General features: G+C 68.1%; 56 protein-coding genes and 1 tRNA gene (2 of these 57 running past the window's edge). 22 read left to right on the top strand and 35 right to left on the bottom strand.

The genetic code is table 11. The features are described 5' to 3' along the window. On the top strand, window positions 1-701 hold the 3' portion of the coding sequence (locus tag KTC28_RS00580; protein ID WP_216708949.1) for an alpha/beta fold hydrolase. 85 nt of this gene lie to the left of the window's left edge; 701 of the gene's 786 nt are visible here — the last part of the coding sequence; its start codon lies beyond the left edge, outside the window; its stop codon occupies window positions 699-701. A 97-nt stretch (window positions 702-798) separates the two neighbouring features. Here KTC28_RS00580 and pheT read toward each other — a convergent pair whose 3' ends face one another. From pheT to rpmI, 4 genes are all read right to left on the bottom strand, one after another. Further along, entirely contained in the window at window positions 799-3,150 is a 2,352-nt protein-coding gene (gene pheT, locus KTC28_RS00575; protein WP_216708950.1) for a phenylalanine--tRNA ligase subunit beta, read from the bottom strand. Next, the gene (gene pheS / locus KTC28_RS00570; RefSeq protein WP_216708951.1) at window positions 3,147-4,214 is read right to left on the bottom strand and encodes a phenylalanine--tRNA ligase subunit alpha; all 1,068 of its coding nucleotides are present in this window, start codon (window positions 4,212-4,214) and stop codon (window positions 3,147-3,149) included. The genes pheT and pheS overlap by 4 nt, the downstream gene beginning before the upstream one ends. A gap of 181 nt (window positions 4,215-4,395) precedes the next feature. Continuing rightward, window positions 4,396-4,773 (bottom strand): 50S ribosomal protein L20, encoded by a 378-nt coding sequence (gene rplT, locus KTC28_RS00565; protein ID WP_216708952.1) that lies wholly within the window; start codon window positions 4,771-4,773, stop codon window positions 4,396-4,398. Between the two features lie 10 nt (window positions 4,774-4,783). Next, complete coding sequence (rpmI, locus tag KTC28_RS00560) at window positions 4,784-4,990, bottom strand: 50S ribosomal protein L35 (protein WP_216708953.1); 207 nt, start codon at window positions 4,988-4,990, stop codon at window positions 4,784-4,786. Between the two features lie 150 nt (window positions 4,991-5,140). On the opposite strand from rpmI, the gene KTC28_RS00555 reads away from it, so the two are divergent. Beyond that, complete coding sequence (locus tag KTC28_RS00555; RefSeq protein WP_216708954.1) at window positions 5,141-7,180, top strand: AsmA family protein; 2,040 nt, start codon at window positions 5,141-5,143, stop codon at window positions 7,178-7,180. On the opposite strand, the gene KTC28_RS00550 is transcribed toward KTC28_RS00555, so the two are convergent. Next, window positions 7,181-7,756, bottom strand: a complete 576-nt coding sequence (locus tag KTC28_RS00550; protein WP_216708955.1) for a YqgE/AlgH family protein — start codon at window positions 7,754-7,756, stop codon at window positions 7,181-7,183. A gap of 83 nt (window positions 7,757-7,839) precedes the next feature. Between KTC28_RS00550 and KTC28_RS00545 the strand changes: the two genes are divergently transcribed. Together KTC28_RS00545 and KTC28_RS00540 are read left to right on the top strand one after the other, a co-directional pair. Then, window positions 7,840-8,325, top strand: a complete 486-nt coding sequence (locus KTC28_RS00545) for a peroxiredoxin (RefSeq protein WP_216708956.1) — start codon at window positions 7,840-7,842, stop codon at window positions 8,323-8,325. 65 nt (window positions 8,326-8,390) lie between these two features. Continuing rightward, window positions 8,391-8,693: a hypothetical protein gene (locus KTC28_RS00540; protein WP_216708957.1), complete on the top strand. Its 303-nt coding sequence runs from the start codon at window positions 8,391-8,393 to the stop codon at window positions 8,691-8,693. Between the two features lie 23 nt (window positions 8,694-8,716). Here KTC28_RS00540 and KTC28_RS00535 read toward each other — a convergent pair whose 3' ends face one another. From KTC28_RS00535 to KTC28_RS00515, 5 genes are all read right to left on the bottom strand, one after another. Further along, the gene (locus KTC28_RS00535; RefSeq protein WP_216708958.1) at window positions 8,717-10,057 is read right to left on the bottom strand and encodes a hypothetical protein; all 1,341 of its coding nucleotides are present in this window, start codon (window positions 10,055-10,057) and stop codon (window positions 8,717-8,719) included. Further along, the gene (locus KTC28_RS00530; RefSeq protein ID WP_216708959.1) at window positions 10,054-12,330 is read right to left on the bottom strand and encodes a xanthine dehydrogenase family protein molybdopterin-binding subunit; all 2,277 of its coding nucleotides are present in this window, start codon (window positions 12,328-12,330) and stop codon (window positions 10,054-10,056) included. Before KTC28_RS00530 ends, KTC28_RS00535 begins: the two co-directional genes overlap by 4 nt. Before the next feature lie 78 nt (window positions 12,331-12,408). Then, window positions 12,409-13,449: a Leu/Phe/Val dehydrogenase gene (locus KTC28_RS00525; RefSeq protein WP_216708960.1), complete on the bottom strand. Its 1,041-nt coding sequence runs from the start codon at window positions 13,447-13,449 to the stop codon at window positions 12,409-12,411. A gap of 66 nt (window positions 13,450-13,515) precedes the next feature. Continuing rightward, window positions 13,516-13,872, bottom strand: a complete 357-nt coding sequence (locus tag KTC28_RS00520) for a PRC-barrel domain-containing protein (protein ID WP_216708961.1) — start codon at window positions 13,870-13,872, stop codon at window positions 13,516-13,518. Next, complete coding sequence (locus KTC28_RS00515; protein WP_216708962.1) at window positions 13,869-14,147, bottom strand: hypothetical protein; 279 nt, start codon at window positions 14,145-14,147, stop codon at window positions 13,869-13,871. Before KTC28_RS00515 ends, KTC28_RS00520 begins: the two co-directional genes overlap by 4 nt. Before the next feature lie 292 nt (window positions 14,148-14,439). Between KTC28_RS00515 and KTC28_RS22600 the strand changes: the two genes are divergently transcribed. Then, on the top strand, window positions 14,440-15,162 hold the full coding sequence (locus tag KTC28_RS22600) for a PEPxxWA-CTERM sorting domain-containing protein (RefSeq protein ID WP_255602155.1): 723 nt from the start codon (window positions 14,440-14,442) through the stop codon (window positions 15,160-15,162). A 91-nt stretch (window positions 15,163-15,253) separates the two neighbouring features. Further along, entirely contained in the window at window positions 15,254-16,057 is an 804-nt protein-coding gene (locus tag KTC28_RS00505; RefSeq protein WP_216708963.1) for a sterol desaturase family protein, read from the top strand. Between the two features lie 211 nt (window positions 16,058-16,268). On the opposite strand, the gene KTC28_RS00500 is transcribed toward KTC28_RS00505, so the two are convergent. Then, window positions 16,269-16,673, bottom strand: a complete 405-nt coding sequence (locus KTC28_RS00500) for a hypothetical protein (protein WP_216708964.1) — start codon at window positions 16,671-16,673, stop codon at window positions 16,269-16,271. 268 nt (window positions 16,674-16,941) lie between these two features. Between KTC28_RS00500 and KTC28_RS00495 the strand changes: the two genes are divergently transcribed. The 3 genes from KTC28_RS00495 to mmsB are packed head-to-tail and all read left to right on the top strand — an operon-like array spanning window position 16,942 to window position 20,124. Further along, the gene (locus tag KTC28_RS00495) at window positions 16,942-18,450 is read left to right on the top strand and encodes a CoA-acylating methylmalonate-semialdehyde dehydrogenase (RefSeq protein WP_216708965.1); all 1,509 of its coding nucleotides are present in this window, start codon (window positions 16,942-16,944) and stop codon (window positions 18,448-18,450) included. 5 nt (window positions 18,451-18,455) lie between these two features. Next, a complete protein-coding gene (locus KTC28_RS00490) occupies window positions 18,456-19,229 on the top strand; it encodes an enoyl-CoA hydratase (RefSeq protein ID WP_216708966.1) in 774 nt (257 codons plus the stop codon). Further along, window positions 19,192-20,124 (top strand): 3-hydroxyisobutyrate dehydrogenase, encoded by a 933-nt coding sequence (gene mmsB / locus KTC28_RS00485; RefSeq protein ID WP_255602153.1) that lies wholly within the window; start codon window positions 19,192-19,194, stop codon window positions 20,122-20,124. Before KTC28_RS00490 ends, mmsB begins: the two co-directional genes overlap by 38 nt. Window positions 20,125-20,130: 6 nt before the next feature. On the opposite strand, the gene KTC28_RS00480 is transcribed toward mmsB, so the two are convergent. From KTC28_RS00480 to KTC28_RS00440, 9 genes are all read right to left on the bottom strand, one after another. Next, window positions 20,131-20,207: transfer RNA gene (locus KTC28_RS00480), tRNA-His, on the bottom strand. A gap of 56 nt (window positions 20,208-20,263) precedes the next feature. Then, on the bottom strand, window positions 20,264-20,812 hold the full coding sequence (locus tag KTC28_RS00475) for a superoxide dismutase family protein (RefSeq protein ID WP_216708968.1): 549 nt from the start codon (window positions 20,810-20,812) through the stop codon (window positions 20,264-20,266). Next, on the bottom strand, window positions 20,812-22,224 hold the full coding sequence (locus KTC28_RS00470; RefSeq protein WP_216708969.1) for an NAD(P)(+) transhydrogenase (Re/Si-specific) subunit beta: 1,413 nt from the start codon (window positions 22,222-22,224) through the stop codon (window positions 20,812-20,814). The genes KTC28_RS00475 and KTC28_RS00470 overlap by 1 nt, the downstream gene beginning before the upstream one ends. 22 nt (window positions 22,225-22,246) lie before the next feature. After that, on the bottom strand, window positions 22,247-22,564 hold the full coding sequence (locus KTC28_RS00465; protein WP_216708970.1) for an NAD(P) transhydrogenase subunit alpha part 2: 318 nt from the start codon (window positions 22,562-22,564) through the stop codon (window positions 22,247-22,249). 15 nt (window positions 22,565-22,579) lie between these two features. Continuing rightward, entirely contained in the window at window positions 22,580-22,795 is a 216-nt protein-coding gene (locus tag KTC28_RS00460; RefSeq protein WP_216708971.1) for a type II toxin-antitoxin system HicB family antitoxin, read from the bottom strand. Then, window positions 22,792-23,037, bottom strand: a complete 246-nt coding sequence (locus tag KTC28_RS00455) for a type II toxin-antitoxin system HicA family toxin (RefSeq protein ID WP_216708972.1) — start codon at window positions 23,035-23,037, stop codon at window positions 22,792-22,794. Before KTC28_RS00455 ends, KTC28_RS00460 begins: the two co-directional genes overlap by 4 nt. Next, window positions 23,038-24,171 carry a Re/Si-specific NAD(P)(+) transhydrogenase subunit alpha gene (locus tag KTC28_RS00450; protein WP_216708973.1) on the bottom strand — a complete coding sequence of 378 codons (1,134 nt, stop codon included), beginning with the start codon at window positions 24,169-24,171 and terminating at the stop codon, window positions 23,038-23,040. 34 nt (window positions 24,172-24,205) lie between these two features. Beyond that, the gene (locus KTC28_RS00445) at window positions 24,206-24,349 is read right to left on the bottom strand and encodes an aa3-type cytochrome c oxidase subunit IV (protein WP_216708974.1); all 144 of its coding nucleotides are present in this window, start codon (window positions 24,347-24,349) and stop codon (window positions 24,206-24,208) included. A gap of 71 nt (window positions 24,350-24,420) precedes the next feature. Continuing rightward, window positions 24,421-25,791, bottom strand: coding sequence for an ABC1 kinase family protein (locus tag KTC28_RS00440; protein ID WP_216708975.1), 1,371 nt, complete (start codon window positions 25,789-25,791; stop codon window positions 24,421-24,423). Window positions 25,792-26,072: 281 nt separating this feature from the next. On the opposite strand from KTC28_RS00440, the gene KTC28_RS00435 reads away from it, so the two are divergent. Beyond that, the gene (locus KTC28_RS00435; RefSeq protein ID WP_216708976.1) at window positions 26,073-26,492 is read left to right on the top strand and encodes a hypothetical protein; all 420 of its coding nucleotides are present in this window, start codon (window positions 26,073-26,075) and stop codon (window positions 26,490-26,492) included. 20 nt (window positions 26,493-26,512) lie between these two features. Here the strand turns inward: KTC28_RS00435 and folP are convergent, their stop codons facing one another. Both folP and KTC28_RS00425 read right to left on the bottom strand, forming a co-directional pair. Further along, window positions 26,513-27,346 (bottom strand): dihydropteroate synthase, encoded by an 834-nt coding sequence (gene folP / locus KTC28_RS00430; protein ID WP_369426566.1) that lies wholly within the window; start codon window positions 27,344-27,346, stop codon window positions 26,513-26,515. A 182-nt stretch (window positions 27,347-27,528) separates the two neighbouring features. Next, window positions 27,529-28,056 carry a CHAP domain-containing protein gene (locus KTC28_RS00425; protein WP_216709337.1) on the bottom strand — a complete coding sequence of 176 codons (528 nt, stop codon included), beginning with the start codon at window positions 28,054-28,056 and terminating at the stop codon, window positions 27,529-27,531. A gap of 447 nt (window positions 28,057-28,503) precedes the next feature. Between KTC28_RS00425 and KTC28_RS00420 the strand changes: the two genes are divergently transcribed. From KTC28_RS00420 to KTC28_RS00405, 4 genes are all read left to right on the top strand, one after another. Further along, a complete protein-coding gene (locus tag KTC28_RS00420; protein ID WP_216708977.1) occupies window positions 28,504-32,610 on the top strand; it encodes a beta strand repeat-containing protein in 4,107 nt (1,368 codons plus the stop codon). A 74-nt stretch (window positions 32,611-32,684) separates the two neighbouring features. After that, on the top strand, window positions 32,685-33,797 hold the full coding sequence (locus tag KTC28_RS00415; protein ID WP_216708978.1) for a DUF2827 family protein: 1,113 nt from the start codon (window positions 32,685-32,687) through the stop codon (window positions 33,795-33,797). After that, window positions 33,794-34,354: a hypothetical protein gene (locus tag KTC28_RS00410; RefSeq protein WP_216708979.1), complete on the top strand. Its 561-nt coding sequence runs from the start codon at window positions 33,794-33,796 to the stop codon at window positions 34,352-34,354. Before KTC28_RS00415 ends, KTC28_RS00410 begins: the two co-directional genes overlap by 4 nt. Before the next feature lie 23 nt (window positions 34,355-34,377). Continuing rightward, window positions 34,378-35,541 carry a DUF2827 family protein gene (locus KTC28_RS00405; protein ID WP_216708980.1) on the top strand — a complete coding sequence of 388 codons (1,164 nt, stop codon included), beginning with the start codon at window positions 34,378-34,380 and terminating at the stop codon, window positions 35,539-35,541. A gap of 210 nt (window positions 35,542-35,751) precedes the next feature. On the opposite strand, the gene KTC28_RS00400 is transcribed toward KTC28_RS00405, so the two are convergent. Together KTC28_RS00400 and KTC28_RS00395 are read right to left on the bottom strand one after the other, a co-directional pair. Next, on the bottom strand, window positions 35,752-36,402 hold the full coding sequence (locus KTC28_RS00400; protein ID WP_216708981.1) for an NrsF family protein: 651 nt from the start codon (window positions 36,400-36,402) through the stop codon (window positions 35,752-35,754). Further along, window positions 36,392-36,910, bottom strand: a complete 519-nt coding sequence (locus KTC28_RS00395; protein WP_216709338.1) for a sigma-70 family RNA polymerase sigma factor — start codon at window positions 36,908-36,910, stop codon at window positions 36,392-36,394. Before KTC28_RS00395 ends, KTC28_RS00400 begins: the two co-directional genes overlap by 11 nt. A gap of 181 nt (window positions 36,911-37,091) precedes the next feature. Here KTC28_RS00395 and KTC28_RS00390 point away from each other — a divergent pair, with 181 nt between their 5' ends. Further along, window positions 37,092-37,886: a prepilin peptidase gene (locus KTC28_RS00390; protein ID WP_369426565.1), complete on the top strand. Its 795-nt coding sequence runs from the start codon at window positions 37,092-37,094 to the stop codon at window positions 37,884-37,886. 175 nt (window positions 37,887-38,061) lie between these two features. Here KTC28_RS00390 and KTC28_RS00385 read toward each other — a convergent pair whose 3' ends face one another. From KTC28_RS00385 to KTC28_RS00375, 3 genes are read right to left on the bottom strand one after another with little or no spacing between them, the layout of a single operon-like run. Next, complete coding sequence (locus tag KTC28_RS00385) at window positions 38,062-38,865, bottom strand: type II secretion system protein GspK (RefSeq protein WP_216708983.1); 804 nt, start codon at window positions 38,863-38,865, stop codon at window positions 38,062-38,064. Further along, complete coding sequence (locus tag KTC28_RS00380) at window positions 38,862-39,413, bottom strand: type II secretion system protein GspJ (RefSeq protein WP_216708984.1); 552 nt, start codon at window positions 39,411-39,413, stop codon at window positions 38,862-38,864. The genes KTC28_RS00385 and KTC28_RS00380 overlap by 4 nt, the downstream gene beginning before the upstream one ends. Further along, window positions 39,410-40,417 (bottom strand): penicillin-binding protein activator, encoded by a 1,008-nt coding sequence (locus KTC28_RS00375; RefSeq protein ID WP_216708985.1) that lies wholly within the window; start codon window positions 40,415-40,417, stop codon window positions 39,410-39,412. Before KTC28_RS00375 ends, KTC28_RS00380 begins: the two co-directional genes overlap by 4 nt. On the opposite strand from KTC28_RS00375, the gene KTC28_RS00370 reads away from it, so the two are divergent. Continuing rightward, on the top strand, window positions 40,366-41,094 hold the full coding sequence (locus KTC28_RS00370) for a hypothetical protein (protein ID WP_216708986.1): 729 nt from the start codon (window positions 40,366-40,368) through the stop codon (window positions 41,092-41,094). The genes KTC28_RS00375 and KTC28_RS00370 overlap by 52 nt on opposite strands. A gap of 5 nt (window positions 41,095-41,099) precedes the next feature. Here the strand turns inward: KTC28_RS00370 and KTC28_RS00365 are convergent, their stop codons facing one another. The 4 genes from KTC28_RS00365 to gspL are packed head-to-tail and all read right to left on the bottom strand — an operon-like array spanning window position 41,100 to window position 45,468. After that, window positions 41,100-42,314: a type II secretion system F family protein gene (locus tag KTC28_RS00365; protein ID WP_216708987.1), complete on the bottom strand. Its 1,215-nt coding sequence runs from the start codon at window positions 42,312-42,314 to the stop codon at window positions 41,100-41,102. Between the two features lie 12 nt (window positions 42,315-42,326). After that, complete coding sequence (locus tag KTC28_RS00360) at window positions 42,327-43,820, bottom strand: GspE/PulE family protein (protein WP_216708988.1); 1,494 nt, start codon at window positions 43,818-43,820, stop codon at window positions 42,327-42,329. Then, the gene (locus KTC28_RS00355) at window positions 43,817-44,365 is read right to left on the bottom strand and encodes a type II secretion system protein M (protein WP_216708989.1); all 549 of its coding nucleotides are present in this window, start codon (window positions 44,363-44,365) and stop codon (window positions 43,817-43,819) included. Before KTC28_RS00355 ends, KTC28_RS00360 begins: the two co-directional genes overlap by 4 nt. A 2-nt stretch (window positions 44,366-44,367) precedes the next feature. Further along, window positions 44,368-45,468 (bottom strand): type II secretion system protein GspL, encoded by a 1,101-nt coding sequence (gene gspL, locus KTC28_RS00350; RefSeq protein WP_216708990.1) that lies wholly within the window; start codon window positions 45,466-45,468, stop codon window positions 44,368-44,370. Between the two features lie 157 nt (window positions 45,469-45,625). Here gspL and gspG point away from each other — a divergent pair, with 157 nt between their 5' ends. From gspG to gspD, 5 genes are read left to right on the top strand one after another with little or no spacing between them, the layout of a single operon-like run. Beyond that, a complete protein-coding gene (gspG, locus tag KTC28_RS00345; protein WP_369426564.1) occupies window positions 45,626-46,081 on the top strand; it encodes a type II secretion system major pseudopilin GspG in 456 nt (151 codons plus the stop codon). Further along, complete coding sequence (locus tag KTC28_RS00340; RefSeq protein WP_216708991.1) at window positions 46,078-46,500, top strand: prepilin-type N-terminal cleavage/methylation domain-containing protein; 423 nt, start codon at window positions 46,078-46,080, stop codon at window positions 46,498-46,500. The genes gspG and KTC28_RS00340 overlap by 4 nt, the downstream gene beginning before the upstream one ends. Further along, the gene (gene gspI, locus KTC28_RS00335; protein ID WP_216708992.1) at window positions 46,497-46,862 is read left to right on the top strand and encodes a type II secretion system minor pseudopilin GspI; all 366 of its coding nucleotides are present in this window, start codon (window positions 46,497-46,499) and stop codon (window positions 46,860-46,862) included. Before KTC28_RS00340 ends, gspI begins: the two co-directional genes overlap by 4 nt. Then, complete coding sequence (locus KTC28_RS00330) at window positions 46,859-47,668, top strand: type II secretion system protein N (protein ID WP_216708993.1); 810 nt, start codon at window positions 46,859-46,861, stop codon at window positions 47,666-47,668. The genes gspI and KTC28_RS00330 overlap by 4 nt, the downstream gene beginning before the upstream one ends. An 11-nt stretch (window positions 47,669-47,679) precedes the next feature. Continuing rightward, window positions 47,680-49,818 carry a type II secretion system secretin GspD gene (gene gspD, locus KTC28_RS00325; protein WP_255602151.1) on the top strand — a complete coding sequence of 713 codons (2,139 nt, stop codon included), beginning with the start codon at window positions 47,680-47,682 and terminating at the stop codon, window positions 49,816-49,818. A gap of 393 nt (window positions 49,819-50,211) precedes the next feature. On the opposite strand, the gene KTC28_RS00320 is transcribed toward gspD, so the two are convergent. The 3 genes from KTC28_RS00320 to KTC28_RS00310 all read right to left on the bottom strand — a co-directional run bounded on the left by KTC28_RS00320 (window position 50,212) and on the right by KTC28_RS00310 (window position 51,940). After that, window positions 50,212-50,736, bottom strand: coding sequence for a DUF1697 domain-containing protein (locus KTC28_RS00320; RefSeq protein ID WP_216708994.1), 525 nt, complete (start codon window positions 50,734-50,736; stop codon window positions 50,212-50,214). Window positions 50,737-50,744: 8 nt separating this feature from the next. Continuing rightward, window positions 50,745-51,269: a single-stranded DNA-binding protein gene (ssb, locus tag KTC28_RS00315; protein ID WP_216708995.1), complete on the bottom strand. Its 525-nt coding sequence runs from the start codon at window positions 51,267-51,269 to the stop codon at window positions 50,745-50,747. Window positions 51,270-51,400: 131 nt separating this feature from the next. After that, entirely contained in the window at window positions 51,401-51,940 is a 540-nt protein-coding gene (locus KTC28_RS00310) for a GNAT family N-acetyltransferase (protein WP_216708996.1), read from the bottom strand. An 85-nt stretch (window positions 51,941-52,025) separates the two neighbouring features. Here KTC28_RS00310 and KTC28_RS00305 point away from each other — a divergent pair, with 85 nt between their 5' ends. Beyond that, a complete protein-coding gene (locus KTC28_RS00305) occupies window positions 52,026-53,330 on the top strand; it encodes a DUF3667 domain-containing protein (protein WP_216708997.1) in 1,305 nt (434 codons plus the stop codon). On the opposite strand, the gene feoB is transcribed toward KTC28_RS00305, so the two are convergent. Continuing rightward, a protein-coding gene (gene feoB, locus KTC28_RS00300) for a ferrous iron transporter B (protein WP_216709341.1) crosses the window boundary here: on the bottom strand, window positions 53,327-55,152 show its 3' portion. 1 nt of this gene lie beyond the right edge of the window; 1,826 of the gene's 1,827 nt are visible here — the last part of the coding sequence; only part of the start codon is in view: it crosses the right edge, with 2 bases visible at window positions 55,151-55,152; it ends in the stop codon at window positions 53,327-53,329. The genes KTC28_RS00305 and feoB overlap by 4 nt on opposite strands.

Below are 55,152 nucleotides of genomic sequence, written 5' to 3'. Positions count from 1 at the left end.
GGGAGGGGCGGCCCGTCGTCCTGCTCCACGGGCTGTTCAGCGACGCGGTTACCAACTGGATCAGGTTCGGCACCGCCGCGACGATCGCCGCCGCCGGGTTCCGTGTCATCATGCCCGATTTCCGCGGGCACGGGCTGAGTGCCAAGCCGCACGACGCCGCTGCGTACCCGGTCGACGTCCTGTCGCGCGATGTCGAGGCGCTCGTCGCGCACCTCGGGCTGACCGACTTCGACCTCGGCGGCTATTCGCTCGGCAGCCGGACCGCGGTGCGCTTGATGGTTCGTGGGATGCGTCCGCGCCGCGTGGTCCTCGCCGGGATGGGCCTCGCCGGGTTGATCGAGTCGAACCGGCGGACCGGCTGGTTCCTAAACGTCATCGCCGAGCCCGACAGCTTCGCGCGCGGCACCCCCGGCTGGCTCGCGGTCCAGTTCATGAAGACCAACAAGATCGACGGTGAGGCGGTGTCGCACCTCCTCCGCGCGCAGGCGGAAACGTCGATCGACGCGATCCGCGCGCTGGCGACCCCGGCGCTGGTGGTGTGCGGTGCCGCCGATCAGGACAATGGCTCGGCCCCCGATCTCGCGGCGGCGCTGCCTAACGCACACTATAACGAGATCCCGGGGACGCACATGAGTTCGGTCACGATGCCCAACCTCGGCGCTGCGATCGCCGCGTTCGTGGCGCAGGAAAGTCCCGCTTAATTACCGATTGTCATCCCCGCGAAGGCGGGGACCGAAGGTCACCACTGGCAGGGACTTTGGGTCCCCGCTTTCACGGGGATGACGTCGAAATGATAACCTAGCCCCGCAGCACGCCGCCAACCTTCGCCGCGGCGGCGACGATCTTCGCCGAGATCGCGTCGATGTCGGCATCGGTGAAGCTGCGCTCGACCGGCTGGAGCGTTACCGTCAACGCAAGGCTGACCTTGTCGTCGAGCGGGAAGCGGTCGAACAGCGCGACGTTGGTGATCGCCACCTTGTCGGCGCCGCGAACGCTCCGCAGCAGCGTCTCTGCGGGCAGATCGGCGGCGACGACGAAGGCGAAGTCGCGGGTTATCGCCTGCAACGGCGGCGGGGTGAACGCCGGGCGCGACCGCTTGCCCGACCGCGCCGCCGGGATCGCATCGAGGTAGATTTCGGCGACCGCGACCGGCTCGCGTGTCGTCGCGACGCGCGGGTGGAGCTCGCCGAAGCTCGCCAGAACCATCTTCGCTCCGAGTGCGAGGCGGCCCGAACGCCCGGGGTGGAACCACGGATCGACGGGCGGCAGGACGCTCAGCCGGTCGACCGGCACCCCGGCGGCGGCGAGCGCGGCGACCGCCTCGGCCTTCGCGTCGAACGCCGAATAAGTCGTCGCCGCGCCGGTCCGCCAGTCGCGCGCGCGCGCGGCACCGGCCATCACGATCGCAGCAGTGGCGTGCTCGCCATCGGCCAGATAGCGCCGCCCGACCTCGAACAGCCGGACGCCCGCCTCGCCGCGGTCGAGGTTGCGCTTCGCCGCCGCGAGCAGCCCGGGGACGAGCGACGGACGCATCGCCGACAGCTCGGACGAGATCGGATTGTCGAGCGTCCACGCCGCGCCGCCGAACGGCTCGGCCTGCGCCGGGGAGACGAAGCTCCATGTCACCGCCTCGTCGAGCCCGCGCGCGGCGAGTGCGCGGCTAAGGCGGCGCTCGATCAATTGCGCCGGGGTCGCGGTCGGGCGGGCGACGCCCTCGGCGCGCGGCAGCGGGGTCGACGGGATATGCGCAAAGCCGTTGATGCGGACGACTTCCTCGACGATATCGGCCTCGCCGTCGATGTCGCGCCGCCACGACGGCACGGCGATGCGCCAGCGCTCGCCGCGCGTCACGCCGAAGCCGAGCCGCGTCAGGATCGCCGCCTGTTCGTCGGTCCCGACCGCGACCCCCGCGAGGGTGCGGGTGCGGTCGGGGCGGTACATCACGGTCTTGTCGGGGACGGGGATGCTGCCGGCGACGACCGCGTCGGACGCCTCGCCGCCGCACAGGTCGAGGACCATCGCGGTCGCGAGGTCGAGGCCGCCGACGAGGAAACCGGGGTCGACACCGCGTTCGAAGCGCGCGCGCGCGTCGCTGCTCAGCCCAAGCTTGCGCCCGGTCGCGCCGATCCGCTCGGGGGCGAAATAGGCGCATTCAATCAGCACGTCGGTCGTCGCCGCCGACACGCCCGACGCCGCCCCGCCCATGATCCCGCCGATGTCGTGGACTTCGCGGTCGTCGGCGATGACGGTCATTGTCGCGTCGAGCGCATAGGTCTTGCCGTTGAGCGCGGCGACGCTTTCGCCCGGCACCGCGCGCCTGGCGGTCAGTCCGCCGGTGACATGCGCGAGGTCGTAGACGTGAAGCGGGCGGCCACGGTCGAAGGTGATGAAATTGGTGATGTCGACAAGCGCCGAGATCGGCTTCTGCCCGATCGCGCGGAGCCGCCGCTGGAGCCAGTCGGGCGAGGGGCCGTTGACGACGCCGCGAACTGCGCGCCCGAGGAACGCCGGGCAGCTGTCAGGATCGTCGGTGCGGATTTCGACCGGGCAGGGGAAGCAGCCCGCGACCGGCGCGACCGGCGGCGTCCGCAGCGTCCCAATACCGGCGGCGGCGAGGTCGCGCGCGATCCCGGCGACCCCCATGCAATCCTGCCGGTTCGGCGTGATCCCGACCTCGATCACCGGATCGTCGAGCGCTGCCCATGCGGCGTAGGCGGTGCCGATCGGGGCGTCTTCGGGAAGGTCGATGATCCCGTCATGCTCGTCGGACAGCTCGAGCTCGCGCATCGAACACATCATCCCACGCGATTCGACGCCGCGAATGCTCGCGACCTTGAGCGTCAGGTCGCTCCCGGGAACGTACGTCCCGACCGCGCCGAACACGCCCTTCATCCCCGCGCGCGCGTTCGGCGCACCGCAAACAACTTGGACCGAATCGCCGCCGGTGGTGACGGTCAGCACCTGGAGCTTGTCGGCCTGCGGGTGCGGCGCGGCGGTGAGCACCTCGGCGATGACGAACGGCGCGAGCGCCTTCGCCGGATCGGTCACCCCCTCGACCTCGAGCCCGCAATCGGTCAGCGCGGTCAGAATGCGGTCGAGCGAGGCATCGGTGTCGAGATGGTCGCGGAGCCACGACAGAGTGAATTTCACGCCCCGACTCCCCCGCTCAGCGTCGGCACGTCGATGCCGCGGAAGCCGTAGTGGCGGAGCCAGCGGGCGTCGCCGTCGAAGAAGGCGCGGAGGTCGGTCATGCCGTATTTGAGCATCGCCAGCCGGTCGATGCCGCAGCCGAAGGCAAAGCCCTGATACTCCTCGGGGTCGAGGCCGCAGGCTTCGATGACGCGCGGATGGACCATGCCGCTGCCGAGGATTTCGAGCCACGACTCGCTGCCGCCGATCGACAGCGTGCCGCCCGCCCACGAACAGCCGACGTCGACTTCGGCCGACGGCTCGGTGAAGGGGAAATAGCTCGGGCGCAGCCGCAGCTCGATCTCGTCGACCTCGAAGAACGCCTTGACGAAGGTCTCGAGCGTCCACTTGAGATGTCCCATCGTGATGCCGCGATCGATCACCAGCCCCTCGACCTGATGGAACATCGGGGTGTGGGTGGCGTCGGAATCGGAGCGGTACGTCCGCCCCGGTGCAATGATCCGGATCGGCGGCTTCTGCGTCAGCATCGTCCGGATCTGGACCGGCGAGGTGTGTGTCCGCAGCACCATGCGCTTGTCGCTGCCGGGCGTGTCGGGGAAATAGAACGTGTCGTGCATCGCCCGCGCCGGGTGATTTTCATCCATGTTGAGCGCGGTGAAATTGTGCCAGTCGTCTTCGATCTCCGGACCGGTGGCGACCGCGAAGCCGAGGTCGGCGAAGATCTCGGCGAGCTCGTCCATCACCTGACTGATCGGGTGGATGCTGCCCGTCGGGGTGGCCGCCACTGGCAGCGTCATGTCGAGGCGCTCGCTCGCGAGACGTGCATCGAGTGCGGCGGCTTCGAGTGCGGTCTTCCGCGCTGCGATCGCGGTAGAGACCGCATCGCGCAGCGCGTTGAGCCGCGGCCCCTCGGTTAGGCGGAGTTCGGGGGCCATCTGGCCGAGCGTCTTCATCAGCGCGGTGACGCTGCCCGCCTTGCCGAGCGCGGCGACGCGGATCGCCTCGAGCGCGTCGAGGGAGGCAGCGGCGTCGATCGCCGCGATGAGCTGGTCGGGTTCGGTCATCGGTCCATTTCTCAAACCGTCATCCCCGCGAAAGCGGGGACCCAAGGTCACCGAGGGCAGTGACATTGGGTCCCCGCTTTCGCGGGGATGACAGGGAGGGGCTTAGCTTGACGAGTCCCAAAACGAAAGGGGCGCGGGCGGCTTGTCGCCACCCGCGCCCCTGAACGTCGTCGAGCCGTGCTTAAGCGGCGAGCGCCGGCTTGGCGTCGAGCGCGGCCTGCGCCTGCGCGGCGATCGCGCGGAACGCCTCGGGCTCGTGCATCGCGATGTCGGCGAGGATCTTCCGGTCCAGTTCGACATTCGCCAGCTTGAGGCCGTGCATGAAGACGCCGTAGGTCAGGCCGACTTCGCGAACGGCGGCGTTGATTCGCTGAATCCACAACGCGCGGAAGTTGCGCTTCTTCGCCTTGCGGTCGCGATACGCATACTGGCCGGCCTTTTCGACCGCCTGCCGCGCGACGCGGATGGTGTTCTTGCGACGGCCATAATAGCCCTTCGCCAATTCGAGGACCCGCTTGTGACGGGCGTGCGAGGTTGTCCCGCGTTTGACACGTGCCATATCGGGACTCCTAGCGCTTCAGGCCGTACGGGGCCCAGAGCTTGATCGTCCGCGCATCGGCGTCGGAAATCGTGTCTGTGCCGCGGTTCTGGCGGATGTATTTGGCATTGTGGTGAGTCAGGCGGTGGCGCTTGCCGACGGCACCGTGCTTCACCTTACCCGACGCGGTGATCTTGAATCGCTTCTTGACACCGCTCTTGGTCTTGAGCTTGGGCATTTCGTCTCCTGTGAACACGCAAACAGAATCGCCTCGGCAGCCCATTCAGCCGGGCGATTCAGACGTGGAGGCGGGCGTATAGCCGCATGCCCCACTTGACGCAACCGATGATGCGCCGGAACGACATCGCGCCGTCGCCGTTGGGTCGCGATGGATACACTCACCGCGGACCCTACGACCATGCGCCGCCGCGAGCCGTTCCACGGGGCGGTAAGTGCGGTGCTCGGGGTGCTGATGACGATCATCGGCCTGATCGTGCTCGCGTGGCTGATCCTGTTCGTCACCAAAGGACGTTTCCTCAAGCCGACCTTCGAGAAATACGCCAGCCGCTACGCCGACCGGCAAGTCGCGGTGGCGGGCGATTTCCAGTTCTATTTTAATCCGTTCCACCTCAAGTTTGTCGCCGAGGGACTGACCCTCGCCAACCCGTCATGGGCGCACGACCCGCAGTTGTTCAGCGCGAAGCTGATCGATGCCGAAATCAGCACCTTCGACCTGATCTTCGGGCGCCAGCATATCCTGTTTCTCAATCTCGATGGCGGCAGCGCCGGGTTGGAGATCGACGCGGCGGGGCGCAACACCTGGACCTTCGCCGGCAACACGCCGTTCAAGATGCCGCCGATCGACCGCGCGGCGGTAACCGGGACGATCGCGCACTATATCGACGCGAAGCACAAGGCCGATGTCCGCCTGACCTTCGGCGACCTTAACGGGTCGGTCGGGAAGCGCGACAGCGGCACCGTGACGGGGCCGCTCACCTTCGCCGGTGGCGGCACTGCGCTCGCCGCGCCGTTCAAGCTTCACGGCAGCCTGACCACGCCGAACTCGACGATTGTTGGCGGCAAGACCGGGCTCGACCTCCATGCGTATGTCGCCGCGACGCAGATCGACGTGTCGGGCACGCTTCCCGGCGCGACGCGGATCGAGGGGGCTGACCTTCGCGTGACACTCGCGGGCAAGAACCTTCAGACGCTGTTCAAGCTGGCGGGGGCGAACGCTCCGCCGAGCCGGCCGTACAAGTTGGCGGCGAACTTCACCAAGTCCGGCGACACCTATAGATTCACCAATCTCGCCGGACGTTTCGGCGATTCCGACCTCGCCGGGCGGCTGTCCGTGACGACAGGCGGGGCACGTTCGAAGATCGTCGGCGACCTCCACACCCAGACGCTGGATATTCTCGATGTCGGCCCGTGGATTGGATATTCGCCGGATAAGCTCGACGCGCAGGGCGGCAAGGGTGCGATCACGATCGTCAACGGACATCCGCGTGTCCTGCCCGACGCATCGCTCGATATCACGTCGCTCAAAGGTTTCGACGCCGACGTCCATTATACCGCGGCGCATATTCGGACCGGCAACGTGCCGATCGCCAATCTGACATTGACGCTCGACCTCGACGATCGCGACCTGAAGTTGAAGCCGGTGGCCTTCGACGTCATCGGCGGGCGGGTGACTGCAGATATCGAGCTCGATGCGCACAAGGAACCGGTTGTCGCCGACTACGACATCCGCATGACCCAAGTCCCGATCGGGCGGCTGCTGACGTCGTTCAAGGTCGAGGATAACGGCACCACTGCAAACGTCGGCGGGCGCATCAAGCTGCGCGGGGCAGGCGATTCGGTGAGGACGTCGCTGGGAGCCTCGACCGGCCGGATTGCGATCATCGTCAGCCAAGGCACATTGTGGGTGCGCAATATCGAGTTGGCGAAGCTCGACGTGCAGAATTTCCTGCTCGCGTTCTTTGGCAAGGACCTGAAGAAGCCGCGCGATATTCGCTGCGGCCTTGCGGCGTTTACCGTCACAAACGGCATCTCGCGCGCCGATCCGGTGATCTTCGACACCGGCCGCGCAGTCTACCGGATGAACGGGCAATTCAGCTTCAAGGACGAAGCGATCGACCTTTCGCTCCGCGGGCGGTCGAAGGAGCTCAGCCTGTTCTCGGGTCAATCGCCGATCGGGGTCGGCGGCTGGTTCGCCGCGCCGAAGATCAATCCGATCTCGAAGGAATTGCTCACGCGCGGCGGTGCCAGCGTATTGCTCGGCATCGTCGGAACCCCGATCGCGGCGATCCTGCCGTTCGTCGACCTCGGCACCGCGAAGAATTCGAATTGTGCGGCGGTCGAAGGCGCAAAAACCGCGGCGGTTGTCGACTCGGCAACCCCCGATCCGAAGATCAAGAGAAAGAAGTAGCTACGCCGTGCCCGACGCGGCAGACAGATGTCCGACATCAATGCCGAGCGAGGCGAATGCACGCGGCCACCGGCGGTCGACGGCGGTGTCGAACATCAAGTCGTCGCTGCCCTCGATGCTGTGCCAGCCGTGGCGGGATAGCTCGTTATCGAGCTGCCCCGCGCTCCAGCCGGTATAGCCGAGCGCCGCCAGCCAGCGCTTCGGCCCGCGGCCGACCGCGATGTCGCGCAGCACGTCGACCGTCGAGGTCAGTCCCCAGCGAATCCCGCCGAGGCTGCCGACGTGGATCGTCCCTTGTCCGCTATAGTCGGGTGAATGAACGACGAAGCCGCGCCCTGGCTCGACTGGGCCGCCGCTCATCACGCGCGCGTCGAGTGGCGTGACACCGGGGTCGATGTCGAGTTGCGCCATCAATTCGCGGACCGTCATCGACGCATGCGGGCGATTGACGATCATTCCAAGCGCGCCGTCGTCGTCGTGGACGCACATCGCGATGACCGTCCGGTTGAAGCGCTCGTCGCCGATGCCGGGCATCGACAGGAGATATTGACCGGTCAGGAAGCGCGGATCACTCATCCGAACCGTCATAAACCGGGGCGCTAGACGCGTGCAATGCGCGTCGCTATCGCAGGGCGCACCAAGCCAATGGGAGATTAAGCATGACGATCAAGGTAGGCGATGCCGTGCCATCAGCGACGCTGATCAAGGCCACCGAAGCCGGCCCGCAGCCGCTGTCGACCGAGGCGCTGTTCGCCGGGCGGACCGTCGCGCTGTTTTCGGTTCCGGGCGCCTTCACCCCGACCTGCTCGGCGAAGCATTTGCCGGGCTACATCTCGAACGCCGACACGATCAAGGCGGCCGGCGTCGACGAGATCGTCTGCGTGTCGGTCAACGACGCCTTCGTCATGGGCGCATGGGGCCAGAGCGCCGGCGCGGCGGGCAAGGTCACGATGCTCGCCGACGGCAATGGCGACTTCGTCAAGGCGCTCGGCCTGACGATGGACGGCAGCAAGTTCGGCATGGGCATGCGCGGCCAGCGTTTCTCGATGCTCGTCCGCAACGGCGTCGTCGAGCAGCTTAACATCGAGGAGCCCGGCGCATTCCAGGTGTCGTCGGCCGAGCATCTGATGGGCCAGCTCGCTTAGTACGGCTCCAGCTACACCCGTGCCGCCCACCGCCGTTAAGCGGTGGGCGGCAACGGGAGCGGGCAGTGTATCACACCGAAATGTCGACGGCGGTTCGGCCCGCCGAGATCGACGCCGAGATCGAGGAAGCGCCGCTGATGCGCTTCGACCGGATTCGCGCGTTGCTCGTCCTGACGCGGCTGCCACCCCGGCCCGATGTCTACGACCTGTTCTGGCGATGCCTCGGCGGCGATGATGTCGCGCTCGGCGTGGTGCTCGACGCCGCGATCGTCGAGCGCAGGCTCGACCTTGCGGCGGTCGCGACGATGCGCGCGATGCATTGTTCGACGCCGGGGCTGGCCGCCTGCCGGCCCGCGTCGCCGCAGTAGGCGGCCCCCTCGCGCCCGCGACGCTAGAGCGCCGGGCGCAGCCTGCCGAACCGCCGGAACCAGCTTTTGGCGGGCGGCGTCGATGCGATCACCGCCATCACTGGCACCCCGCTGTAGAATTCAAGGTCGTCGGCACCGCGGACCATGCGTCGCAGCATTTCGCTGAACAGCGCGATCGCCAGCCCGAGCCCGAGGCTGATCCCCGCCGCCAGGCCGACCGTCAGCGGAATGTTGGGGTAGATCATGTCGTCGTTGGCGATGACATCGCCAATGACCTGAAGCCCGCTCGGCGCCGCGGCGACCGCCTCGAAATCCTGCACGCGCTGTGCGGCGTTCTTGTAGAGCTTTTCACGCAGCGCAAGATCGCGGTCGATCGCCGCCAGCTTGTCGTACACCGGCCCCCGATCGAGAATCCGCAGCCGTGCTTCGAGATACTGGCGGTCGCGCAGGACGCGGTTGGCGGCGATCTGCGCGTCGGTGGCGTTGTTCCCCGCGTTGGCGAAATCGGTTTCGTGCGCGAGCTGGGTGCGGAGCACATCGCGCTGCGCCATCGCGCTCTGCATCACTGGATCGCTTAGGCCGCGATCGGCGGTCATGACGGCGATCTGCGCATCGAGCGCCGCGATATTATTCTTGAGCTTGCCCATCAACGGCGTGGTCGGCGGATCGATCGAGCCCATCTCGGCCGGGATCGTCTGGGCCCGCAACGCGGTCAGTTCGCGCGTCTCGAGGCTGCCGTTGCTCGTATCGATCGGGATGTCATTGGCCTTGAGGAAGGCGGCACGCTCGGCCTCGGACTTTTGCAGCGCGATCAGCGCCTGGGCCGCGACGGTCCGGTTCCATGACGATGCCTTGCGCGCGGCCTCGGCGCGCAGCCGCAAGTCGTTGTCGATATACGCCGTACGGATCAGCGCGACGATCGCCTTGGCGGTATCCACCGATTCGGCGGAGTAATAGATTTCGATGATCGAGCTGTCCTCGAACGGGACCGCCGCGACATTGCCCCTGATCCGCGCGGCGGCCCAGTTCGTGACGTCACCCATGCCGCCGGTCGACTGTTCCCACGCGCTGATCACGGCGGGATCGGTTGGCCAGCCGAGCTTGGTGACGACATCGCGCATCACGGCGTCGTCGCTGACCAGTTTGATCTGCGTGGCGATATAGGTGTCCTCGGTTTTCGCACCGAGCGCCGAATATTGGGTCGGGTCGCTATTGCCGATATTGAGCATGACGCGCGCCTTTGCCGAATACGCCTTCGGCAGCGACGACGAGAACAGATACGCGGTCAGGCTGGCGACGACGACCATCGCCGCGATCGACAGCCACGCTGCGCGGAAGATCGCCCAAAGTTGTGCGAGGCTCATTCGGCGGCCTCCGCGACATCGAGGCTGCGGCAGATGCGCCAGACCTTCTCGATCGTCGCGGGCATCTCGAGCTGGGTGCCGTCGAGCGCATCGATGATCGCGTTCATGATCGACGGCATCGCGCCGATCGTCCCCGCCTCGCCGCAGCCCTTGACCCCCAGCGGGTTGGTCGGCGACGGCGTGCCGAGCGTGGCGAAGCCGATCACCGGCGGCATGTCGTCGGCACGCGGAACGCCGTAGTCCATGAACGATCCGGTCAAAAGCTGCGCGCCGTCGCCGTAGACGATGTCCTCGAGCAGAACCTGTCCGAGCCCCTGCGCGACGCCGCCGTGGATCTGCCCCTCGACGAGCATCGGGTTCATCAGCACGCCGAAATCGTCGACGAGGCTGTAGCGGACGACCTTGGTCGTGCCGGTCGCGGGGTCGATCTCGACCTCGGCGACGTGGCAGCCGTTTGGAAAGGTCGGGCGCGGGCTTTCGGGCTTGTAGGTGGCGCGACCGTCGAGCCCGCCGGGGTGTTTCGCCGCGAGTTCGGCGAGGCTAACGGTGCGGTTGGTGCCGCGCGCACCGAACACGCCCTCGGCATAGTCGACGTCGGCGACGTCGAGGTCGGCCTTCGCCAGCTCGATCCCGCGCTTGACCATGTCGTCGCCCGCCTCGATCACCGCGCCGCCGCCCCATGCAAGGCTGCGCGACCCGCCGGTGCCGTTGCCCTCCTCGAGCCGGTCGGTGTCGCCCTGGACGATGCGGATCGACTCCATCGGCAGGCCGAGCCGGTCGGCGAGGACCTGCGCGTACGCGGTCTCGTGGCCTTGGCCGTTCGACTGGGTGCCGACCGCCGCCTCGACGATGCCGTCCGTGCCGACGCGGATGTCGGCGAATTCCTCGGTCGAGCCGCCGCCGGCGATCTCGACGTAATAAGCGATGCCGCGCCCGTAGCGGAGGCCCTTGCGCGCCGCTGCCGACTTGCGCTCGGGGAAGCCCGCCCAGTCGGCGTTCGACAAGGCCTTGTCGAGCACCGCCGGGAAGTTGCCGATGTCGAAGGTCAGGCCGAGCCCGTTGGCGTGCGGCAGTTCATCGGGGCGCAGCAGGTTTTTGCGGCGGATCTCGTCGACCCCGATCCCCAGCTCGCGCGCGGCGGCCTCGACCAGCCGCTCGACGATATACGCCGCCTCGGGGCGTCCCGCGCCGCGATACGCGTCGACCGGCGTGGTGTTGGTCATGATGCCGTGGACGAGGTTGTGGATCACCGGGATGCGGTAGACGCCGCCGAGGATGCGCCCGCCGGCCACGGTCTGGATCGCGGGGCCGAATTGCGACTGGTACGCGCCGAGGTCGCTCCACGTCTCGACCTGGAGTGCGGTGATCAGGCCATCGGCGTCGAAGCCGATCGCGGCGTCGCTGACCATCGCCCGGCCGTGCGTGTCCGACTGGAACGCATCGCCGCGCTCGCCGGTCCACTTGACCGGGCGGCCGAGGTCGCGCGCGGCGTGGAGGACGAGGAGATATTCGGGGTAGAGGAACGCCTTCATGCCGAACCCGCCGCCGACGTCGCCGCAGCGAATGCGGACCTTGTCGGGTCCGACGCCCATGATCCCGGCGACCATCTTGCGCGCCGAGGCGACGCCCTGCCCGCCGAAATCGAGGGTGAAGCCGTCGGCTTCGCTATAATCGCCGACCGCGGCACGGACCTCCATCGACGTCGGCGCGACGCGGTTCTGGACGATGCGGAGGCGGGTGACGTGCGCGGCGGCACCGATTGCCGCGGTGGCCGCATCGCCGTCGCCGAGCGGGAAGGCGAACAGGTCGTTCGACGGGGCGTCGTCCCACACCTTGGTCGCGCCGGGGGCGATGGCGTCGGCGATGGTGGTGACGGCGGGGAGTTCGTCATAGTCGACGATGACGGCGTCGGCGCCCGCGCGTGCGGCCTCACGCGTCTCGGCGACGACGAAAGCGATGCCGTCGCCGACGAAGCGCGCCTTGTCGCCGGTCAGCATTGCGTGCGGTGTCGTGACCTTGCCCGAGAACGGGACGAGGCACGGGATGACGCCATAATGCGCGATGTCGGCGTGGGTATAGACCGCGACAACCCCGGGGACCGCTTTCGCGTCGCTGGTGTCGATCGACGCGATCCGGGCGTGGCCGTACGGTGAGCGGACCGTCGCGGCGAACAGTGCGCCCGCAAGCTGGATGTCGTCGGTGAAGCGGCCGTTGCCGGTCAGCAGGCGGAAATCCTCGACGCGCTTCGGGGACTGGCCGATTCCGAACTTCATGCGGGATTCCTCGCGGGCGTGACGCGCCACTTTAGCGGGTGGCGGGGCACGGGTCGCGCCAAAAATCCTCGCCGGAGGTTACCGGCCGATCAACTTCCGCGCCATCGCGTCCGCCACCGCATCGGTCGTCCGCCCGCTCGCGTCGGCTTCGGCGAAGATCGCCGCGAGGCGTGGCTCGATCTCGGCGATCCGCGCCGCGACCGCATCGGCGTCCCCGTCGCCCAGATATTCCGCGACGACGTTGATGATGCCGCCCGCGTTGATGACATAGTCCGGCGCGTACAGGATGCCGCGCGCCTTGACCCGCGCCCCATCGGCCGGGGTCGCCAGCTGGTTGTTCGCCGCCCCCGCGACGATCGCGACGTCGAGGTTGGCGATAGTGTCGGCGTCGAGCACCGCGCCGAGCGCGTTCGGGCTGAACACGTCGGCGCTGACCCGCGTGATCTCCTCCACCGTGACATGAGTCGCGCCGAGCGACGCCGCCATTCGGGCGGCGCGCGCCTCGTCGATGTCGGCGACGGTCAGCTTGGCCCCCGCGGCCGCGAGTCGCTCGGCGACCCCGCCGCCGACGCTGCCGAGCCCCTGGATCGCGACATGGACGCCCGCGAAGTCGCTCTTGCCGAGCTTGTGGCGGACCGCGGCGCGGATGCCGAGGAAGATGCCTTGCGCGGTCGACGGCCCGGGATTGCCCCCCGCCGCGCCGCCGCTGACCGGCAGCCCCGAGACGAACTTCGTCTTCCGCGCGATGACCGTCATGTCGGCGTCGGACATGCCGACGTCTTCGGCGGTGACGTACTTGCCGCCGAGCGAGTCGATTGCCGCGCCGAATGCTTCGAGCAGCGCCTCGGACTTCGGCCCGTGACCCGCCTTGAGGATGACACCCTTGCCGCCGCCGACCGCGAGCCCCGCCATTGCGTTCTTGTAGCTCATGCCCCGCGACAGCCGCAGCGCATCGGTCAGCGCCGCTTCGTCGTCGACATAGGTCCACCAGCGACAGCCGCCCGCCGCGGGGCCGCGATGCGTCGAATGAACCGCGATGATCGCCTTGAGCCCGCTCGCCGGATCGTCGAAGAAATGGACGCCTTCATGGGCGTCGAAGTCGGGGGCATCGAACAGCATGGCGATGGGCCTGTAATTATCGAACAGGCGCGCGCAATAAACGAACCACGTGCCTCGGGGAAGTCTCTACGCCGAAACGAGTCGGTGCGGTAAGAAATTGGTGTCGGCGACACACGGCCATTCGTCCTTGTCGAAGCCCGGGCCATCGAACCCCGCGGTTTCCCGGACCGAGAGCGCGCCGTTGGCGGGATCGACGACGAACGCGCCCCACGGGACTGCGAACAGCCGCTCGCCGATGCCGACGATGCCGCCGACGCTCAGCGCGACATAGACGATACGGCCCTCGGCGGCGGCCATCATCACGTCGGCGATCGTCCCGACCGCCTGGCCGTCGGGTCCGGCGACGCTGGCCCCGACGAACAGGCTCAACGGAGTCAGCGCGGCGTCGTCGCACCCGGGGACATGCGCGCGATCGACGCTCACAGCGTTGCCCGCGTCGCGGCGGCGGCGCCCTTGTCGTAGCGCGCGCGCAGGCCGAGCCACCGCCAGACGCCGAGAATGTTGACGAGCAACAGCACCGCGTTCTGCCAAATCAAATTCGCCTGCCCCGTGGCCGCGCCGATCACCATCCAGCCGACCGACCCGACCGCAAACGCGATGAAGCCGATGCCGGTGATCCGCGCCCCGAGGTTCGCCGCGACCAATAGTGCGGCAAGCGTCGTCGCGATCGGCGCGACCCAATTGGCGATTTGCTCCATCCGTGCTGCTTCCCAAATTCGCTAACCCAGCGGTGCACAAAAGCGCTCCGACTATCGCAGTTCCGTGCGGCGATTTGGCAAAGTGTAAAGCCCACCGACAGTTATGCGTTAGCAAGAATTAAGAAATAATTTCCCGCGCGTGGGGATGAGCCGTTAATTAAGTCGTAACGCACTCATAACGATAGGCAGGCGCCTAAACGACCTTGATCCGGGGCGTTGGCACGCACTTTGCAGGATATTCGGTGAGTGCCGCGCATGCGGCACCGACGGTAGTCATCAAAAAGGGTCTTAAATGCGCTTCCTGCCAATTCTTGCTGCCGCGCTCGCGCTCGGCGCGGTCGCCGTTCCGGCTGCTGCCGGAACCAACCTCGTCGTCAACGGCGACTTCGAAACCACGACGGCTGGCTCGGGCCAGTTCGACCATCAGACGATCGCGACCGGCTGGTCGTCGAACGGCTACAACTTCGTCTTCGGAGCGGGCACGGCGGACACCACCGGCTCGTCGGGCGAGTCGGGCAATCTTTCGCTCTGGGGCTCGCATAACGGCGGCAACGACCTTTTCGCGAACAGCCCGACCGGCGGTAACTTCGTCGCCGCCGACGGCGCTTACGAGACCGCGCCGATCCAGCAGACGATTACGGGCTTGAAGATCGGCAAGGCGTTTACCGTTTCGTTCGACTGGGCCGCTGCGCAGCAGACTGGCTTCTCTGGAGACACGACCGAAAAATGGCTGGTCAGCCTCGGCAACCAGACGATCTCGACGGCGAAATACTTGAATCCGAGCCACAGCTTCAGCGGCTGGATGCACGAGAGCTTCACCTTCACCGCGACGGGCACGACCGAAGTCCTGTCGTTCCTCGCGCTCGGCACGCCCGAGGGCAAGCCGCCCTTCTCGCTGCTCGACGGCGTGTCGGGGACGGTTCCCGAGCCCGCGACATGGGCGATGATGATCGGCGGCCTCGGCCTCGTCGGCGGCGCGATGCGCGCCGGTCGCCGCGGTACGGTTGCCGCCTAGGCCTGCGACACTGGCGATGACCGGGTTAAGCACTATGCTTGGCCCGGTCACCGTCGACGATTGCGCAGTTTTGGGCTAAGTGGCGGGAACGATGCCGCACCAGATCCAGACCTTCGCCGTCGATATCCTCCGGCTGTGCCTCTGGCTCGTCATTCTCGCGGTCGTCTTCGTTCCGCTCGAGCGGCTGTTCACGCTGCGCGAGGCGAAGGTCCGACGCGCCGGGATCGGCACCGACCTCGTTTGGTACTTCATCTCGAGCCTGTTGCCCGGCATTCTGCTCGGCGTGCCGATGGCGATCGTCGCGCTCGGCGTCCACCACATCGTGCCGTCGCAGGTTCAGGCATTCAGCGCGGAGCTGTCGCTCGGCTGGCGGATCGTCGCGTCGCTCGTCGTCGGCGAGATCGGCTTCTACTGGGGTCACCGCTGGAGCCACGAGATCCCGTTCCTGTGGAAATTCCATGCGCTCCACCACAGCGCCGAGCATCTCGACTGGCTGGTCAACACCCGCGCGCACCCGGTCGACATGGTCTTCGGCAAGTTCGTCGGGCTCGTCCCGCTCTACGTCCTCGGCCTCGCCAGCCCGTTGTCGGGCAAGCTCGACATCGTGCCTTTGATCGTCGTCTTCGTCGGCACCTTCTGGGGCTTCTTCATCCACGCCAACGTCAAATGGCGCTTCGGCTGGCTCGAACACATCATCGCCACCCCGGCGTTCCACCACTGGCACCACACCCGCCGCGACCATATCGACCGCAATTATTCGGCGATGCTGCCCTTCGTCGACCGCCTGTTCGGCAGCTATTACGTCCCCCGCGAATGGCCCGAGGAATACGGCACCGACCACCCCGTCCCCGCCCGGATGCACGAGCAACTGATCCAGCCGCTGACGCCGCGCTGACTTCGCGGCGCTGGGTTGTAGGCTCGTTAGCTTGAAGGTCGGCAAGCGCCCAGGGTCCGCCATAGGCCGCGCCAATTTCAGCTATCATTCTTCCGCCTTCCCCAATGATCGCGCTGCCCCCTGGTAGGGCGACCCGAGCAATACTCGCAGCTCCGGGCGTGATCACTCACTTACGATGACGAGACGCAGCAGACGCTTGTGCCGCATCGGTTTACCGAATGGGCGAAGCGAAGATCCCGGGAAAGCGCGCGAGCAGCCATGGCGCAATCAGCGCGCCGATGAGCAGGGCGAGGCCGATGAGTCCGAGGTCGATCGCGGTTCCATAGCCGGTGCCTTCCACCAACTCTGCGGTTTCGGGCGCACCGGGCGACAGGCGGACATCGACGACCTGGCCGACCTGGAGCGGCGTGCGGGACGCGGTGAACCACGTGAACGGCGCACCCCGCGCGGGCGTCACGGTCACATGCGCGTGATACGGTGCCGGGTCGAGCCGGCTCACAACCCCTCGAGCGATCTCATGCGGCTGCGCGTCGTTTTGATGCCGCTGAAATGCAAAGACGCCGCCGACCAGCCACGCGAAGACGCCGAGCAAAACCAGGCTGATCGAAAGGCGCATCAGACTACCTCATATATCCAACATAGGCATTGCCCCCGGCGACCAGTCCGCGCGAGTCGCCAAGAATATCGATCATTGCCTTAGGCCTGCGCATTCTATCGTCGGCCGTAACGCTCGTCTGCTTCGCCACAAAGCTGCCGTCCGCTTCCCACCCCAATGCAGACAAGCCCGTTTATGCGCTCACGCGCCAATACGCCCCTTGTCGGCATCGCCCCGGCATGGAACAGCGACCGCGTCCGCTGGCGGAGACCGGCGCGGGAGAGTCGCAATGCGTGATATCGTTCATCTGATCGGCGGCAGCGCCACCGCCGGAACCTCGAGCCGCACGTTGGATGTGTTCGACCCGAACACGGGCCAGGTGCAGGCGCGCGTCGCCCTGGCGAGTGCCGCCGATCTCGACGCGGCGGTGGCGAACGCGGTCGAAGCGCAACCGGCATGGGGCGCGACCAATCCGCAGCGGCGCGCACGGGTGATGTTCGCGTTCAAGGCGCTCGTCGAGGCCGAGATGGACAGCCTCGCGCACATGCTGTCGGCCGAGCACGGCAAGGTCATCGCCGACTCGCGCGGCGACATCCAGCGCGGGCTCGAAGTGATCGAATTCGCCTGCGGCATCCCGCATCTGCTCAAGGGCGAATACACGCAGGGCGCGGGTCCCGGGATCGACGTCTATTCGATGCGCCAGCCGTTGGGCGTCGTCGCCGGGATCACCCCGTTCAACTTCCCGGCGATGATCCCGATGTGGATGTTCGGCGTCGCCATCGCCTGCGGCAACGCCTTCATCCTCAAGCCGAGCGAGCGCGACCCGTCGCTGCCGCTGAGGCTGGGCGAACTGATGCTCGAAGCCGGATTGCCGGCGGGCATCCTCAACGTCGTCCACGGCGACAAGGTCGCGGTTGACGCGATCCTCGACCACCCCGACGTCAAGGCAGTCAGCTTCGTCGGCTCGTCGGACATCGCGCATTACGTCTACCGGCGCGGCGTCGCGGCGGGAAAGCGGGTCCAGGCGATGGGCGGCGCGAAGAACCATGGCGTCGTCCTCCCCGACGCCGACATGGACCAGACGGTGGCCGACCTCGTCGGTGCGGCGTTCGGCTCGGCGGGCGAGCGGTGCATGGCGCTGCCGGTGGTCGTGCCGGTCGGCAAGGCGACCGCTGACGAGTTGCGCGAACGCCTGCTCCCCGAGATCGCCAAGCTCCGCCTCGGCGTCTCGACCGACCTCGACGCGCATTACGGCCCGGTGGTCAGCGCGGCGCACCGCGAGCGGATCGAGAGCTATATCGGAATGGGCGTCGACGACGGCGCCGAGCTCGTTGTCGACGGGCGCGGGTTCAGCCTGCAGGGGCACGAGGGCGGCTTCTTCGTCGGGCCGACGCTGTTCGACCACGTCAAGCCGCACATGCAGTCGTATCAGGACGAGATTTTCGGCCCGGTCCTGCAGATGGTCCGCGCCGAGTCGCTCGCCGAGGCGATCAGCCTGCCGTCGAAGCACCAGTACGGCAACGGCGTCGCGATCTTCACGAGGAACGGCCCCGCCGCGCGCGAGTTCGCCGCGAGCGTCGACGTCGGCATGGTCGGGATCAACGTGCCGATCCCGGTCCCGGTCGCGTACCACAGCTTCGGCGGGTGGAAGCGTTCGGCATTCGGCGACACCGGCATCCACGGGACGGAGGGGGTGCGGTTCTACACCCGGCTCAAGACCGTGACGCAGCGCTGGCCGAGCCTCGACGCGGGGGCGGCGGTGACCGATAGCAGCTTCGTCATTCCGACGATGAAGTGAGCTCCATGACCTACGAAACCCTGCTCGTCGAAACCACCGACCGCGTCACGCTGATCCGGCTCAACCGGCCGCAGGCGCTCAATGCGCTCAACGGACAGGTGCTCGCCGACCTGACCGCGGCGCTCGCGGCGTTAGACGCCGATCCGGGGCAGGGGTGCGCGGTGATCACCGGGAGCGAGAAGGCGTTTGCCGCCGGGGCCGACATCAAGGAAATGGCGGGCCAGTCGTTCGCCGCGATGTACGGCAGCAATTTCTTCGCGGGCTATGACCGGGTGACGGCGACGCGGAAACCGGTGATCGCGGCGGTCGCGGGGTTCGCGCTCGGCGGCGGCTGCGAGCTGGCGATGATGTGTGATTTCATCATCGCCGCCGACAGCGCGAAGTTCGGCCAACCCGAGATCAAGCTCGGCGTCACCCCCGGCATGGGCGGCAGCCAGCGGATGGCGCGCGCGATCGGCAAGGCAAAGACGATGGAGATGTGCCTGACCGGGCGGATGATGGGCGCGGCCGAGGCCGAGGCGGCCGGCCTCGTCGCGCGCGTCGTGCCCGCGGCAGAACTCGTCGAGGCGGCGATGGCGACCGCGGCGACGATCGCGGCAATGGCCCCGCTCGCCGCGATCGCGGTCAAGGAGCAGGTCAACGCCGCGTTCGAGACGACGCTCGCACAAGGCGTCGCGTTCGAACGGCGGCTGTTCCACGGCCTGTTCGGCAGCAGCGACCAGAAGGAAGGCATGGCGGCGTTTGTCGCCAAGCGTCCGGCGGCGTGGACCGGCGAATAGGAGTAGCAGCGTGAAAATCGGCTTTATCGGGCTCGGCAACATGGGCGGCGGGATGGCCGTCAACCTCGCCAAGTCCGGGCATGTCGTGACTGCGTACGACCTGTCGAGTGCCGCCTTGGAGCGGGCCTGTGCGGGTGGTTGTGCGCGTGCCGAATCGGCGGCGGCAGCGGTCGCCGGAGCCGATGCGGTGGTGACGATGCTCCCCGCCGGAACCCACGTCCGCAGCGTCTACGAGGACGAGGTCTTCGCCGCCGCCCACCCGCAAGCGCTGCTGCTCGACTGCTCGACGATCGACGTTGCCACAGCAAAATCAGTGGCTTCCGCCGCCGCGGAGCGCGGTCTGGCGATGGTCGACGCCCCGGTCTCGGGCGGGATAGCGGCGGCAAATGCGGGAACGCTGACCTTCATGGTCGGTGGCCTCGACGACGCCTTCGCCCGCGCCGAACCGATCCTGCAAAATATGGGCAAAGTCGTCATCCACGCCGGCAATGCCGGGGCGGGGCAGGCTGCAAAGATCTGCAATAACATGCTGTTAGGCGCGTCGATGGTGGCGACGGCGGAGGCGTTCGTGCTCGCGCAGAAGCTCGGCCTCGACGCCCAGACCTTCTTCGACATCAGCTCGAAGGCGAGCGGCCAGTGCTGGTCGATGACGAGCTATTGCCCCGTCCCCGGCCCGGTCCCCGCCGCCCCGTCGAACCGCGATTACGAAGGCGGCTTCGCTTCGGCGTTGATGCTCAAGGACTTGAAGCTCGCGGTCGAGGCGGCGCAGTCGGTCGGCGCAGCTGTGCCGATGGGCGCACAGGCCGAAGCGCTCTACCAGATGTTCGTCGGCCTCGGCGGTGCAGGTAAAGACTTCTCGGCAGTGACCAAGCTGCTCGACGGAAGCTGGAACTAAAGGCACTGGGGCGACCAACGGGGATCGAACCCGCAACCTCCGGCACCACAAGCCGGCGCTCTAACCAATTGAGCTATGGTCGCCATGCGCGCACGGCGAAAGACGCCTTAGGGGCTCGACCGGCGATTCGTCAAGGAAACTACCGCGCCGCCAAGACGCCGCAGGCGATCCGGTCGCCGCTCGCTCCGCTTGGGTCGGTCTTGTAATCGTCGGGACTGGCGTGGAGCACCACCGCCGCGCCATCGGCGTCGAGTAATGGCGCAGTGCCGCCGACGAGCATCAGCCCGGGCACGGTGAAGTCGACCGTCCCGGTACCGCCTGGGCCGACGACGACATTCGGCAGGTCGCCGAGGTGAGGCCCCATCGGGTTGTCCTTGCCGTGCATCTTCATCGTCGGGTTGAAGTGCCCGCCGGCGCTTGTGAACTTCGGCCCCTCGCACTTGCCGACGCTGTGCAGATGGATCGCGTACGTGCCCGCAATCATCCCCTCGATCCGCGCGCGAACGAGCGTCCCCTCGGGGCGCTGGCTGAGCGTCGCGGTGCCGCGCAACTCGCCGTTCGGCCCGAGTAGCTGCGTCGTCGCCTCGATCGGCGGCGGCCCGACGCGGGTCGAGCCAAGTGAGGTACCCGGATGACTGCACCCGGCGAGGATCGCGAGGGGGACGATGACAGCGAGTGCGTGGCGCATCAGCCGAGATCCTTGTTGATTGCCTCGACCATCTTTTTGGCGTCGGCCAGCAGCATCATCGTATTGTCCATGTAGAAGACCGGATTGTCGACTCCGGCATAGCCCGCGCCGCCCATGCTGCGCTTGACGAACAACACGGTCTTGGCCTTTTCGACGTCGAGCACCGGCATCCCGTAGATCGGCGAGGTCTTGTCGGTCTTGGCGAGCGGGTTGGTGACGTCGTTCGCGCCGATGACAAAGGCGACGTCGGCCTGCGCGAATTCGCCGTTGATGTCCTCGAGCTCGAAGACCTCGTCATAGGGAACGTTCGCCTCGGCGAGCAGGACGTTCATGTGTCCCGGCATCCGCCCGGCGACAGGGTGGATCGCGTATTTGACGCTGACGCCTTCCTTCTTCAGCAGGTCGCCCATCTCGCGGAGTGCGTGCTGAGCCTGGCTGACCGCCATGCCGTAGCCGGGGACGATGATGACGCTCTCGGCGTTCTTCATGACAAAGGCGGCGTCTTCGGCCGACCCGCGCTTGTACGGCTTGGCCTCGCCCGCGGCCCCGGCGGGACCCGCCGCATCGCCGCCGAAACCACCGGCGATGACGCTGATGAAGCTGCGGTTCATCGCTCGGCACATGATGTAGGAAAGAATGGCGCCCGACGACCCGACCAGCGCACCGGTGACGATCATCGCGGTGTTTTGCAGCGTGAACCCCATCGCCGCCGCCGCCCAGCCCGAATATGAGTTGAGCATCGATACGACGACCGGCATGTCGGCCCCACCGATTGGGATGATCAGCAGGAAGCCGAGCGCGAGCGCCGCGACGACGATCACCGCGAACAGCACGGGCGTGTGCAGCCCGAACACTCCGACGAGGACCAGGATCGCCGCTAACAGTGCAATGTTGATGACATGCCGCGCCGGCAGCAGGATCGGCTTGCCGCCCATGTTGCCGTTCAACTTGAGGAAGGCGATGATCGACCCCGAGAAGGTGATCGCGCCGATCGCGACGCCAAGGCCCATCTCGATCTTGCTCGACGTCGCGATGTCGCTCGCATCGGCGTTCAAGATGCCGAACGCGCCCGGGTTTAGATAGGCTGCGATCGCGACCAGCACCGCGGCGAGGCCGACGAGACTGTGGAAGCCCGCGACGAGCTGCGGCATGTCGGTCATCGCGATCCGCCGGGCGATGACATAGCCGATCCCGCCGCCGATCGCGATCGCGGCGACGATCAGCGGCAGCCCGACGCCGTGGACGATCAGCGTCGTGACGACCGCGATCAGCATGCCGATCATGCCGAAGCGGTTGCCCTGCTGCGACGTCTCGGGCGACGACAGGCCGCGGAGCGCAAGGATGAACAGCACCCCCGCGACGAGATAGGCGAGTGCGACCCACGCGGGAGTCTGGGCGATGGCTTCGGTCATTGTGCGTGCCCCCTGAGCGCCATTATTTTGCCGCCGGTGCGACCGGGGCCTTGCGCTCTTTCTTCTTGTACATGCCGAGCATCCGCTGCGTCACCGCGAAGCCGCCGAAGATGTTGACCGACGCCAGCACCACCGCGCCGAGCCCGAGCCACTTCGAAATCTCCGACCCGCCCGACGCGGCGCTCGCGGCGACCAGCGCGCCGACGATGATGACGCTCGAGATCGCGTTGGTCACCGCCATCAGCGGGGTGTGCAGCGCTGGGGTCACACTCCAGACGACGTAATAGCCGACGAAGCAGGCGAGGACGAAGATCGAGAGCTGGGGGATCAGGTGTTCCATGGATCGGTCCTCGGCTCAGGCAGCGATGCGGCGGGGCAAGGGGGCAGCGCGGCCCATCTCTTCGGCGGCTTCGAGCCAGCAGCCGATCGCATCATAGGTATTGGCGAGCGCCTCCTCGGGCGTCGCGCCGTCGGAGCGGCAGCCGGGAAGTTCGGGCGCGATGCCGGTAAAGCCGCCGCCATCCGCGGGCGACAGCGGGATGATGTCGACCTCATAGTCCTGCGGCCTCATTTCTCGCCCTTTCCAACGGCGTCGATGAACCGGACCAGGTCGCGGATGTAGACCGGCTTGATCGGCCGGTGCGCGGGGATGGTCAGGATCGACGCCATGTCGCCATGCTTGATCTTATAGTGTGACCCGTTGCGCGGGGGTGTGCAACCGACGCCGAACGCCGCGCAGACGCTCGCGACATCTTCGATCCGCCAGTCGCGCGGGTTGGCCCGCATCCGGTCGAGCAACTTGGCATTGGCCACCTATGCTGCCGTAGCCAACCGCTCATGCACCACCGCGCCATCGCGGGTCAGCGTCACACCCTTGACGATATCGTCGTCCGCCGGGAACACCACCGTCGCCGCGTCCTTGTCCCAGAACGCCGCGATGAAGTTGTACAGGTTGCGCGAGTATAAAGCGCTCGCGTCGGCGGCGAGGCGGCTCGGCATGTTGCGGTGGCCGATGATCGTCACGCCGTGGACGACCGGGGCGGCACCGACGACCGAACCCTCCACATTGCCGCCGCTTTCGACCGCGAGGTCGACGATCACGCTGCCCGCGCGCATCGTTGCGATCTGGGCGTCACTGACGAGGCGCGGAGCAGGGCGGCCGGGGATCAGCGCGGTGGTGATGACGATGTCCTGCTTGGCGATGTGGCTCGACACCAAAGCCGCCTGCGCCGCCTTGTATTCGTCGGACATTTCGGTGGCATAGCCGCCGCTGCCCTCGCCCTCGATGCCCTTGACCGCCTCGACGAAGATCGCCTTCGCACCGAGGCTCTCGATCTGTTCCTTGGTCGCGGCGCGGACGTCGGTCGCACTGACCAGCGCGCCCAAGCGCCGGGCGGTCGCGATCGCCTGCAGCCCGGCGACGCCGACCCCCATCACGAAGACGCGGGCGGCGCTGATCGTTCCCGCCGCAGTCATCATCATCGGAAAGGCACGACCGTACGACTCGGCGGCGTCGATGACGGCCTTATAGCCCGACAGGTTCGATTGCGACGACAGCACGTCCATCGACTGGGCGCGGGTGATGCGCGGCATCAACTCCATCGCCATCGTCGTCAGCCCGCTCGCGGCATAGGTATTAATTTCTTCGCGCCGAGCGAACGGCGACAGGATCGCGACGAGCATCGCGCCGGATTTAATTCCACGCAGCCCGCCGACGTCAGGACCCTGTACCCCGAGGATCAGGTCGCTGCCCGCGATCGTCGCATCGCGCCCGTCAACGGTCGCGCCGGCGTCGCTATAAGCGCTGTCCGAGATATTCGCGCCATCGCCCGCGCCGCTCTCGACGGCGACTGTGGCACCGAGCGCAATCAGCTTCTTTACGGTTTCCGGGGTCGCGGCGACCCGACGTTCCGCCTCCGCCGTCTCGCGCAACACCGCGATCCGCATCAACTATTCCCCCCAAAGCCTAGGCGTGCCGCCTCTAGTGAACGAGGAACAGTGCCATTGCGATCAACAACAACGCAAGCGCCACGACAGCCCATTTCAGGACGTCGACAAAACCGCCGTAGAAGCGTGTATTCGGTACGTTCGCCTGCGGTACAGCAGCATTCAGATCGTCGGCCATGGCGTCACTCCCTTAACGCGGTGCGTCCTCATAGCGCGCGTGATCCGCGCGCGACAAGCCGGGCAGGCCGGTTACGCGATAAGCGTCGGCGCCACAGGTGGTTCCAGACCAGCCCGCGCAAGTGCCGCAGATTGTCGCGCGGCGAGTCCGTCTTCGGTGAAACCTTCGATCATCTCGCCGAACAGTCGCCGCCAGTTGAGCTCGGCGGCAAGGTGCATAAAGACGCCGCCGAGGCCGATCGCGGCGCGGTCCATGAAGACAAATTCGGACGGGATGGTGACGGTGCCGAGCTCCTTCAGCCGCCGGTGGACCTTTTGCGCCGTCTCGCGGCCATAGTCGGCGGGGCGGCCTTGGTCGTCGATCCGCCGGACCCGGTCGTCGAGCAGCGGGCCATATAGGAACGTCGCCCAGATCAGCAGTGTGTCGATGATCTCGGTCGACAGGCCGACGAAGCCCCAACGCTCGAAGGCATCGACCGCGAGCGCCTTGTCGTTCGATTCGATCGCGTGGAACAGGTCGACGACGCCCTTGATGAAGCGCGGCGGAAAGACCCGGATGCAGCCAAAGTCGAGCAGATTGATGCCGTGCTGGCCGTCCGGCTCCTCGCGCACGGCGTAATTGCCGAGGTGCGGGTCGCCGTGGATCACACCGTAGTGATGGAGCGGCCAGTACCACGCCCGGAACATCGTCTCGGCGATGCAGTTGCGCACCTCGAGCGAATCGCCCTTGAAGCCAAGGAGCGGTTTGCCCGGCAGCCACGTCATCGTCAGCAGCCGCTTGGTCGACAGGTCGGGCAGCACCTCCGGCAGATGCACCGCCGGCTGGCTGCTCAGCATGTCGCGATACAGCGCAAGATGCTTCGCCTCGCGCTCGTAATCGAGTTCCTCGCGCAGCCGGTCGGCGAGCTCACCGCGGATCTGCCCGGTGTCGATAGACTTATCGAACTGGCGGTAGATGCCGAACAGTACATCGAGCTGGCCGAGGTCGGCCTCCACCGCGCTCGCCATGTCGGGATACTGCAGCTTGGCAGCGAGCGCGCGGCCGTCGTGCGCCACAGCGCGGTGGACCTGGCCGAGAGACGCGGCGGCGGCGGCCTCATGCTCGAAGCTGGCGTAGCGCGATTCCCAGTCGGCCCCGAGTTCGGCCTTCATCCGCCGCCGGACGAACGGCCAGCCCATCGCTGGGGCATCGGCCTGGAGCTGGCCGAGCTCCTTGGCAAAATCGTCGGGAACGGCGCCCGGGATTGTCGACAGGATCTGCGCGATCTTCATCACCGGGCCCTTGAGGCCGCCGAGCGCGACGCGCAGCTGTGCCGCCGTGGTCGCGGCATCGCCGCCGCCGGTCAGCCTTGCACCGGCAAAACGTGCTGCGAGCCCGATTCCGGTTCCACCGACCTTGGCATAGCGCGCGAGCCTGCCGCCGAGAGTATTTGCTTCATCCATCGCGCCGGAGATAGGCGTGGCGGGTAGCGAACGCGAGGGGTGCAGGTGTCGCTGCGGCCGCGGGTCCTGGCGCCAACGCCGATCGGTCCCACGCAAGGCGAGCAAAGACGCGGTTTACCAATTTCACAGAATACCCGCCGCATGACTGTGCCGCACCAAGAACTCGCAAATCAAGGTTAACAAATGAATTTTAGTTATTGCGATGAAACTCGTTGCGTGGGTGATAGTTTTTATTTACAATGTGTTAACTTCGATAGCTAGTTAGTAGTAGGGGCGTGATGGTGACTCAAGCAGCCTTGTACCGCGAAAACGCGCATAAAATCCGCCGGCTCGTTGCAGGGGTGACAGGATCCTCACGCGACGAGGCGCTCAATCTGGCGCAGGAATACGAGGCGCGGGCGCAGGAGCTCGACAAAAGCGTGTCGGAAGCGACCGGCGACGGCCCGACCAACGGCAATCACGCCGTCGGTCCAAAGGACAGTCTCGCGGAACGCATCGCCGCACTGATCGGCCAGCGGGGGGCGGAGGTTGAGGCTATTCGCGCACGCGAGCTCGATCATGAAATCAAGCTTGCCGCAGCGCGGGTCGAACGCGCACTGCTCGAGGCGCGCATCGCCGGGATCATCGAGGCGAGCGGCGCGCTGACGCTTGCCGCCAGCTATGGGTCCGAACAGCGCTACGGCGAGCGGTCTGCAAGATAAGCGGCCGGGCGGACGCGGGGTCAGTGAACCGCCTGCCATAATTTGATCGCCTGTACCGTCGCGGCAACGTCGTGGACCCGGACGATCTGGACGCCATTTGCGACCGCGTGGAGCGCCAGCGCGACCGAGCCGCCGAGCCGTTCGCCGACCGGCGCGCCGCCCGCCAGTGTCCCGATAATCGCCTTGCGGCTGGCCCCGAGGGTGATCGGCACGCCAAGTCCGTGGAACAGTGCAACACCGCGGAGCAACGCGAGATTGTGCTCGAGGGTCTTGCCGAACCCAATGCCGGGGTCGGCGATGATCCGTTCACGCTTTATGCCGGCGGCGACGCAGGTCGCGATCCGCGCCTCGAGCCAGTCGAAGACGTCGCGCAGCGGGTCAGCGTAGACCGGAGAGTCCTGCATCGTCGCCGGCGTTCCTTGCGAATGCATCAGCACCACCGGGGCGCCGCGCGCCGCGACGAGCGCGATTGCGGCGGGGTCGTAGGTCAGTGCCGAGACGTCGTTGACCAGTGTTGCTCCGGCGTCGAGCGCTGCTGCCATGACCAGCGCCTTGCGCGTATCGATCGAGACGGTGATCCCGCTATTTCGCAGCCCGGCGAGGACGGGGCCGACGCGGGCAAGCTCCTCTTGGGTATCGACGACCGCCGCGCGCGGCCGGGTCGATTCGCCGCCGAGGTCGACGATGCTCGCGCCTGCGGCGGCCATCGCCAGGGCAGCCGCGACCGGATCGCCGCCTGCGCCGCCGTCGCTGAAGCTGTCTGGGGTAACGTTGACGATCCCCATGACGTGCGGCCGGTCGAAGACCAGCCCGGCTATCGGCGAACGCGGCGTCACGAGCGCGTCGCGAAGCAAGACGATCCGCGCGCGGATGTCTTCGGGGAGGTCAGCGACCCCGGCGGAAAGATCATCGAGCGCGATCCGCCGCTCGGTATTGTCGAGTGTCAGCCGGAGCGAGTCGAACCTGACCCCGCCACCCGCCAGCCGTTCGCCGTCACCGAAACCGGCAGGCGCAACATGGACGCGCTTCGGTCCGCTCAGAGCCCGGCCAGCTGGATCGGCATCGCATCGACCGCAGCAACCGCAAATGCGGTCGCGGGAGCCGTGACGCCCGCCGGTGCATGGTCGCCGTAGATGAAGCCGTAAACCGGATAGTCGCGTCGTCCGAGATCGCCGATCGGGCCATACCAGACGCGCACCTGGCTCCAGTCGCCCGCCGCCGAGGTGTCGACGACGGCGACATCGGTCTCGACCTGGCCGCGATGGCCGTCGACCGGCGACCAGTTGGCGTGCGTGACGCGAATTTCGCGCGACGAGACGATCGCGCTGACGGTGGCGACATGGCCGACCCGCATCGCGCCGGTCGCCTTGAACACGAGTACGCCGCCGACTCGCGGAGCGCTGCCTTGCTCATACTTGCCGTTCGCCTGCCCCCACCATGTCGCGGCGTTGCCGTGCAGGTCGATGCCCGAGAACGCGCGGGCGAAGGTCACGCATTGCACAGGTGCGGCGGTCGCGGACACGCTCACAAAGATGCCCAGTGCGAGGATTATGGAACCGATCATCACGCGAAGATGTTTAAGCACTTGGCTCGTCCCCCTGCACTCTCTGCACCTGTCTGCCGATAGCTTTTCGGCGAGGGAAGCCGTGACCAAGGCCAAAGCGCCGGAGTGACCCGCGAGCAAGACGAACCGACATTCGTTGCGGGTAAGAACCAAGTGGACGATAACTCCGTAAACTTAAGTTGAGCTCGTCGCGTTGACCCAAAAAGCAAATGCTGCGGGCGTCTGAAAATATATTCGATCGGATTTGGAGCGAATCCATCCATTGGAGAGCCGCACCTGCATTGACTCGCCACTCAGGTCAGTTCATTGCCGAAACGAGTATGTAATCGAACTGATTTTACAGTCCGGTTGCGACGGGGGTTTTTTGGGGGCTACATCATGTCTGTCGGCAATTCCACGCGCGTGCGCAACGCGCTTCTTCTTGGTACATCCGCTCTGGTTGTTGCGATGCAGGCGTCAACCGCCGTCGCGTCGGGCACCGTTTTCTATGACGGGGTGAGCGGCACCGCAAACGGTGCATCGACCGGTACCGGAACGAGCGTCGCCGGTGGAGCCAACGCCTCAGCCGCCTTCAACACGTCGACTGTGATCGGCGCCAACGCCCATGGAAACGCGACCGGCACTTCGGCGTTCGGCTCTTCCGCCATCGCCGGTGTCGCCAACAGCACGGCGATCGGCATCAATGCCAACGTCAGTGCCGGACCGGGCGCGCTCCCCAGCAGCCCAGGCAACACCGCTCTCGGCGCAAATACGACGTTCAGCGCGACCGATGTGGCCAATCTTAGCACCGCTGCGAACCTCGGCCTGAAATTCGGTACGACGACTGTAGGTGCGTTCGCCAACAACACAGCCACCGCAGGCGTCTCGATCGGCTCGTCGACCGGTACCGTCTTCGCCAACCGTCTAACGGGTGTCTCCGCTGGTCGTGTCGACGTTGGTTCGACCGACGCCGTCAACGGCGACCAGCTCCTCAGCGTCGGCAATGCGCTCCAGACCAACATCGACACCAACGCGGCGTCGATCGGTACGCTTGGCGGGACGGTCACGGCCAACACCGCGGCACTCAACTTCGCATCGAACTCGCTGACGCAACGCGCGGTCGCCGACGAGGGCACGACAACGGCCGTGTCGAACTCGCTGTCGACCCGGGTCGGTTCGACCGAGACGTCGATCACCAACACCGGCACGTCGCTGACCTTCGCCTCGAACTCACTATCGGCCCGCGCGACGGCCGACGAAACCAACATCACCAACAATGCGACGTCGCTGACGAACGCCTCGAACTCGCTGTCGACGCGCGCCACCGCCAACGACACGACGGTCACGAACAACGCGACGTCGCTGACCAATTCGTCGAACTCGCTGTCCGCCCGCGCGACGGCTAACGAGACCAACATCTCGAACAATGCGACGTCGCTGACCAATGCGTCGAACTCGCTGTCGACGCGCGCCACGACCAACGAAACGACAGTGTCGAACAATGCCACGTCGTTGAACAACGCGTCGAACTCGCTGTCTGCCCGCGCAACCGCCGACGAGACCAGTATTTCGAACAACGCGACCTCGTTGAGCAACGCATCGACCTCGCTGTCGTCGCGCATCGGGGCATCGGAGACGACCGTCGCGAACAACGCAACGTCGCTCGGTAACGCCTCGAACTCACTGTCGGCGCGCGCCACCGCCGATGAGGCGACGACCACGAACAATGCGACGTCGCTGACCAACTCGGCATCTTCGCTGACGACGCGTGCGACCGCCGCCGACGCTGCGACGACGTCGCTCAATACGGTGACGACGAACAATGCGACGTCGTTGACGACCGCGTCGAACTCGCTATCGGCCCGCGCCACCGCCGATGAGGCAACGACCGCAAGCAACGCGTCTTCGCTGACCACGCGTGCGACCGCCGCCGACGTCGCGACGACGTCGCTCAATACGGTGACGACGAACAATGCGACGTCGTTGACGACCGCGTCGAACTCGCTGTCGGCCCGCGCCACTGCCGATGAGACAACGACCGCAAACAATGCGACGTCGCTGACCAATGCGGCGACTTCACTGACGACCCGTGCCACCGCCGCCGATGCCGCGACGACCTCGCTCAACACCGTAACGACGAACAACGCGACATCGCTGGCGGCCGCGTCAAACTCGCTGTCGGCACGTGCCACGGCCGATGAGACGAACATCGCCAACAACGCGACGTCGCTGACGAACGCCTCGAACTCGCTGACGACGCGGATCAGCGCAACCGACGCTAACCTCGCAACTGCCTCGACGTCGCTCAATGCGCGGGCCAATGCGACCGACAGCAACCTCGCGGCGGCCTCGACCTCGCTGTCGAACCGGGCGACCCTCGGCGAAGCGGCGACTGCCTCGACCACGGCGGCGCTGACGAACGCCTCGAATTCGCTTTCGGCGCGAGTGAGCGGCACGGAGACGGCAATCGCAACGACGTCGACCGCGCTGAGCGCCGCGTCGAATTCGCTGAGCAGCCGGATCGACGCCAACGAATCGGCGGCCAATGTTTCGACGACGTCACTCAACTCGCGCGTCACTGCAGCAGAAGGTGTCACCACCGCCAATGCGACGTCGCTGACCAACGCCTCGAACTCGCTGACGACGCGGATCAGTGCGACCGACGACAACCTCGCCGCCGCCTCGACCTCGCTCAATACGCGGGCTAATTCGACCGACGCCAATCTGACGGCAGCCTCGACCTCGCTTTCGGAGCGGTTGACCGACGCGGAAGCCATTGCGACGCAAAATGCGACGTCGATGACCAATTCGTCGAACTCGCTGTCGACCCGGGCGGCGCTCGGTGAGACGACGACGACCGACAACTACACGTCATTGTGGAGCGCTTCAAACTCGCTGACGACCCGTGCGACTGCCGGCGAGGCTGTAACCACCGCGAACGCCGTGTCGATGACCATCTCGTCGAACTCGCTGTCGGCGCGCGCAACGGCCACCGAAACTAACCTTTCGGATGCGTCGAACTCACTCTCCGGCCGCGCCCTCATCGACGAGACGAACCTGACGAGCGCGTCGAACTCACTGACGACTCGCGCGACCGCCGACGAGACCAACCTGACGACCGTGTCGGACTCACTGTCGAGCCGCGCGACCGTCGATGAGACCAACCTGACGGCAGCCTCGAACTCGCTGACGACGCGGATTTCGACAAGCGAAGTCACGGTGGCCAATGTCAGCACGTCGGTGACGAACATTTCGTCGTCGGTCGTGACCAACACCGCCAACATCACCGCGCTGACCAACGGGACGCTCGGCGTCGTCGAAACCAACAACACGAGTGGCCTTGCCTTCCCGACCGCATCCGGCGCCAATGCGTTGGCGATCGGTTATGGATCGGTCGGCAGCGGCGACGGGTCGTTCGCGGCGGGAACGGGTGCCTCCGCAACCGGGCTCGAATCGACTGCGATCGGTCGGAACGCAGTCGCCCAGGGCGGCTCAGCGGTCTCGATCGGCTCGCGTAACGTCGCCACCGGCAACGGCGCGGTCGCGATCGGTGACCCGAACACCGCCACCGGCACCGGTGCGGTTGCCATCGGTGCCAACAACACCGCGATCGGCCAGGGCGCAGTCGCCCTCGGTAACGCGAGCGTCGCCACCGGCCAGAGTGCGGTCGCGATCGGGGATACTGCCGTTGCGGCGAATGCTGGGGCAATCGCGATCGGCCAGAGTTCGAGCGCGACGCTCGCTGGATCGGTTGCGATCGGGCAAAATGCCGTCTCGACCGGCGCACGCTCGGTGGCGATCGGTTTGGGGTCGAACGACGGCGGTGCCGCCAATGTCTTCGCGGTAGGCGGCACGGCCACCGGCACGCAACGCCGCGTCGTCAATGTCGCTCCGGGTACGGTCGCGGCTGGGTCGACCGACGCCACCAACGGCGGCCAGTTCTATGTGCTGCAGACGAGCGTCGACACGCGCTTCGCCTCGATCGGCGTTACCGGGGCCGGCTTTGCCAGCAACGGCATCGCACTCGGGGTCGGGTCGAGTGCCGCCGCGAACGCCACCGCCTACGGTGTCAACAGCAATGCATCGGGCACCGCCTCGTTCGCCGGGGGCTACGGCGCCACCGCGGCGGGATCGAACTCGGTCGCGCTCGGCAGCAGCGCTTCTGTCTCCTCGACCGGGGTCGGGTCGGTCGCGATCGGCTCGGGTTCGGTTGCCACCGCGCCGAACACCGTCTCGTTCGGCTCGCCGGGTAACGAGCGTCGCCTGACCAACATCGCACCGGGTATCCTGACCACCGATGCGGCGACGATCGGCCAGTTGAACTCGGTCCATAACGACGAGCGGCGCGCGCGCGGCGGTGTGGCGATGGCGCTGGCGGCCGCGACGGTCAACGTCCCGCTCGAGCCGGGCGAAATGGGCCTTGTCGGCGGCGTCGGCTACTTCCGCGGCGAGACTTCGCTCAACCTCAAGTACCAGGCGCGTCCGGGTACCAACTGGATCGTCGGTGCCTCGGTCGGCGTGAATACCCGCGCGGGCGACGTCGGAGCCGCGGCGGGCATCGGCTACAAGTGGTAGTCTGACGTAGCGATCCTGCACGGCGGCGCGTCATCGATGATGACGCGCCGTTCGTCGTTCGTTATAGACACGTTATGACCCTTCGGATCGGCGTTACCTTCAGTCGACCGAGCAATGACCCGACCGACCTGTTGTGGTCGTCGGGGATCGGGCAGAACAGCGTCCTGCTCGTTTTACTACTCCAGCGGCTTGCGGGGGTGACCGAGGTCGTCGTCGTCGATTGCTCGGGCAAACCCGCCCCGCATCCGCTTGCCGCGTGGTGCGGTGTCCCGACCGCGACCGCCGAAGATGCCGCCGACCGGCTCGACCTGATTATCGAATGCGGCATGCGCGCGCCGGCCGAGGCGATGCATCGTTTCCGCGACCGCGGCGGACGGCTCGTCTCGTACATGGCGGGTAATTCGATGGCGATGAACTTCGAAGCGCTGGCGAGCGCGATGCCTCACGGCGAGACCGTCTCGGCGGTGCCGTTCGACGCGGTCTCGATCACGCCGCAGCACTGGACGATGAACCGCGCGAGCTGCCTGCTGACGCGGTCGGCGGTGGTCGAGCAGGTCCCGCACATCTGGGAGCCGATCTTCGTCGAGGCGCGCGCGCGGGCAGCGGGGTTCAACCCGTTCTACAAGGCCGACCGCGACAGCGATGCGTTTCGCGTCGGCATCCTCGAGCCCAACGTCAACGTCCTCAAGACCTTCCATCTGCCGCTGCTCGCCTGCGAGGAAGCATTCCGGCTCGATCCCGATGCGATCGACCATGTCCTGCTGTTCAACACCAGCGGCATCAAGCTCGTCCCGCATTTCCTCGAACTGACGAGCTCGCTCGACCTGTTCCGAGCGGGCAAACTGTTCTCCGAGGGCCGGATGCCGATCGCCGAGGTGCTCCATCGCCATGTCGACGCGGTCGTCGTCCATCAATGGCAGAACGACCTCAACTATCTTTACTGGGACGTGCTGTGGAGCGGACACCCGCTGATCCACAACTCGCCGTCGATCGACGGCGTCGGTTACGCCTATGCGTCGTTCGACCCGGCCGACGGCGGTCGGGCGCTGGTCGATGCGACGCGCACGCATCGCGGCCGCGCCGCCGCCGCACGTGCCAAGGCGCTCGAGTTCCTCGACCGCTTCAGCATCGACTCGCCCGTCGTGCGCGCGCGGCACGAAGACCTGATCGCTGGAGTAATGGCATGATCGTAAAGCAGGCGCGGCGCGTGATGGCGGCGCTGGCACTGGCGGCGCTCGCCGGACCCGCCGCGAGCGCGCCGCCGGCAGCCGGTGTCGCGGGCGGCTTCCGCACCAATGCCAGCGCGACGCAGCGGCTCGCGGCGGCGCTCGCGCAGATCCGCATGTCGACCTGCGCCCCGGTATTCCAGCAGGCAGGCGCGTTCATCTTCGAGACCGGCGAGGCGAACTTCACCGTCCAGCCGCTCGGTCCCGACGCCAACCGCTGGCCGACGGTGGTAACGATCGAGAGCAATCATCCCGCGACCGCGACGAGCAAGACGCCGCAAACTCGGCTGACGACGCTTGTCATCGCCCCCGCCGGAACGTGTTCGGGGATTTATACCCAGGTGATCTACTGGCCCGAGGCGTGCGCGGCGTTGAAGGCGCGGGTGTTCGCCGCCTTCGGTCCCGAAAAGCCGCTGCTCGCGCATGTCATGCAGAGCGAGGCGAACCCCGGACTCCAGCTTTATCTCACCGCTGCCGGTCCCGGATGTGTCTCGGTCAAGAAAGAGCTGATCGGGTGAGCGGTCCGGGGGGACGCAAGGCCGTGAAGCACGAAGCGGCCAGCGCCCGGGCTGGCGGCTACTCGATTGGCATCACGATCTTCATCAACAAGGACGGCGAACTCGGCCTTTACGAAAACGGCCTGCGCCAGAACGTCGTGTTCCTCTATCAGCTGTTCGCCGCCGCGCCGGGGTGCCGCCGGGTCCATCTGCTCAACCACGGCGACGGCGAGTTCGTCGGCTGGCCGCCCGACCTCGGCATGGACGGGGTCCCGGTCGTCCGCACCGCGACGGTCGCCGACGACCTCGACGTCATCGTCATCATCGGCGCGAGCATCGAGGCCGACGAGCTCAAGGCGTTGCGCGCACGCGGCATCCGCGTCGTCGGCTATAAGGGCGGCAATGGCGCGGTGATCTCACTCGAGGCGATCACCGCGAGCCCGGTCCGTGGCGACGCGGAGCGGTATTTCGACATCGATTGCTACGACGTCTTGTGGATGACGCCGCAGCATCTTCACACCTATGCCGGCTGGTGCCGGACGCTCTACCGGGTCCCGGTCGAGCCGGTGCCGCAGGTTTGGGCACCGACCTTCATCGACAATCGTGCGGTCAAGCTCGGAGACCGCTTCGGCTACCGCCCGGCGGCGGCAGGGTGGCGGATCGGCATCATGGAGCCGAACATTACGGTCATGAAAACCAGCCACATGGCGATGCTGGTGTGCGAGGCGGCGTGGCGGGGAGAGCCCGATGCGGTCCGCGAAGTCTATGTCTCGAATACCGCCAAGCACCGCGAGCAGCCGCATTTTCTCAGCTTCGCGAGTGCCTTGCGCGCGACCAAGGCCGGGGTGATGAGCTTCGAGCCGCGCTTCGTCTCGGCCGACTTCCTCGCCAATTATTGCGACGCGGTGGTTACGCATCACTGGCAGAACGGGCTCAATTATCTGTATTACGAAGTTCTACATGGCGGCTATCCGCTCGTGCACAACTCCGAATTTCTGCGTGATTACGGCTATTATTACCCCGACTTTGCGGCCGATGTCGGGGGCGAGGTCCTGCTCGCGGCGTTCCATTCGCACGACGCCAATCTCGCGAACTACCGGGCGGCGAACGCGGGGCTGGTCGCCCGGCTCGCGCCCGACGAGCCGGTGAACGTCGGGCTCCACGAACGGCTGGTCGAACAGGTTCTCGCAGCCCCGCCGCGTAACTGAGCACGCCACGTTGTATATCTGCAACGCCATCCCGCGGACGCGGGAACCCATCACCCCAAAATTTCGTGGTGATGGGTCCCCGCGTTACGCAAGCGCGTTGCCCTTCGGGTCGCGGGAATGACAGCTGGGTGCGTGATGACAGTCCGCGCGATTACCGTTGTGTAGAAGATCTTCGGCCCGCTAAGCGCGCCGTCCTCCTACCCGCCCCTCCTACCACCGCGTCAGCCGCGGCAGGATCAGCCGTGCGGCCCACGCGACGATCGCGATTGCCACCGAGAACCACAGAGCGACGTACAGCGGATCGTCGTGCGGGCAGGCGACGACGAACACCGCGCCGCCCCATGCCGCGGCGGTCAGCCCGACCGCCGACGCGGTCCCGCCGGGGTCGGTCGGTGCGCCGCGGCGCATCAGGATCCCGAGTGCGAGCAAAGCGGGCAGGCTGAGGACGACGACCGCGAAGACGCAGCGCAGCCCCTCGCGCCAGTCGAGCCGCGCGATCAGTTCGGCGCTGCCGTGGCTCGCTGCGTCGATGCCCCAGCCGATGGCGATCGCCACCGCCGCCGCGACCGCGAAGCCGCGCAGGCCCCGGCGCGGCGACCGGGTCGGGTCGAAGGCGGCGAGCGCGGTCGCAGCGCCGATCGCGGCGAGGATGCACAGGCTTGCCGCCTTCCACCAGAACGCCATCCGCCCCATCGCCAGCGGCATGTCGGCGCGCATCCCGCGGATCCAGACGTAGACTGCCACTTCGACGACGATCAGCACGAGGAGGATCGCCGCGTCGCGCCGCGCCAGCCGCCGCCGCACCGGCTGGAGGTCGGCCGTGAGCCGGTCGATCAGCGGGTCATGCAGGTCACTCGCCATCTTGAAGTCCTTCGACCGGCTCGACCGCGAGCCGTTTCGCGAGGCGGGCGAGGCCGCGGTGGATATTGACCTTGATCAGGCTCGGCGACTGTCCGGTCCGCGTCGCGGCGTCGTCGACGCTGAGCCCGGCGAGCTTGACCAGCCGGATCGCCTCGGCCTGCGCCGGTTTCAACTCGGCCAGCAGCGCGTGGAGGACGGTCGCGCTGGTGATCGCCGATTCGTGGTCGCCGACCGCGAGGTCGTCGGGAAGTTCGTCGGCAGCGCTCCGCTTCATCGCGCGCAGCCGGTCGATCCATTTATACCGCGCGATCGCCGCGAGCCACGGGCCGAACGCGCGCGCGGGGTCGTAGGTATGCCGCTTGGTGTGGAGCGCGATCATCGTGTCCTGGACCGCGTCCTCGACCGATCCCGGCGGCAGGCGGCGCGAATAATAGCGCAGCAGCCACGGCCGGACCTCGGCGAGCAGCCGCCGGTACGCGCTGCCGTTACCGGCCTGCGCCGCCAGCATCAGCGACCCCCACTGTTCATTGTTCACACGCGACTCCCGCCGGTCGCCGCCGACCATAGTTTGCGCCAGGCGGTTCGGATACGCGCCACCCACGCCCAAGGCCGATTGTGCGGGCATGAGCGATGGTTCGTGCGCGTTGCGGATCTGGTTACACGCGCGGCAAAGCGTGCGACGGAGGGGTGTGACCGCGCCCATATCCTCCGCCTACGCCGCGCATGCCCCGGTCGTGCTGGCCTTCTCGCCAGTCGCCTTCGCGGCGCTCCTCGCCGTCGTCGGCGCGGTCGTCGGCAGTTTTGTCGCCTTGGTCTCGGTGCGGCTTCCGGCGGGGCGGCCGATCGTCTTGGCGCGATCGGCGTGCCCGGGGTGCGGCGCGGTGCTCGGGCCGATCGAGCTCGTGCCGCTGCTGAGCTTCGCGGTCCAGCGCGGGCGGTGCCGCCGCTGCGGTACGGCGATCGGCTGGCGCGATCCGGCGGTCGAGGTTGCCGCGGCGGTGATCGGCGCGGTGACGGCGCTGGCGGTTGCCGATCCTCGGCTGGCGGTCGCGGTTGCGGTGCTCGGCTGGGCGCTGCTGCTGCTGGCGCTGCTTGATGCCGAGCATTTCTGGCTGCCGTCGAGCGTGACGCTTCCGCTCGTCGCCGCCGGATTGGGGGTGACGGCGTGGCTCGCCCCCGACGACCTGCCGGGCCATGTCATCGGCGCGGCGGCAGGCTATCTCAGCCTCGCCGGGGTCGCGGCCGCATACCAGATGATTCGCGGGCGCGCGGGGCTTGGAGGCGGCGACGCCAAATTGTTCGCGGCGAGCGGAGCGTGGCTGGGTTGGGCGGCGTTGCCGATCGTGCTGCTCGCGGCGGCGCTGTCGGGGCTCGTCGTCGCGTTGCTGCTGTGGCGGCGCGGGATCACCGCGACGACGCGATTGCCGTTCGGGGTGTTCCTCGCGGTGGCAACGTGGATCGTTGCGCTTGCCGGGCCGGGTTGAGGAAGCGCTGTCCTACACCCCGGCGACTGGTGCAGCCGCAATCAAAGATCGTCGAACAGCGAGCAGCCGAGGGTTGGATCGCGAGTGAAGCGCGGCACCCCGTCCAACAACAATATTTTACTAGGCCGCAGCGTAGGGTAATAAACAGAATGCGTTGAATGTTACCTTTGTTACCTTAGCCCGGCAGCGCTCCTCGCCAGCGCGTGATCGCGACCACCACCGGAACCCGTCCCGGTCGCCGTTCGAGCAAGCTCGTCAGCGTCTGCGTCGTCCCCCCGATCGTCACGATCGTCGTCACGACGAAGTGATCCGACGTGAACCCCGCCCCGGCGGGCAGCTTGAGCCCGGTCGCGACGAAATCGGTCGGGGTCAGCAGCCCGGCACGGTCGCGGCGGTCGGCGAGGATGCGCCCGCCGACCCGGTCGCCGACGATGATGCCGAGCAGTTCGGGGGAGGCGGCGTTGACGTTGACGTCGGCGCGGGCGGGCAGCGCGGTGACGTACGGCCGGAGCTTGGCGATCGTCGCCGGGTCGATCTCGGCGCGGGTCAGTTCGCCGAGGTCGGCGACGCGCCCGCGCTCGGCGATCGATTTGGCGATGCGGCTGGCGATGTCGGGGTCGAGGCGCAGCGCGGTGGTGATCGCCGCGAGCACCGGCTCGCCGCTCCCGCCCGCCGCGTTGACGTTGAAGCGGCCCTGCGCGTCGGCAATCGCGAGCGCAAACGTGCCGCCTTCGATCGCGGTCGGGGTTTGCGCGACCTTCGCCCACGCCTCGTTGCGGTTGTCGGTATCGGGCGCGGCCACCATGTCGCGGCGGAGCGCTGCAACCGCCGACAGCTCGCCGCCGCGCGTCACCGCGAGCGCCTGTGCCGCCTCGCGCAGCCGGATCGCGCGGTCGAGGGCGGGGTCCTCGCTGCCGAGCATCAGCATCACCGCCGCGACCGCGACCGCGACGATCGCGAGGACGTTGATCAGGATCAAGGGAGCGCCGCCACTGCGCCGGGCGGCAGCGGGCGGACAGGCAGGTCGATGACCCGGCGGAGGGTGCCGCTCAGGCCGGGGCCGGCGAGGTCGACCTCGACCGCGACCGCGAGCGGCCACGCCCGCGCCTGCGCGTCGCTCGCCGGCCAGCGCTCCTGCCAGCCGCCGGGGAGCGCGTAATACTGCCAGCGGACCGCGGCGACATGGTCGAGGACGACCTGCGTCCGGCCGCCGTCGATCCGCTCGAAGACGTCGCCCGCGAGCCGGTAGCTGATGCCGATCGCGCCGCCGTCGACGTGGCGGTCGAAGCCGACGCCGGTCGCGCTCCCGGTCAGCGGCGCGTCGGCGATCCCGGTGAAGTCGCGGGCGACGACGACCATCGCGCGCTGCAGGTCGCCGAGCCGGTCGAGCCGCCCCGCGGTCCGCGCCTGCGCGCCGAGGACGGTGTCGACGAGCGCGACCCCGGCGAGCGCGATGATCGCGAACAGCGCCAGCGCGACGATGACCTCGATCAGGGTGAAGCCGGCGTCGGGCTCCGGGCGGGTCACGCCGACTGGCTGTGGGCGACCGTGCGGAAGGCCCCGCCCTCGGCGACGAGGATCGCGAGTTCGCGGGTCGCGGTGCCGTCGGCGGCGAAGCGGACCGCGCCGGTGACCCCGGCGAACCCCGCCGACCCGGTCAGCCCGTCGCGGTCGAGGTGGCCGCTCGTCCGCAGTGTCCGGGCGATGCCGACGGCGTCGTACGCGAGGCCCGCGACGAGCCCCGGCGGGTTGCCGAACGCGGTTTCGAAGCGGCGGGCGAAGTCGGCGAAGCCATCGGGGTCGGGGGCGGCGAGCCATGCCCCCTCGATCGCTGCGAGTCCCGCGCCCGACAGCGCCATGCCCTGATAGGTGCCGAGCAACTGGACGCCGCTTCCCTGCACCCCCCGCGCCACCCCAGCGAGCGCGTCGGCGTCGCCGGTGACGAGGACCGCGTCGGGCGTCGCCCCGGGCGCATAATCGGTCAGGGTCAGGCCGAGTTCTGCCGCCTGCCGCCGCGCCACCGCGGCGGCGAGATTGTCCCAGCGCGTCGTTCCGGGGGCGAGCGCGACGCGCCGGACTCCCCTCGACCGGGCATAGCTCAGGATCGCGCCGACGGTCTGCGCCGGGGTGACGCCGAGGGCGAAGCCGCCGCTGCCGCCCGCGTCGTTCGACAGCGCGACGACGGGGATGCCGCCCGCCGCCTTGACCACCGGCGCGACCTGCGCGGCGAACAGCGGCCCGACGATCAGCGGCACGCCGCGCTTGACCGCAAGCCCCGCCGCCGCCGCCGCGCCGTCGGGCGTGCTGCCGGTGTCGAACACGACGAGGGTGTTCTTCGTCGCCCCCGGCGGTTGCGCGAGGGCCGCCGCATGCTGCATGCTCCGCGCGAGATCGGCGCTGGGGCCGGTCAGCGGCAGCAGCAGCGCGGCGAGCGCGCGGTCGTCGCCCTTCGCCGCCGCCCAGACCGGGGAACACGCCGATGCCAGCGTCGCCAGCCACGCCGTTCGCAGCAGAACCCGGCGCTCGATCATCGGCTGATCCTGTCTCGTGGTGGCTGCTCGCCGCGCTGGGCGTCGTCGTCTACGCGGCGGCGCTGGTCGCGGCGCTGCCGGCGCGGCTGGTCGTGCCGCGCGGCGTCGATGCCGCCGGGACGGTCTGGCGCGGGGAGGCGGCGCTCGGCTCGGGCCATGTCGCGGCGTGGCACGCGTCGCTGCTCGACTCGCTCGGCTCGGCGGGGGTCGCCGGGCGCTGGACGATCGACGGACCGGGGAGCGCGGTCGAGGGCGCGGCGCGCTGGGGGCCCTTCGCCGGGGTCGGGCTCGATGCGGTGCGCGGCCGGATCGGCTGGCCGCTGGTCGCGCTCGCCGCGCCGTCGCTGCCATTCGCGTGCGACTTTGGCAGTCATCTCGCGCTCGACCGCGTCGCCCTCGCGCCGAAGCATCAGGCCGCGTCGGGGAGCCTCACCACCGAGGCGGGGTCGTGCAGCGGCCGACTTGCCGGGGCGGCGCGCGCGGTGCCGCGCCTCGTCGCGACCTTCGTCACGAGCGGCGACCGCACCACCGCAACGGTCACGCCATGGGCCAACCGCGCGCAGCCGCTCGCCGACCTGACCCTCGAGAACGGCGTCCTGCGGCTCCATACCACCGCGGCCGGGGCGGCGCTGATTCCCGGCTCGACCGGCGCGAGCGACCTCGAAATCGAGCTCTGACGCGGTCATTGCCCGGCTAGGTTGTTGAGGTTGATGATCGGCAGCAGGATCGACAGCACCATCAGCAGCACGACCCCGCCCATCGTCAGCAGCACCGCGGGCTCGATCAGCCCCATCAGCGTCGCCACCAGCGAGTCGAGATCGCGGTCGAGATCGACCCCGGCGCGCGCGAGGACCGGGCCGAGCCTGCCGCTGCTCTCGCCGCTCGCGACGATCGCGACGAGCATCGGCGGGAACACCCGCGCCTCGTCCATCGCGCGGTGGAGGCTGGTCCCCTCACGCACCCGCGTCGCCACCTCGAGGGCTTGCTTGCGGACGAACATATTGGGGGTGACCGCGGCGGCGGTGGCGATCGCGTCGACGAGCGGGACGTCGCTCTGGACGAGCGTCGCGAGGCTTCCGGCGAAGCGCGCGGCGTTGAGCTGGCGGCTGAAGCCCGAGAATGGCCGGGTCGTGGCGATGAACTGGTGGAAGCGCAGCCGGTTGGCGGGAACCGCGAGCCAGCGTCGCGTGGCGATGATGGCTCCGGCGATGATCACCAGCGCGACGAGGCCGAAGTGCGACACCGCCCAGCTGATCGCGATCAGCGCCCGCGTCAGGAACGGCAGCTCGGCGCCGCGCGAGATGAACACCCGCGTGATGTCGGGGACGACGTAGATCAGCAGCAGCGTCATCATGCCGAACGAGACGACGCCGAGGAGCGCCGGGTAGAGCAAGGCGAGCTGGAGCTTGTTCGCCGCGCGGTAGCGGCTGTCGACGAAGTCGGCGAGGTGGGCGAGGACCTGCGGCAGCTTGCCCGACTGCTCGCCCGCCGCGACCGAGGCGCGGAAGAACTCGGGGAACACCGCCGGATGCTCGGCCAATGCGGTGGCGAAGCTGCCGCCGTCGAGGATCCGCCCGCGGACGTTGAGCAGCAGTTCGGCAACCGGGGTCGCCGCCGCCTGCGCCGCGACGAGGCGCAACGCCTCCTCGACGCGGATGTCGGTGCCGACGAGCGTCGCCAGCTGGCGGGTCAGCGTCGACAGCGCCTTCGCCCCGATCTTCGGGCCGAACAGCGCCGGGCGCGGGGTCGTGACAGCGGCGCGGGTCGCCTCGACCGACACCGGCAGCAGGCTGCGATCGCGCAGCAGGCGGCGCGCGCCGGTCGCGCTGCTCGCCTCGACGACCCCGCGCTGGGTCTGGCCGAGCGCGTCGACCGCGCGATAGACGAATGCCGCCATTAGTCCGCGGCCCTAAGCATCGTCGCGCACGACGCGGGCGACTTCCTCGACCGAGGTCATCCCGGCGGCGATCTTGGCGGCGCCGTCGTCGATCAGCGCCGGGCCGCTGCGGCGCGCGGCGGCGACGAGGTCGGCCTCCGACACGCCGTCGTGGATCAAGCCCTGCATCGCCGCGTCGACCTCGATGATCTCGTAGATCGCGCCGCGCCCGCGATAGCCCTCGTTGTTGCACGCGGCGCAGCCGACCGCGCGGAAGATCGGCGCGCCGACGGCGACCGCGCCACTCAGCATCGCGCTCTCGATCGCCGTCGCTTCGCCCGGCGCGCGGCAGGCGGGACACAGCGTGCGGACCAGCCGCTGCGCGATGAGCCCGGCGACCATCGGCGCGAGGAGGTAGCGCTCGACCCCCATGTCGACGAGCCGGGTGATGCTGCCGACCGCGGTGTTGGTGTGGAGCGTCGACAGGACGAAATGCCCGGTCATGCTCGACCGCACCGCCATCTCGGCGGTCTCGTGGTCGCGGATCTCCCCGACCATGATGACGTCGGGGTCCTGCCGCAGGATCGCCCGCAGCCCGCGGGCAAAGTCGAGGTCGATTCGCGGGTTGACCTGCATCTGGCCGATCCCTTCGAGCTCGTACTCGATCGGGTCCTCGACCGTCATGATGTTGCGCTTGCGGTCGTTCAATCGGTTGAGCGCGGCATACAGCGTCGTCGTCTTGCCCGATCCGGTCGGCCCGGTGACGAGGACCATGCCGTTCGGCCGCGCGAGCAGGCGTTCGAAGACACTCAGGTCGCGCACGCTCATGCCGAGGCGGGTCAGGTCGAGGTCGGTCGCGTCGCGGTCGAGCAGGCGGAGGACGACGCGCTCGCCGTGCTGCGCGGGCAGGGTCGAGACCCGGACGTCGATCTCGTGCCCGCCGACGCGCAACGTCACGCGCCCGTCCTGCGGCACGCGCTTCTCGGCAATGTCGAGCCGCGCCATGACCTTGATCCGGCTGGTCAGCAGCGGGGCGAGGGCGCGGGCGGGCTCGACCATGTCGCGCAGGACGCCGTCGACGCGGAAGCGGACGACACAGCGTTTCTCCTGTGTTTCGAAGTGGATGTCCGATGCCCCCTGCCGGACGGCTTCGAGAAGCAGCGCGTTGATCAGGCGGATGACCGGCGAATCGTCGCGGCTGTCGAGCAGGTCGTCGAGGCTGGCGGCGGTATCGGCAAGCGCGGCGAGGTCGGTGTCGGCGGCGGCGAAGTCGGCGGCGTCGCTGGCATTGTCGCGGTACAGCGCGCGCAGCCGCGCCTCGAACCCGGCCTCGTCGACGGCTTCGTAGGTCAGGTCGCCATAGCGCCGCTGGACCTCCATCAGCGCCTCGATCGCGACGCCGGGGCGGTGGCTGCAGATGCCGGTTGCCGCCGCGACGACGACGCCGTGCCGCCGGGCGAAGGCATACGGCAACGACGCCGCGGCGACTGGCGGCAGGTCGATATCGTCGGGGATGGCGTCGATCATGTCGTTGCCAGCGTGACTTGGGCGGAGACGATGCCGGGGTCGGGGCGGCGTTCGAGCTTGAGGTCGACGACATGCATCCCGGCGTCGCGTTCGAGTGTGGCGAGCCAGCCGACCAGTGCATCGAACCCCGCCGCGTCGAGCGTCACGCCGATGTTCGCGCCCTGCGGCTCGATCCGCTGGATCGTCAGCCCGGCCTTCGCCGCGCTCTCGGTGATCGTCGTAGAGGGGCTGCCCGACCGCGCCGCTGCCATCCGCGCGACGTCGGGACCAGCGACGCGGAGGCGTGCCGAGATCCGGTCGTAGCGGGCGATGTCGTCGAGCGCCGCGGCGTGTGCCGCCGCGATCGGCCGCCAGATCAGGGTCGCGTACAGCGCTGCGGCGGCGACCAACGCGAGTGCGGCGAACAGCCAACGTTCGCGTGGGCTGCGGGCATCGAGCCAGCGCGCCATGCCCGACCGTAACGGCGCGATCGCGGGCAGCGGCAGCGCGCGCCAGCCGAGGCGTCGGGGGTCGAATCCCGGTAGGCGGATTGGGCGCAGCTCCATCTTCACAGCGCTGCCCCGCGAACGACGATGTCGCCGTCGGCGCGCCCGGGTGATGCGGTCGCCGCGCCGCTGAGCGGGCTCAGCCCCGCCGAGACCAAAGCCGACTGCGCGCGCTGGAGCCCGCCGATGTCGGCCGCCTCGACCCCGAGCGTCAGCGCGCCGTCGCCGTCGGTGTAGCTCAGCTTGGTCAGAGTCAGGCCGCCGACGGGAGTCAGCGCGACGGCGGCACGGGTCAGCAACGGCAGGAAGCGCCCGTGCCCCGCGCTGCCGCTCGGCAGCAGCCGGTCGAGATCGGCGGTCAGCGGCGTCCCCGGAAGCATCTGGCGGACGAGCACCTCGGCAGTCGTCCGCCGGTTGGCCGCGATCCCGCGCAGTTTGAGCGTGTCGGCGGCGGCGATCGCGGTATGCGCGAGCAGCCCGGCGGCGAGCACGATCCCCAGCCGCCGCAGCGCCGCGGGGATCGGCCGCGCGGGCGCGGCATAGCGGCCCTGGCGGAGATCGAGGCCCGGCGCGAGCAGGCGCTGCGACGCGATGCCGGGTTCGCCGGTGCTGCTCATCGGCAAGTCGAACGGCAGCGGCGCGCCATAGGTCACGCATGGCAGCGATCCTCCCGCCGCCCAGACCATAAGGAACCGCTCGACCGGAACCGCGAACCCGGACCCCGAATCGGTGCGGACGACGACGCGACCCGCCGCGGACTCGACGCTCCACGACCCCGCTGCGGGAGCCGGAAGCAGCAGCGCGTCGGGGACGATCGCGGCGTGGCCGAGCCCGGCGGCGTCGAGCGTCGCGACCCAGCCGAGCATGATCTCGTGGCGGACGACCCCGGCGACGAAGCTTTGCGGCGCAACTTCGACTCCGAGCGCGACATGGACCGCGTCGAGCGGGTCGGCGATGCGGTCCTCGATCGCGAACGGCAGCGCCGCGAGCCGTTGCGCCCGCCCGGCGATGGGCAGGTCGACCACGAGCAGCAAAACGTCCTCGGTCGGCACGAGCACCGTCGTCGGTCCGACATCCCAGCGCTCGAGCGCAACCGCGATGCCGCTCGAAAGCGTATATACGCCTCCGGTTGGAGCGGTGGAATCGGCGGCGTCGCTGTTCATTCCGGCCCACTTCGGTCGTTTACTATTGGCGGGCCGATAGCGTTCGGCTTCGCCCCCTCTATAAGACGGTATGGCAGTGCACACAATTTACTCGAAGGTTCAGGACGGCGTGGAAGCGGCCAAATCCGAGCTAATGCTGCCTGCGGAGAGCGCAGCTGTGCCCGCGGCGGATGAGGGCGCAGATGCGCTCGGGCCGGACGCGGGGCTGACGCTGATCGAGATGATCGTCGTGCTGGCGATCATCGCGCTCGTCGCCGCGCTGATCGTGCCGAGCGTGATCGGCCGCCCCGACCAGGCGCGGGTTACGGTAGCGCAGGCCGACCTCAAGTCGATCGGCGCGGCGCTCAAGATGTACCGCCTCGACAACGGCAGCTACCCGACGACCGAGCAGGGGCTGGCGGCGTTGGTGACGAAGCCATCGACGGGGCCCGCCGCGACAAATTACGCCGCCGACGGCTACCTCCAGCAGGCTCCGTCCGACCCATGGGGCCACCCGTATATCTACCGCAGCCCCGGCGCGACCGGCGGGGGGTTCGACCTGTTGTCGCTCGGGCGCGACGGCAAACCGGGCGGGGATGGCGTCGACGCCGACATTCAGGACACCGGCCGTTGAGCCACTGCGTCGCCCTGACGTCGCTTGAGCGCGATGCCGGGCTGACGCTGATCGAAATGCTTGTCGTCCTCGCGATCATCGGCGTCGCGTCGGGGGCGACGGTGCTGTCGCTCGGCAGCCACGGTCCGGGTGCCGAGGTCGAGGCGCGGCGGCTGGCGGGGACGATCCAGGCGGGGGCTGACGCGGCGATGACCGGTAACGCGCCGATTTCGCTGCGCGCCGACGCCGGGGCGTATCAGGTCGGGCCGAACCGCCACGTCCTGCCCGACGGCATGCGGCTCGAGGGAGCGCCCGTCGCGCCGGTGACGCTCGACGATAATTCGGCGGTCGATCTCACGCTGGTTCGCGGTGATGAGGCGTGGAACGTCCGCTTCGACGGACTGCGCGCCACCGCCGCGCGAGCAGTGGCCGCACGATGACCGAACACGACACGGGCTTCACGCTGATCGAGGCGCTCGTCGCGATGGCGGTGCTCGCGGTCGCGTCGGCGGGGCTGATCCGGGCGACCAGCGCGCATATCGACCTGATCCGCGGCGTCGAGGCGCGGACGATCGCGGGCTGGGTCGCCGAGAACCGGCTGGTCGAGGCGACATTGCCCGCCGCTGCTACGCTGCCCGCGACGGTGACGATGCTCGGGCGCGCGTGGCAGGTGACGACGACCGCCAAGCCGAGCGACGACCCCGATCTCGCGGCGATCACCGTCTCGGTCACCCCGCAGGGCGCGACGCAGCCGATGGCGACGCTCCGCGGCTTCCGCGACGCGCGAAGCATCGCACCATGACCCCGCGGACCATCGATCGCAGCGTCGCGCTCGTCGCGGCAGGGGTCATCGCCTCGGTCGCGGTCGCATTGGCGGGGCTGACGTGGCGGCTGAGCGGCGCCGACGACGGGCGCGCGCATGTCGCGTCCGCCAGCGCCGCCGCTCCGGCATCGGTCGCGCTCGACCTGTCGCCGATCACGCGCTTCGCTCCGTTCGGGCAGGCCGTCGCCGTCGCGGGAGCAACCGGCGATCCAAGCGCGCTCGGCCTGCAACTCCGCGGCATCATGCTCGCGCGCCCGCAATCGGCGTCGAGCGCGATGATCGCCGCCGCCAACGGTCCGGCCAAGGCGTATGCGGTCGGCGAGACGCTGCCGGGCGGCGCGATCCTCGATGCGGTCGAATTCGATCTCGTCGTCCTCCGCGTCAACGGCCAGCTCCAGACTCTCGCGTTCCCGGCCAAGCCCGGCGCGCCGGGCGCAGCGGGGCAACCGGCGCAGGTCGCCGTGCCGATGGGGCCGCAGCCGCGGATCGGCAATGCCGCGCCGGTCGAGCAATATCGCGCGCGCGCCGCCGACCCGCAGTCGCTGCTCGGCAGCCTCGGCGCGACCGCGACGCCCGATGGCTACCGCGTTGGCGCGACGCCGTCCGACGACATGCGCCGCGCCGGGCTCCAGCCGGGCGATATCGTCGAGAAGGTCAACGGCCAGGCGGTCGGCGACCCCGAGCGCGACCGCGCCTTGTTCGACGATGCGGTGGTTTCGGGACGCGTCCGCGTCGATGTCGTCCGCGACGGCAAGCACATCGCCATGTCGTTTCCGTTGCACTAGGGGGCAAGTCTGTGGGTCGGAACAAGCATCGGGCCGCGCTGTCGGCGGCGATCGGGGCGCTGGTCGCGCTGCCAGGCGTCGCGGCGGCACAGGCTGCGCCACAGGTCCCTGCACGGGTCCGCGCGAATGACGTTATCGTCAACATGCGCGACGTCGAGATCGCGCAGGTCGCCGAGCAGGTCTCGCGGATTACCGGGCGGACGCTGATCCTCGACCCGAGCGTCAAGGGCGTCGTCAACGTCGTCTCGGCCGAACCGCTGTCGGCCGATGGCGTCTGGGACCTGTTTCGCTCGGTCTTGCGCGTCTACGGCTTTGCCGCGGTCAAGTCGGGCGCGGCGTGGCGGATCGTGCCGCAGGCGTCGGCGATCCAGGGCGGCGCTACCGCGGCATCGGGGCGCAATGTCGCCCGCTCGCAGGACGTCGTCACCCGCGTCGTGCCCCTCCGCAACCTCCCCGCCGACTCCGCGGTGCGCGTATTCCGTCCGCTCGTCGCCTCGTTCGGTAGCATCGAGCCGCTGGCCAACCCGAATGCGATCGTCGTCACCGACTATGCCGAAAATGTCCGTCGGATCGAGCGGCTGGCGCAGGATCTCGATGCCGGCGGCGGCGCGTCGTTCGAAAGCCTGCCGCTCAAATACGCCAGCGCCAAGGACGTCGGCGCGGCGCTGGCGCGGATCATGGGTGACGGCACTGCGCCGGGGTCGCCGAAGATTGCGGTCGACGAGCGGAGCAACGTCATCCTTATCCGTGGTGATGCGCGCAGCCTGTCGGAGGCGCGGCGGATGGCGGTGCTGCTCGACAAGCCCGGCGGCGCGGCCCCGACGACGCGGGTGTTCCGCCTCAACTTCGCCGACGCCGAGAGTATCACCGACGTCCTGCGCGGCCTGACCGGCGGCGGCCAGCAGGGCGCGGCGACCAACCCGGTCGCGCGGAGCCTGTCGCGATCGCGCTCGAGCATCGGCGCGGGATCGACCTTCAGCACCTCGTCGTCGAATGGCAGTTCCGGGGCGAACGGCGGCCAAGGCAGTTTCGGCGCGCTCGGCGGCCAAGGCGGATTGAACGGCGGCGGCGCAACCACGGGATCGACGATCGCGGCGCTGACGGGCGGTCTCACCGCATCGGGCGGCGGCGGCACGACCCCGGTCGCGGGGGTCCAGACCGACGACCTGTCGATCCAGCCGGCGCCCGAATTGAACGCGATCGTTGTCCGCGGAACCCCGGCGGCGATCGCCGCGATCGGTGTCCTGATCGAGGAGCTCGATATCCGGCGTCCGCAGGTGCTGATCGAAGCCGCGATCGCAGAGGTCACCGGCGACGCCGCCGAGGCGCTCGGCGTGCAATTCGCGGCGGGCGGGGCGGCGGTGATAAACGGCGTCAGCGGCGGCACATCGTTCTCGAACACCGGCGTCTCGCTCGGCTCGGTGATCGCGGCGTTGGTTCCCGGCGGGCTCGGGCTCGTCGGCGACGGGCTGTCGATCGCGGGCGGCAGCAAGGGCAATTTCAACATCCTCGTCCAGGCGCTCGGCACCTCGACCAAGTCGAACCTGCTGTCGACGCCGTCGATCACGACCCTCGACAACGAGCCCGCCGAGATCGTCGTCGGCCAGAACGTGCCCTTCCGCACCGGCAGCTTCAGCACGACGGGCAACACGCTAACGCCGTTCACGACGATCGAGCGGCAGGACGTCGGCATCACGCTGCGCATCGTCCCGCGGATCCACGAGGGCGACAGCATCCGCCTCGAGGTCAGCCAGGAGGTGTCGTCGCTCGTCGGCAGCGTCACCGGCGCCGCCGACCTGATCACCAACCGGCGGAGCATCCAGACGACGGTGCTCGCCGACAATGGCGACACGATCGTGCTCGGCGGGCTAATCACCGACGATCGGACCAATACCCGCAGCCAGGTGCCGGTCCTCGGCGACATCCCGGTCCTCGGCAATCTGTTCAAGTCGCGCCAGCAAACCCAGACCAAGCGGACGTTATTCGTCTTCCTGCGCCCGACGATCCTCCGCGATCGGGCGTCGGTGGTCGCGGCGGCGAAGGTCAAGTACGATCGCCTCCGCGCACAGGAAGCCGGCGACCCCGACCGCAGCCTGCTGCTCCACCCGCCCGCGCCGCGCCTGCCGCTCGAGATACAGGGGATTTATTGACGGTCGGCGGCCCGTGAAATGACGCGCGGCGCTGTGAGAAAGCGCTGTCCTACACCCTCGCTGCGCGCGTAGCGTCGCCGGAAGTCGCCACCGGGCGGCAAGCCGCGCTCTTTCTCATCGTTAGCAAAGCGTTTCGCAAAAAAGGCTCGCGCAATCGGGCGACACGATCGCGCTGAAGCGTCCTCCGGATATTCCACCGTTTCACAATTGGGCACGGCTCGGGCTGCAACAGCGTCTCGCGAGATTGAAGTTCAAATGCGCGCCGCGAAATCAATGTACAAAAGCCTGAACTTAGTGTGACCTTTCGAGCCCACGAAAATCCCCGTCTGGCCGTTAAATCATTGAATCCAGGCACTTTCGGAGCATTTGGCCCGCGCGCAGTCGCCTGCTCCGTTAGGCGGCAGCAGCCATCGCCACGAGCTTCGCGACCGTATTCATGTTGCGCGCGGTCCCGGCCCGAGCCGCCGGGATAACCAGCTTCGTGTCGCGCATGCCATCGCCGTAATGGACGTAGAGTTCGCGAGCGCCCGCGACAATCTGCTCGCCTGCACGTCCGGTGACGCGATCGATCGCATCGGCGGGTGGTGCGGCATCGAGAAAGATCGCAACCGTCCGGTTGGCGGCGAGATCCGCGAACGGGGTCGCCGCGAGCACCGCTGCCAGCTCAATACCAGTCCTCACCACGACCCCCACCGGCTTGCCGGTGTGCGCCTGAAGTTTCGCCTCGAGCGCCGCCTTGACCTCGGCCTCACCTGCTGCCGAACGGAAGACGACATTGCCGCTGGCGATGTACGTCCGCGCCCCGATGAAGCCGAGCCCGTCGCAGATCGCCTTAAGATCGTTCATCGCGAGCTTGCCCGTGCCGCCGACGTTGACGGCACGGAGGAGCGCGATGAAGACCGTCGTTGCCGAGGTCACAGCTCCGATCAGAACGGGACGTCGTCGTCGAGATCGTCGCTGAAGCTGCCGCCGCCCGGATAAGCGGGCTTCTTCGCCGCCGGGGAAGCCCCGCCGCCAAAGCCACCGCCGCCCTGCTCGCGTCCGCCGCCGTAGCCGCCGCCGCCTTCACGCGCGCCGCCGCCACCCTCACCGGCACCGCTGTCGCGCCCGCCGAGCAAGGTGAGATTGCCGTTGAAATTCTGCAGTACGACTTCGGTGGTATATTTCTCGACCCCCGACTGGTCCTGCCATTTGCGCGTCTGCAGCGAGCCTTCGAGATATACCTCGCTACCCTTCTTCAGATACTGGCTGGCGATCTTGCCGATATTCTCGTTGAAGATCACGATGTTATGCCACTCGGTCTTTTCCTTGCGCTCGCCCGATCCCTTGTCGCGCCAGTTTTCGGACGTCGCGAGGCTGAACTTGACGACCCGCCCGCCGTTGCCGAATTCCTTGGTTTCGGGGTCCTTGCCGAGGCGTCCGACGAGAATGACTTTATTGACACCGGCCATATGCTTTTCCTTGCGATCCAATAGAACGTATAGCGAACGACTAATGCGTCCGCTGCGACTCGTCGAGTCCGAAATCTAGTCGATATATTGCGGCTGGGGAACGGCCGGGACGAGCGTTGCAAAGCGGCCTGTCAATGGTCGAGCCACCCGTCGGCGTATCGGACCCTGCCCGCGACGCCATCGAGCGCGCCGGGCCGGAGCTCGAAGATCATGCAGTTTTCGGCGGGTGCCTCGAACGGCAGGGCGATCGGGTAGCGGCCCAGAGCCTCGTAGCCGAATTGCGCATAGTATTCGGGAATACCGACGAGCAGCACGCTCTCGAAGTCGAGCGCGGCGGCGCGCTCGTGGACTGCGCCGACCAACTGCGTGCCGACGCCCCGGCGTTGAAATTCGGGCACGACCGACAGCGGCGCCAGTGCGAGCGTCGTCACGACCCTGCCGCCGCCCACGATGGCGGCCTTTGTCAGGAGAATGTGACCAACTGGCTCGCCGCCGATTTCGGCGAGCAGCGAGAGTGATGGCAGATACGCATCGGTCTCGCGCAGACGGTCGATCATGATGTGCTCGCGGTGGTCGCTGTAGGACACGTCGGCGTAGGCACGCCGGACGATGTCCGTGATCGTCGCGGCGTCGCCCGGCCGCTCCGCGCGGATCGTGATCGAAGAAGCCATGCTCGCGGGATACGTTCGGCCTCCGCGCTTGGCCATAGGCAGGGAGACGCTGAACACCCGGGTCCAGGGCCATCCGTGCTTGAAAATGCAACTGTCTTACGCCAGCATGACGGTTGGCGCGGGCAGCGGGGCGAGCAGCAGCGCAAGCGGAGGATCGATGGCGGGCGAGATCGAGGCGATGGGGGCGATGGCGACCGCGGGGCTCGCGGCGTCGACGCTCGACGGCCCCGGGTCGCACCCGGCAGAGCGCGGTGCCGCCGCCCGGCCGATCGGGGGCGCACCACCGCCGCTCCGCCGCGACGAGCACGACCTCGCGCACGGCGCCTGCGCCAACTGCGGCACGACGCTGACCGGCAATTTCTGCGCGGCCTGCGGGCAATCGGCGCACGTCCATCGCAGCGTCGGCCACATCTTCGAGGAATTTCTCCACGGCATCTGGCATTTCGACAGCAAGGCGTGGCGGACGCTGCCGCGGCTGGTGTTCGCGCCGGGGCGGCTGACGCGCGACTATGTCTACGGCAAGCGCGCGGGCTATATCGCCCCGCTGGCGTTATTCCTGTTCTCGATCTTCCTGATGTTCTTCGTCTTCGGGATACTCGGCGGCCCCGACATCAACGGCGCAATCAACTCGGCGGGGGGCAAGCCCGTCGCCGATGCCCGCACCAATGTCGCTGATGCCAAGCGCAACGTCGCCGATGCACGGCGGGAGATCGGCCATGCCAGGTTCGACAGTGACACGACGCCGGCGCAGATCAAGACGCTGAGCGCGACATTGGCGGCGAACGAGGCGGCGCTGGCGACGGCACGGGGGGCACTGGCGACCGCGCAGGCGATCCCGGCTCCGGCCGACAAGGCGGTTGGCAGCTGGCAAGAACAACTCGCCGACGGTGTCCGGTCGGGCAAGATCAAGCCCAACACCGGCAACGCGACGATCGATTCACGGATCCGCGAGGCGCTGCTCAACCCCGACTTCGCGCTCTATCGGATCGAGCAGAAGGCGTACAAACTGAGCTTCCTGCTGATCCCGCTGTCGCTGCCGACGCTGTGGCTGCTGTTCGTCTTCCGCCGTGACGTCCACACCTACGACCACGTCGTCTTCGCGCTTTACTCGCTGTCGTTCATGTCGCTGCTGTTCATCGTCATCGCGCTGCTGACGAAGTTCGACCCGACCGGCGGCGGGGATTACAGCGACGGGCGTAAGGGCTTCTCGGGCGGTCTCGCCGGGACGCTCATTCTGGCCGCGCCGCTCCATATGTTCGTGCAGCTGAAGGGCGCCTACCGCCTCGGCTGGTTCGGCGCGTTGTGGCGGACGTCCGTGCTGTCGGTCGCCTCCATGATCACGCTCGGGATGTTCGCCGCGCTGATCGTTGTGATCGGGCTGGCGGACTAGAGCAAAGCGCGCGCCAGCCAGTACGTCGCCCCGGCGCCGACGTACGCCATCGCGAACGTGTAGGCGAACATGAACCCCGGCCATTTCCACCCGCCGGTCTCGCGCCGTGTCACCGCGAGGGTCGACAGGCATTGCGGGGCGAAGACGTACCACGCGAGGAAGGCGAGCGCGGTCGGCAGCGTCCACGCGCCGCGGAGCCGCTCGACGAGACCCTGCGGATGCTCGGCGTCGGCGTCGAGCGAATAGACCGTGCCGAGCGCGCTGATCGCGACCTCGCGTGCCGCCATGCCGGGGACGAGCGCGAGCGCAATCTCCTTGTTGAAGCCGATCGGACGGAAGACGGGCTCGAGCGCCGCGCCGATGTGGCCCGCGACCGAATAGTCGATCGCCGGCAGCGTCGCATTCGCGGGGGGCTTCGGCCATGTCGCCAGCGCCCATAGCGCGACCGTCGAGACGAGGATGATGCCGCCGGCGCGCGCGAGGAACGCCCATGCCTTCTGGTACAGGCCGATGCCGATGTCGCGCGGCGCGGGCCACTGGTATTTGGGCATCTCCATCAGGAAAGTCGGGGTCGGGCCCTTCGTCACCGTCCGGCGGAGCACCCACGCGGCGGCGAGCGCGCCGGCGACGCCGAAGCCGTACAGGCCGAACATCACCACGCCCTGCAGCCCGAGGAAGCCGAGGACCGGGCGGTCGGGGATGAATGCGGCGATTATGACGGCATAGACCGGCAACCGCGCCGAACACGTCATCAGTGGCGCGATCAGGATCGTCGTCAGCCGGTCGCGCGGCTCGGCGATCGTGCGCGCCGCCATGATGCCGGGAATCGCGCAGGCGAAGCTCGAGATCAGCGGGATGAAGGCGCGGCCGTTCAACCCGACCCGCGCCATCAACCGGTCCATCAGGAACGCCGCGCGGGTCATGTAGCCCGACTGTTCGAGGACGATGATGAAGAAGAACAGGATGAGGATCTGCGGCAGGAACACCACGACCGAGCCGACTCCGTGGAGAATGCCGTCGACGAGCAATGACCGCAGGTCACCCGGCGGCAGCGCGGCGGTGGCGGCCTTCTGGAGCCAGTCGACCCCGCTCGACAGCATGTCCATCGGCGCCTGCGCCCAGGCGAAGACCGCCTGGAACATCAGGAACAAAAGCGCCGCGAGCAGGATCGGGCCGAACACCGGGTGGAGGGTGATCGCGTCGAGCCGCTGCGACCAGCGCCGCGCCGTCCCGCGCTGGGTGGTCACGGTGCCGGCAATTGCGCGCGCTTCGCGCTGGAGCAGGACGAGGTCGCCCGGCGTATCGGCGGCGGGCGGGGTCGTACCGGTAAGGAGCGGGGCGAGCGCGGCGGCGATATCGCCGAGGCCGCGCCGCCGGACTGCGACGGTCGCGACGACCGGCATGCCGAGGATCTTGCTGAGTTGCGCGACGTCGATCGCGGTGCCGTCGCGCTCGGCAAGGTCGACCATGTTGAGTGCGACGACCATCGGCAGGCCGAGGCGGCGGAGTTCGAGAACGAAGCGGAGGTGGTTGCGGAGGTTGGTCGCATCGATCACCGCGACGATCGCATCGGGGCGGCGCTCGCCCGCCTGCGCACCCATCACGACCTTGCGTGTGACTTCCTCGTCGGGCGAACGCGGGCTGAGGCTGTAGGTACCGGGCAGGTCGATCAGGTCGACGCTGCGCCCATCGGGGAGCGCGAGCTTGCCCGCCTTGCGCTCGACGGTGACGCCCGGATAGTTGCCGACCTTCTGCCGCGACCCGGTCAAGGCGTTGAACAGGCTGGTCTTGCCCGCGTTTGGGTTGCCGACGAGCGCGACCA

The organism is Polymorphobacter megasporae (genome assembly GCF_018982885.2).
Taxonomy (GTDB): domain Bacteria; phylum Pseudomonadota; class Alphaproteobacteria; order Sphingomonadales; family Sphingomonadaceae; genus Polymorphobacter_B; species Polymorphobacter_B megasporae.
Note: the sequence above shows the minus strand (reverse complement) of the source record. Positions and strands in the feature narration are given on the sequence as shown.

What these genes read in the sequence shown, in the direction of transcription:
- pheS (WP_216708951.1), bottom strand. Translation starts at nt 4,214, where the DNA reads ATGACCGAACCCGACCAGCTCATCGCGGCGATCGACGCCGCTGCCTCC.
- rplT (WP_216708952.1), bottom strand. Translation starts at nt 4,773, where the DNA reads ATGGCACGTGTCAAACGCGGGACAACCTCGCACGCCCGTCACAAGCGG.
- rpmI (WP_216708953.1), bottom strand. Translation starts at nt 4,990, where the DNA reads ATGCCCAAGCTCAAGACCAAGAGCGGTGTCAAGAAGCGATTCAAGATC.
- KTC28_RS00555 (WP_216708954.1), top strand. Translation starts at nt 5,141, where the DNA reads ATGGATACACTCACCGCGGACCCTACGACCATGCGCCGCCGCGAGCCG.
- KTC28_RS00550 (WP_216708955.1), bottom strand. Translation starts at nt 7,756, where the DNA reads ATGAGTGATCCGCGCTTCCTGACCGGTCAATATCTCCTGTCGATGCCC.
- KTC28_RS00545 (WP_216708956.1), top strand. Translation starts at nt 7,840, where the DNA reads ATGACGATCAAGGTAGGCGATGCCGTGCCATCAGCGACGCTGATCAAG.
- KTC28_RS00535 (WP_216708958.1), bottom strand. Translation starts at nt 10,057, where the DNA reads ATGAGCCTCGCACAACTTTGGGCGATCTTCCGCGCAGCGTGGCTGTCG.
- KTC28_RS00530 (WP_216708959.1), bottom strand. Translation starts at nt 12,330, where the DNA reads ATGAAGTTCGGAATCGGCCAGTCCCCGAAGCGCGTCGAGGATTTCCGC.
- KTC28_RS00525 (WP_216708960.1), bottom strand. Translation starts at nt 13,449, where the DNA reads ATGCTGTTCGATGCCCCCGACTTCGACGCCCATGAAGGCGTCCATTTC.
- KTC28_RS00515 (WP_216708962.1), bottom strand. Translation starts at nt 14,147, where the DNA reads ATGGAGCAAATCGCCAATTGGGTCGCGCCGATCGCGACGACGCTTGCC.
- KTC28_RS22600 (WP_255602155.1), top strand. Translation starts at nt 14,440, where the DNA reads ATGCGCTTCCTGCCAATTCTTGCTGCCGCGCTCGCGCTCGGCGCGGTC.
- KTC28_RS00505 (WP_216708963.1), top strand. Translation starts at nt 15,254, where the DNA reads ATGCCGCACCAGATCCAGACCTTCGCCGTCGATATCCTCCGGCTGTGC.
- KTC28_RS00500 (WP_216708964.1), bottom strand. Translation starts at nt 16,673, where the DNA reads ATGCGCCTTTCGATCAGCCTGGTTTTGCTCGGCGTCTTCGCGTGGCTG.
- KTC28_RS00495 (WP_216708965.1), top strand. Translation starts at nt 16,942, where the DNA reads ATGCGTGATATCGTTCATCTGATCGGCGGCAGCGCCACCGCCGGAACC.
- KTC28_RS00490 (WP_216708966.1), top strand. Translation starts at nt 18,456, where the DNA reads ATGACCTACGAAACCCTGCTCGTCGAAACCACCGACCGCGTCACGCTG.
- KTC28_RS00475 (WP_216708968.1), bottom strand. Translation starts at nt 20,812, where the DNA reads ATGCGCCACGCACTCGCTGTCATCGTCCCCCTCGCGATCCTCGCCGGG.
- KTC28_RS00470 (WP_216708969.1), bottom strand. Translation starts at nt 22,224, where the DNA reads ATGACCGAAGCCATCGCCCAGACTCCCGCGTGGGTCGCACTCGCCTAT.
- KTC28_RS00465 (WP_216708970.1), bottom strand. Translation starts at nt 22,564, where the DNA reads ATGGAACACCTGATCCCCCAGCTCTCGATCTTCGTCCTCGCCTGCTTC.
- KTC28_RS00460 (WP_216708971.1), bottom strand. Translation starts at nt 22,795, where the DNA reads ATGAGGCCGCAGGACTATGAGGTCGACATCATCCCGCTGTCGCCCGCG.
- KTC28_RS00450 (WP_216708973.1), bottom strand. Translation starts at nt 24,171, where the DNA reads ATGCGGATCGCGGTGTTGCGCGAGACGGCGGAGGCGGAACGTCGGGTC.
- KTC28_RS00445 (WP_216708974.1), bottom strand. Translation starts at nt 24,349, where the DNA reads ATGGCCGACGATCTGAATGCTGCTGTACCGCAGGCGAACGTACCGAAT.
- KTC28_RS00440 (WP_216708975.1), bottom strand. Translation starts at nt 25,791, where the DNA reads ATGGATGAAGCAAATACTCTCGGCGGCAGGCTCGCGCGCTATGCCAAG.
- KTC28_RS00425 (WP_216709337.1), bottom strand. Translation starts at nt 28,056, where the DNA reads ATGATCGGTTCCATAATCCTCGCACTGGGCATCTTTGTGAGCGTGTCC.
- KTC28_RS00420 (WP_216708977.1), top strand. Translation starts at nt 28,504, where the DNA reads ATGCAGGCGTCAACCGCCGTCGCGTCGGGCACCGTTTTCTATGACGGG.
- KTC28_RS00415 (WP_216708978.1), top strand. Translation starts at nt 32,685, where the DNA reads ATGACCCTTCGGATCGGCGTTACCTTCAGTCGACCGAGCAATGACCCG.
- KTC28_RS00410 (WP_216708979.1), top strand. Translation starts at nt 33,794, where the DNA reads ATGATCGTAAAGCAGGCGCGGCGCGTGATGGCGGCGCTGGCACTGGCG.
- KTC28_RS00400 (WP_216708981.1), bottom strand. Translation starts at nt 36,402, where the DNA reads ATGGCGAGTGACCTGCATGACCCGCTGATCGACCGGCTCACGGCCGAC.
- KTC28_RS00395 (WP_216709338.1), bottom strand. Translation starts at nt 36,910, where the DNA reads ATGCTGGCGGCGCAGGCCGGTAACGGCAGCGCGTACCGGCGGCTGCTC.
- KTC28_RS00370 (WP_216708986.1), top strand. Translation starts at nt 40,366, where the DNA reads ATGCCAGCGTCGCCAGCCACGCCGTTCGCAGCAGAACCCGGCGCTCGA.
- KTC28_RS00375 (WP_216708985.1), bottom strand. Translation starts at nt 40,417, where the DNA reads ATGATCGAGCGCCGGGTTCTGCTGCGAACGGCGTGGCTGGCGACGCTG.
- KTC28_RS00365 (WP_216708987.1), bottom strand. Translation starts at nt 42,314, where the DNA reads ATGGCGGCATTCGTCTATCGCGCGGTCGACGCGCTCGGCCAGACCCAG.
- KTC28_RS00360 (WP_216708988.1), bottom strand. Translation starts at nt 43,820, where the DNA reads ATGATCGACGCCATCCCCGACGATATCGACCTGCCGCCAGTCGCCGCG.
- KTC28_RS00355 (WP_216708989.1), bottom strand. Translation starts at nt 44,365, where the DNA reads ATGGAGCTGCGCCCAATCCGCCTACCGGGATTCGACCCCCGACGCCTC.
- gspL (WP_216708990.1), bottom strand. Translation starts at nt 45,468, where the DNA reads ATGAACAGCGACGCCGCCGATTCCACCGCTCCAACCGGAGGCGTATAT.
- gspI (WP_216708992.1), top strand. Translation starts at nt 46,497, where the DNA reads ATGACCGAACACGACACGGGCTTCACGCTGATCGAGGCGCTCGTCGCG.
- KTC28_RS00330 (WP_216708993.1), top strand. Translation starts at nt 46,859, where the DNA reads ATGACCCCGCGGACCATCGATCGCAGCGTCGCGCTCGTCGCGGCAGGG.
- ssb (WP_216708995.1), bottom strand. Translation starts at nt 51,269, where the DNA reads ATGGCCGGTGTCAATAAAGTCATTCTCGTCGGACGCCTCGGCAAGGAC.
- KTC28_RS00310 (WP_216708996.1), bottom strand. Translation starts at nt 51,940, where the DNA reads ATGGCTTCTTCGATCACGATCCGCGCGGAGCGGCCGGGCGACGCCGCG.
- KTC28_RS00305 (WP_216708997.1), top strand. Translation starts at nt 52,026, where the DNA reads ATGCAACTGTCTTACGCCAGCATGACGGTTGGCGCGGGCAGCGGGGCG.